Raw genomic sequence first — 56,504 nt, 5'->3', positions numbered from 1 at the left:
ACTCGCCCTGCTCACAGGCGTTCTTCGAACCGGGCAGGCCCATGCGCTCGCGCAGGACGTACAGGAGGGATTCGCCCTCCCAGACGTCGTCGGCTTCCTGCGGACGGCCGTTGACAGTGAAATTGACGCGCATGATTACGCAGCCCCTTCAAGCGAGCGGCCGGTGGTGCCGCGGTACTGCTCCCAGGTCCAGACGAGCTGGCGGCGAGCCATGATGCCGACCGCGTGACGGCGGTACTTCGCCGTGCCGCGGACGTCGTCGATCGGGTTGGCCGCGCCGGAGGCGAGGTCACCGAACTGCTTGGCGATCGACGGGGTGACGACCTTGCCGGACTCCCAGAAGCCGCCCTCTTCGAGCGCGGCGTTCAGGAACTCCTCGGCGGCCTTGGCCCGGATCGGGGTCGGCGCGGCCGACCCGATGCCGGTGCGGACCGTGCGGGTCTGCGGGTGCAGGGCCAGGCCGAACGCGCAGACCGCGATGACCATCGCGTTGCGGGAGCCGACCTTGGAGTACTGCTGGGGGCCGTCCGCCTTCTTGATGTGGACGGTCTTGATGAGCTCGTCGGCGGCGAGCGCGTTGCGCTTCACACCGGTGTAGAACTCGTCGATCGGGATCAGGCGGGAGCCGCGTACGGACTCCACCTCGACCTCGGCACCGGCCGCGAGGAGCGCCGGGTGCGAGTCGCCGGCCGGAGAGGCGCAACCGAGGTTGCCTCCGACACCGCCGCGGTTGCGGATCTGCGGGGACGCGACCGTGTGCGAGGCGAGCGCGAGTCCCGGAAGCTCCGTCCGGAGGTTCTCCATGATCTGCGTGTACGGGACGGAGGCGCCCAGACGAACCACGTCCTCGCCGACCTCCCACTCCCGCAGGAGACCGATGCGGTTCAGGTCCAGGAGGTACTCCGGCCGACGGTGGTCGAAGTTGATCTCGACCATCACATCGGTGCCACCCGCGATCGGCACAGCCGTGGGGAACTCGGCCTTAGCGGCGAGCGCCTCCTCCCAGCTGGCGGGGCGAAGGAAGTCCATGTGTGGCTCTCTTCTTCTTAATCGGGTCGTTCACTTCAAGCCAGGAGGCCCTATGGCCCTCGACTGGTCGTTCACGTGCTGTTAACGCGGTGTGGAGTCAGTACACAAGCCGCGCGTCCCCCGGGTGCAGTCACCGAAACCATGAAGGAGTTGGCTGGGGACCTCCCTCGTCTTGTAGATTCGTATGAAAGGCAGGATGCGACGACCTGCCCGATTTCCAACGGCAACATTCGAGACAGATCGGCGGCGACATCATGCGGCTGCGCGCACTGCTGGAAACCGAGGCGCTGGGGCTGCGGCTGCTCGGCGGCGAGGATGAACTCGACCGGACGGTCCGCGGGGTCATGACGACCGATCTCCGGGACCCCAGCCGATACCTCTCCGGGGGCGAACTCGTCCTCACCGGCCTGGCCTGGCGAAGAAATTCGGCCGATTCCGAGCCGTTCGTACGAATCCTGGCCGGCGCGGGCGTGGCGGGCCTCGCCGCGGGCGAGGCCGAGCTGGGGGACATCCCGGACGACCTGGTATCGGCCTGTCTGCGCAACCGTCTGCCCCTGTTCGCCGTGAACGAGGACGTTGCATTCGCCACGATCACCGAGTACGTGGTGCGCCAGGTCTCCGGAGAACGCGCCGGGGACCTCGCGGCCGTCGTGGACCGCCACCGCCGCCTGATGACGTCGGGGCCGGCCGGCGGCGGGCCCGACGTGGTGCTGGATCTGCTCACCACCGACCTCGATCTCCGGGCCTGGGTGCTGTCCCCCACGGGCCGGCAGATCGCCGGGGCCGGCGAACCGCTGGCCCCGGGTGTCTGTGCGGCACTGGCGAGCGAGCACCTCGCGGCGGTCCGGACGGGCCGCAGGGGCCCGCACCGGATCTCCATCCAGGGTATTACGTACTCGCTCTTCCCGATCAGGGGACACGGGCGCGGCGCGGCCGGTCCGGCCGCCCGCGACGTGCGCGAGAGCGTCCTGTCGGACTGGCTGCTGGCCGTCGAGGCGGACGCCGGCGACTGGCCCGCCGAGCGCCTCGACCTGCTGCAGGGCGTCACCCAGCTGATCGCCGTGGAGCGGGAGCGGCGCGACGCGGCCCGGACGGTGCGCCGCCGGCTCGCCCAGGAGGTGCTGGAGCTGGTCCAGACGGGCGCCGCGCCCGCCGAGATCGCCGCCCGGCTGCGGGTCGCGGCCCCGGTGCTGCTGCCCGGACTGGGCGGCGCCCCGCACTGGCAGGTCGTCGTGGCCCGGGTGGACTGGGACGGCGGCGACATCCCCGGCGGCCCGGTCGCGCAGTCGCTGCTGGAGGAGATCCTCGTCGACCCGACCCTGTCGGGGCCCGAGCCCTCGGACCGGATCGCCGTGGCCCACGCCGGCGACGAGGCCATCGCCCTGGTGCCGCTGCCCGCCCTGTCCGGGGAGGCCGGGGAGGACAAGGGCCCCGACGCGGCCCTGCACGCCGACGAGCTCCTGGCGGTCGTACGGGACCCCCTGCAGGCCGGCCTGGCCGACGACGGCCGGCTCACGCTGGGCGTCAGCGCGGCCGTGCACTCCGCCGAAGGGCTGCGCGGGGCGCTGGAAGAGGCCCGGCACGCCCGCCGGGTCGCCGCGGCGCGCCCGGGACGGGTCTGCGCGGCGGGCCACCACGAGCTGGCCTCGCACGTCCTGCTGCTGCCGTTCGTGCCCGACGACGTACGGCGCGCCTTCACGGCCCGGCTGCTGGACCCGCTGCGGGACTACGACCGCCGCCACCGCGCGGAGCTCATCCCGACGCTGGAGGCTTTCCTGGACTGCGACGGTTCGTGGACCCGCTGCGCGACGCGGCTGCACCTCCACGTCAACACGCTGCGCTACCGCGTCGGGCGAATCGAGCAGTTGACGGGGCGCGACCTGTCGCGGCTCGAGGACAAGCTCGACTTCTTCCTCGCACTGCGCATGAGCTGAGAAGATCCGCTCCCGGACCGCACGGACCGGACCGGGGGCGGCTGATGATCCGTCCGGACTTTGTGAAAAGGTTCACCCGACCCCTTGGCCGGAGCCTCCGATCCGTGCTCTCATTTCGCCCCAGGGCTCAACGATGTGCTGCTTGGTTGCTTTGGGGAGGGCAATGTGGCGGATACCGCCATGTCCGGTGCCGGATCTACCGGGGGAGACGACCCCCTCCAGCGGGCGATATGGCGGCTGCGCTCGCGCGGCTGTTGGACCGACGCGGCGGCCCTGCTGACGCCGCACCTGAACCACGCCGGAGCCGCCGTGCAGCGCACGGCGCTGCTGGTCGAACGCTGCCTGTTCACCGGGCAGGGCTGGGCCGAGGCCGAGGACGCGCTGCGGGTCGCCGAGGCCGTCTCGCAGGACGACGACGACCGGGGCGCCGCCGCCTGCGAGCGGGGCCACCTGGCGTACGCCGCCACGGTGCTCGGCGTACGCGACCGGGCCGACGAGGCCCGCTCCGCGCTGGGCCGGGCCGCGGCCCTGCTCTCCCCCGGGTCCCGGACCCGGCCGCTGCTGGACTTCCGGCGGGGGCTGGTGGCCGAACACCTCGCGGACGCCCCGCAGTCGGCCCGCCCCGCCTACCACCGGGCCCACGCGGGCGCGGAGGCCCACGGGGACACGCTGCTGCTCTCGTTCACCTGGCGGCACCTGGCGGCGCTGGCCCTGCGGGACGGCGAGGTGGCCGAGGCGCGCAGGGGCTTCACGGAGTCGCTGCGGATCCGGGAGGAGCTGGGCTTCCTGATCGGCACGGCCCCGGCGCTGGCCGCCCTGGCCGAGGCCGAGCCGGAACCCGAGGCGGCCCGGCTGCGCGCGGAGGCCCGCCGGCTCTTCCACCTGCTGGGGGGCATCCCGACCTGGCTGGCGGACCAGCTCCACCCGGACCCGGCTCCCGCGTAGCCCGGTCCGTTCCCCGTACGGGTCCGCCCCCGTGCGGGGGCCGGCCGTACGGGGGCCCCGGCCGTACGGGGGCCCGTCAGCTCGCGGAGCCCGCGAAGTGCTCCCGTACGAGTGACTCCACCACCGGGAGATTCCCGGCGATCAGGGCCTCCAGCAGGGCGGTGTGCTCGGCCGCGTCGGCCACCAGTTCCGCCCGGCGCACCCGCGGGGCGCCCGGCAGGGGCCACTGGGCGCGGCGGTGGAGTTCTCCCGCCACCTGGACCAGCTGGTCGTTGCCGGCCAGCGCCAGCAGCTCGCGGTGGAAGGTCCGGTCGGCCTCCGCGTAGCCGGGCAGGTCGCCGACCGCGGCGGCGGCGGCCGTGGCCGCGGCCGCGGGCCGCAGGGCCTCCCAGCCGGCCGCGGGCACGTCACGGGCCAACCGGAGCATCACGGGGACCTCCAGCAGGGCCCGTACCTCGGCCAGCTCGGCCCGCTCGCGCGGGGTGCGCGACAGGACGCGGAAGCCCCGGTTGGGCAGGCACTCCACCGCCCCCTCCAGGGCCAGCTGCTGCATCGCCTCGCGCACGGGGGTCGCCGACACGCCGAACCGTTCGCCCAGGGCCGGGCCCGAGTAGATCTCCCCCGGTGCCAGCTCGCCGTCGACGAGCGCCGCGCGGAGCGCGTCGAGGACCTGGCCGCGCACCGAATGGCGCAGCACCTTCCGCGGTATCTTCTGCGCCGGAATCGACGGCCGCACGGCCTCCGCTCCGCCGCCGGCCTGCGGCGCTTCGTGCACTCGGTCCTCCTCACAGGTCTCGGCCCGCTCTGAGAATAGGGGACGGCGCGCGAGGTGTGAGGGTAGGCATCCCACCCGATCGGGTAAGGTAAGGCTAACCTCTTAACGATCGCTCGAATCGGTGGTCCTCCATGACCGTCACGGTCCTCGGCGCCTCGGCGCGCACCACAACCGCCCCGGCCGGGTCTCCGGTGGCGGACGCGTACGCCCGCCTGGCCGAGGTCTACGGCGGGCTCGGGGTCGCCGAGCGGGCCGCGCACGAACCCCTCCCTCGCGGTGTGGGATGGGTCGGCGCGGACGAGCTGGCGGCCGGAGGACCGGCCCTCGACGCCTTCCTCGCCTGGGACAACGCCCAGGTGCTGAAGGACTACGGGCACCAGGCCCGCCCCGATGTGGTGGCGAGCTTCGGGCTGCACCGGTACGCGTGGCCCGCGTGCCTGCTGATCACCCTGCCGTGGTTCCTCCACCGGCGGGTGCCGGACCTCCCCGTGTCCGGGGTCACCTTCCACCGGACGCTCGGCCGGATGGCCGTGCGCGTCGAAGGCTTCGCCTGCCTGCCGGACGATCCGGCGGCCGCTCTCCCCGGGGCGCGGGTCGTGCCCGGCGAGGAGGCGCTGCGCGACGAGGTGCGGGCCGCGGTGGCCCGGCACCTCGGACCGGTGCTGGAAGGTTTCGGCCCGCGCATGCGGCGCGGCCGGCGCGCCCTGTGGGGCATGGTCACGGACGAGGTCGTCGAGAGCCTCTGGTACGTCGGCACCCTGCTCGGCGAGGAGCAGCGCGCGATGGCCGAGCTGGAGGCGCTGCTGCCCGGCTCGACCGCCCCGTACACCGGCGGCGCGGGCTTCCGCACCCTCACGGGCCCCGACGGCACGGAGCTGCCCACCCGGGACCGGGCGAGCTGCTGCTTCTTCTACACGATCCGCCCGGACGACACCTGCGTGACCTGCCCCCGCACGTGCGACGCGGACCGCGTGGCCCGTCTCACGGCGTAGCCGCCACGCTCCCCGCGCCGAACCCACCCGCGGGGATGACCGTGAATCGAACTCAACTCAGCCCGTGCGGGCTTCAGTTCGACTGACAACACCCTATCCGGCGGGCCGCGCCCCCCGATGGCGTCCACTTGCCCCGAAACCCGCGTGCACGGCGGACCGGCTGCGCCACTATGGCGCCCGGAAAGCCGCACTACCGCAGACGCGAGGCAAGGGACATCCGCATGAGACTGACCGACATATCGCTGGACTGGCTGCTGCCCGGCAGCCTGCTGATCCTGGGCGTGCTTGCGGCAGTTGCGGTACTGGCCCGGGGAAAGCGCGAGAGCGAGAAGGCCGCGGCCGAGGACAGCTGGGAGCGCAGCGAGGAGCGCCGACGGCGCAAGGAGGCCGTGTACGGGACCGCCTCGTACGTCCTGCTCTTCTGCTGCGCGGCGGTCGCCGCCGCACTCTCCTTCCACGGGCTGGTCGGCTTCGGCCGGCAAAACCTCAACCTCTCCGGGGGGTGGGAGTACCTCGTCCCCTTCGGCCTCGACGGCGCCGCCATGTTCTGCTCGGTGCTCGCCGTCCGCGAGGCCAGCCACGGCGACGCGGCGCTGGGCTCGCGCATGCTCGTCTGGCTGTTCGCGGGGGCGGCCGCGTGGTTCAACTGGGTGCACGCGCCCAGGGGGCTGGGCCACGACGGGGCCCCGCAGTTCTTCGCCGGGATGTCGCTCTCGGCGGCGGTCCTCTTCGACCGGGCCCTGAAGCAGACCCGCCGGGCGGCGCTGCGCGAGCAGGGCCTGATCCCGCGGCCGCTGCCGCAGATCCGGATGGTCCGCTGGCTGCGGGCGCCCCGGGAGACCTTCGGCGCGTGGTCCCTGATGCTGCTGGAGGGGGTCCGCACCCTCGACGAGGCCGTGGACGAAGTCCGCGAGGACAAGAAGGAGAAGGAGAACGACCGGCACCGGCGGCGCGAGCAACACCGCCTGGACCGCGCCCACATCAAGGCACTGGGCCGGCAGAACCGGGCGTTCGGGCGGGCCCGCGCCCGCGAGGGCGACATGCCGGGGCTGGCTCCCGGACCGGGCTCCGCGCCGGTCGGCGCGGAGCCGGCCATAGCGGAACCGGGACAGCTGACGCCGCCGCCCCGGCTGCCACTGGGCGGGAGTTCCGCAAGGCCCTCGCTCCAGGCCGTGTCCGGATCCGAATCCCTTGAGGTGACCGGCCCCCGGACGGTGGACCTCACCGCCGAGGACGACACCCAGACCATTCCCCGGCTCGACTCCCTGGAGCGCAAACTGAAGGATCTGGAGCAGCAGTTCGGCTGACGGTTCCCCGTCGGCACTCCGCGGGGCCCGCTCGTTCGGGCGGGTCCCGCGCCCTACGCCGCCTCGTATCCCGGGGTGCGGGTGGCGTGCAGTTCGAACCACACCACCTTGCCGCCCCCCGCGGCCGACCCGTCCACGCCCCAGGCGTCGGCGAGGGCCTGCACCAGCGCCAGGCCCCGCCCGTGCGTACCGTCGTCGGCGGTCGGTACGTGCGGGCGGGGGCGGCGGGCGGCGTAGTCGCGGACCTCCACGCGGAGGCGGGATCCGCCGAGGCTGGCGGAGACCTCGGCGCCCTGGTCGGTGTGGACGAGGGCGTTGGTGACCAGTTCGGTGATGAGCAGCTCCGCCACGTCGGCGGCGTCGGTCCGGCACCGGTGGCGCATCAGCTCCCGTAACGCCCGTCGGACTTCTCCCACCGCCTTCAGGTCCGCCCGGCGCACGCTCCGCGTGATCCGCAGCGTGTCCACCGCTCCCCCGTCCTCGGCGCCGGTCGATGGTTCTCGCGGTACGGGCCGCCCCCTCTTCCACAGCTTTCCGGTCTTCGCCCCCACCCGCACGGCGATGTACCTCCCGCGTCCATGACTCTCGAACAGGTCTACGGGATGCATGCCCCTCGGGCCGATCCGCACTCCTGCGGGCTTACGGGCGGGGCACGTTGCGCAGGTTGGATCGAGCCATCTGGATCATCCGGCCGACTCCGCCGTCGAGCACGATCTTGCTGGCGGAAAGTGCGAAACCGGTCACCATGTCGGCACTGATCCTGGGCGGGATCGACAGGGCGTTGGGGTCGGTCACCACGTCCACCAGAGCGGGTCCCTTGTGCCGGAACGCGTCCTTCAAAGCAGCCGTGAGCTGCTTCGGCTTCTCCACCCGGACCCCGTAGGCGCCCGCCGCCCGGGCGATGGCGGCGAAGTCGGGGTTCGTGTTCGTGGTCCCGTAGGAGGGCAGGCCGGAAACCAACATCTCCAACTCCACCATTCCGAGCGAAGAGTTGTTGAACAGGACCACTTTGACGGGCAGGTCGTACTGCACCAGGGTGAGGAAATCTCCCATCAGCATCGAGAACCCGCCGTCACCCGACATCGACACCACTTGACGGTTCCGGTCGGTGAACTGTGCGCCGATGGCCTGCGGGAGCGCGTTGGCCATGGAGCCGTGGCTGAAGGAGCCGATGATACGCCGCTTGCCGTTCGGGGAAAGATAGCGCGCGGCCCACACGTTGCACATGCCTGTATCCACGGTGAACACCGCGTCCTCGTCCGCCAGTTCGTCGAGGACGGCCGCCACGTACTCCGGGTGGATCGGGGTGTGCTTCTCCACCTTGCGCGTGTACGCCTTGACCACGCCCTCCAGCGCGTCCGCGTGCTTCTTCAGCATCCGGTCCAGGAACCTGCGGTCCGTCTTGGCCCGCACCCGGGTGTTGAGGGCGCGCAGGGTCTCCCGCACGTCGCCCCATACGGCCAGGTCCAGCTTGCAGCGCCGGCCCAGGTGTTCGGGCCGGATGTCGACCTGGACGATCTTCACGTCGTCGGGGAGGAACGCGTTGTACGGGAAGTCCGTGCCGAGCAGGATCAGCAGGTCGCACTCGTGGGTGGCCTCGTAGGCCGCGCCGTAGCCGAGCAGTCCGCTCATGCCGACGTCGTACGGATTGTCGTACTGGATCCACTCCTTGCCGCGCAGTGCGTGTCCGACGGGGGCCTTGACCCGGCCGGCGAACTCCATCACCTCGGCGTGCGCCCCGGCGGTGCCGCTGCCGCAGAAGAGCGTGACCCGCTCCGCCTCGTCGACGAGGCGGACGAGCTTCTCGATCTCCGCGTCTCCGGGCCGGACCGTGGGGCGGGCGGTGACGAGCGCCTGCTCGACGGCCTTCTCCGGCGCGGCCGCGCCCGCGATGTCCCCGGGCAGCGCGACGACCCCGACACCGCTGCGCCCGATGGCGTGCTGGATGGCGCTCTGGAGCACCCGGGGCATCTGGCGGGGGCTGGAGATCAGCTCGCTGTAGTGGCTGCACTCGGCGAACAGCCGGTCGGGGTGGGTCTCCTGGAAGTAGCCGAGGCCGATCTCCGAGGAGGGGATCTGGGAGGCGAGCGCGAGGACCGGGGCCATCGAGCGGTGGGCGTCGTAGAGGCCGTTGATCAGGTGCAGGTTGCCCGGGCCGCACGAGCCCGCGCAGGCCGCGAGACGGCCGGTGATCTGGGCCTCGGCGCCGGCGGCGAAGGCGGCCGTCTCCTCGTGCCGGACCTGGATCCAGTCGATGTCACCCGTCCGGCGGATCGCGTCGACCACCGGGTTGAGGCTGTCGCCGACGACTCCGTACATCCGTCGGACGCCCGCGCGTACGAGGATGTCGACGAACTGCTCCGCGACGTTCTGCTTGGCCATGGGAGGCGCCCTCTCCGGTGTCCGGTCCGTTCCCGTCCGGTTCTCCGATGCGTGTGCCTCCCATCCAGCCACGCGTGCGCCGGTTACGCCTCCCAGACTGCGGCGGCCGTGCGGTCGTCCGCGTACCCCTTGAGGCGGAGCTGGATGTCCGCGAGGAAGGCCGCGAGGCCCGGCGGCTCCTGCCCCGACCAGCGGGCGGCGAGCTCGGCCGACAGGGCGGCCTCCTCCTCCATCGGCTCGGCCAGGCCGCCCGAGCACAGCAGCAGCGTGTCCCCCGGGCGGGCCACCGACGCGCGGAAGCGGAAGTCGGCGTCCCGTTCCTCGGACGCCGTCGCCGCGGGCGCGTCGGGCTCCAGGTCCTGCCAGCGGCCTCCCCGGAGCCGGAACAGCCCGCCCGCACCCGAGCCGAAGCAGACCCGGGTGCGGCACTGCGGGTCCACCGGGAGCAGCAGGCCGCGCAGCCCGGCGGTGTACGCCTCCTCGGCGAGGCCCAGCGCGGCGGCGTGCGCCCGCAGCCGCCCGTAGCCCCGGTCGGTGAGCCGCTGGAGTCCCGAGCGCAGGGCTTCGCGGTGCCCGCCACGGATGTCGTCGGCCAGCCGCTCCTGGCTGCGTCCGACGGCCGCGGCGACGGTCCGGCACAGTTCGGCGGCCGCTTCGGCGGCCCCGGGGGCGGCCCGGTCGCCGCCCGCGAGGACCACGAGGACCAGGGCGTCGTCGCCGGTGCCGAAGCGGGCGGTGAGGAGGTGGTCCCGGCGCGGCTCGCCGCGGTAGCGCGCGGAGTCCCCGCGCAGGGAGGCGGCGCGCAGGGTGTACGTGCCGTAGCGGGCCCCGTCCAGGACGGTGTCGGGGGTCAGCCCGGCGAGGGCCGACGGGTCGGCGGCGGGCAGCGCGCCCGGTTCGGCGGCGTAGGTCGGGGCCCGGTCACCGAGGTGGCGCACCTCCGGCCGGGCGGTGGAGGCCGGTTCCGGCGGCCCGGGCTCCCGTACGGAATCCGGTACGGGTACGGGAGGCACCTCCACTCCCCCGAGCGCGTAGCCGGTGGCGCCGCCCGCCCGGGGGTCCCGGCGCGGGTACGGCGCCCCGGGCGCGGCCGGCGGCACGGCCCCCGGGGGAGCGGGCCAGCAGTTCCCGTACGACGGCGCCGGTCCGGCCGCCCGCGAAGCCCCCCGGGACCTCTCCTGCCGCAGCGGCCTGAGGCAGCTCGCGGTCGACCCGCCCGGGGCGGGTCCCGGGCCCTACGGCCGCAGCATGCGGCGCAGCGCCCGGCCGAAGACCGCCCGGCCCGCCGCGTCGACCACCGGGTCCACGAGGCGCGGGAGGCCGCGCAGGCGCAGGTGCTCGCGCCACCGCACCTCCGTGCCGCCCCCGGGCTGCGGACGGACCTCGATCTCGGCCCAGCCCGTCACCACCCGGCCGCGCTTCTCCAGCCGCACCAGCCCCGCCGCGTCCGGGCCGGGCGGGCGCCAGAGCGTCACTTCCATCGGGTCGTCGAAGGTGATCCCACCCACTCCCGTGCGCGCCGTGAAGACCGTCCCGACGCGCGTCGGGGGAGCCGTCGCGACGACCGTACGGGTGAGGGGGACCTGCTCCCCGTGGCGCTCCCAGTCCGTGAGCCGGTGCCAGACCTCGGCCGGCGGGAGGGGTGTGCGGTGAATGATCCGGATGCCGGGCATGAGCGCATCGTAATCGGGCATACACACCGTGAACTGGGCGGCGTATATGGGTTCCGCCCGGGGGTGGCGATCAGCAATACTCACCGCCACCGTGGATCGCGGATTCGACCGGGTGACCACCGGCCCTCCCGCCCCACTCTGCGAGGAGGTGCGCCATGTGCTCCCACCAGCCCCCCTGCCCTGCCGTAGACAGCGCCGACCACGAGACAGCCCGCGTGGTGGCCTTCCATCCCGAACAGGGCTGGAGCCTGCTGTGCAACGGTGCCGTCGTCTTCGACGACACCGGTGAACTGCTCCCCGACGGCCGAACGGTGGCACCCCGCCGGCCGGCCCTGGTCTGAGCCGAGGAGGCAGCATGCGCCAGCAGCTGATCCGCAAGCCCGTTCCGAAGCCCGCCCCCCGAGACCTGGACCTGCGCACACCGTCGGGCAGACCCCTCCCGTACTGACGGGAGCCCCGACGCGGTCCACCGCCGCCGCACACCGCCCGCCGGCTGGTGCTCAGCCGGTGGGTGCCGCCGTGCCGCCCAGGAACGCCGTCTCGTACGCCGCGTCGCCGATCGCCGCGCGGGCCTGCCGCTCGCCCCGGTCCCGCAGGGCCGTCAGCGAGGGCGAGCCGCCCATCTGCGGCCGGCCGACCGTACGCCACCAGGCGTGCCCGGTGCCCAGCAGGCGCGCCGCCAGTTCCCCGTCGCCCAGCGCGGCGACCGCCGCCGCCAGCACGTCCAGGCCGAGCGCTATGCCGAACCGGTCGCCGAGCAGCCGTTTGCCGGACAGCATGGCCCGTACGTGCCGGGCCGCCTCCCCGTGGTCGCCCAGGCCCAGCGCGGCCACCGCCAGGATGTAGTCCGCGTACGCCCGCAGCCAGCGCTCGCCCAGCTCCGTGCAAACCTCCCGCAGGGAGCGCGCCTCGGCCGTGGCCTCCTCGTACCGTTCCAGGTCGCACAGCGCGTAGCCGGTGGCCAGTTTGCACAGCAGCCAGCCGGGGGCGCTGGTGCGCCCGCCGTGGCCGGCCCGTGCCCGCGGGCCGGCCAGCGCGAGGGCCCGCACGGGATCGCCGGGCATCAGGACCGCCACCGCCGACAGGTACGCGGCGCGCAGCTCCCGTTCGGGGTCCGCCAGCCGGGCCGCCGCCCTGGTGCACTGGGCGCCGATCTCGCGGGCCGCGTCCATGTCGCCCTGGAGCATCGCCGTGAGCCCGAGCGCCCATTGGGCCTGGTTGTACGCGGCGCCCGCGGGCGGTGCGGCCCGCAGGGCGCGTTCCAGGAAGCTCCGGCCCTCGTGGACGTGGCCGCACGCGAACCAGTAGAACCACAGCGCGCCGGCCATCTCGAGCGCGGCCGTCGGGTCCGACCCCAGCAGGTGTTCCAGCGCCGTGCGCAGCTGCGCGCGCTCGGCGGTCGTCCTGCGGTACCAGTCCACCTGGCCGGGGCCCAGCCAGCCCCGGTCGGCGGCCCGGGCGAGGGCGGCGTACCAGTGGGCGTGCCGGTCGGCGACGAGCCGGTCCTCGCCGAGTTCGGCCAGCCAGCCGTGTCCGTACTCGCGGATCGTGTCGAGCATCCGGTAGCGGGTCCCGGCGCCCCGCTCCTCGGTGCGGCGGACCACCGACTTGGCGACCAGGCCGGCCAGTACCCGCTCCACCCCGGCGGCGGGGAGCGGCCCGCCCGCGCAGACGGCGCGGGCCGCGGCGGCGTCGAAGTCTCCGCTGAAGACGGAGAGCCGGGCCCAGAGCAGCCGTTCCACCGGCTCGCACAGCTCGTGGCTCCAGCCGATCGCGGTGCGCATGGTCTGGTGCCGGGTCGGGCGGGCGGTGCGGGTGTCCGCGAGCACCTCGAACCGCGCCCCGAGCCGGTCGGCCATCTGCTCCAGGCTCCACCGCCGCATCCGGGCGCCGGCGAGTTCCAGGGCGAGCGGGATTCCGTCCAGGCGCCGGCACACCTCGGCGGCGATCCCGGCCCGGTCCGGGTCGGCGAAGGCGGCGGCCGCCCGCGGGGTGGCGGTGAGGGCGCGGGCGCGGAAGAGGGCGAGGGCGTCGCTGTCGGGGCCCTCGCAGGGCAGCGGGCGGACGTCGACGACCCGCTCGCCGGGGGAGCCGAGCGGCTCCCTGGAGGTGACCAGGACCGTCAACCCGGGTGCGGACTGGAGGAGTTCGCCCACGAGGTGGCGGCAGTCGGCCACCAGGTGCTCGCAGGTGTCCAGGACGAGGAGCAGGGTCTTGTCCGCCATCCAGGCGCACAGCTCCTCGTCGAGGGCGGCCGCGGAGTGGTCGGCGAGGCCGACGGCGTGGGCCACGGTCGCGGTGAGCAGGCGCGGGTCGCGCAGCGGTGACAGCTCGGCCCACCAGACGCCGTCGGGGCGCTCCCGGCGGGCGCGGGCGGCGGCCCGCAGGGCGAGGCGGGACTTGCCGACGCCGCCCACCCCCGTCAGCGTGACCAGCCGCCGCTCGCGCAACAGTCCTTCCAGCAGGCCGAGTTCTCGCTCCCGGCCGACGAAGCTCGCCGATTCCGGCGGCAGGTTTCCCGGCACGGTGCCAGATTCTGGCGCAGAGCCGTCGGCATCCGCGTCTGCCTGATTGTTGTTGACCGAGTACTCTCCGAACACGGGAGTATTCTGCGTGATCTTCTTGTCCGCGCGTGCGGTTCAGGCTGAAACGCTGTCATGTCTCATGCGGTGAGGGTTACTTCGCGCTCTGCGGAGAAGGCGCCCCAGTTGCCGTCGGGAAGCCTGGCGCGGAGCTTGACCCGCCACACGGTGCCGGGGGGCTCGGTCACGGTGAGCCGGTGCTCCACCCGGCCCGCGGGCACCGCGCCCGCGCCGAACTGCACCGTGGTCGTGAGCCGTCCGTTGACGTGGAGTTCGTAGTCGCTGGTCTCGCGGCCCGTGTCCGGCGCGGTCCAGGAGAGGGTGACCGTGCCGGGGGAGGCGGTCGCGGTGAACCCGGAGGGTGCCGTGCCCGGCCCGCCGCCCGCCGCGGGCGGGGTGGTGACGTCCACGGCCGGGCCGTCGGGGGAGGAGTTGTCGGCTCCGTCCCGGGCCCTGACGGTGAAGGTGTAGACGGTGTCCGGCTGGAGGCCGCTCAGGACGGTCGAGGTCTCGCCCGGGCCGGCGGTGTGGATGCGGACGCCGCCCTGGTAGACGTCGTACGCCGTCACGCCCGTGTCGTCGCCCGCGGCGGTCCAGGTCATCCGCGCGGACCGGGGTCCGGTCGCCCCGCCCCCGGTGGCGGCCGGAGCGGTGGGGGCCACGCGGTCCTCGGCCTTCGCGGCCGGGGTGGTCGCCCCGACGGCGGGACCTGCTCCGGAGACGTTCCCGGCGGCGTCCCGGGCCCGGACGGTGAAGGCGTACGCGGTCTGCGGAGCGAGGCCGGTGACGTCCGTCATGGTCTTCTCCGCGGGGAGTTCCCGGACCAGACGGCCCGCCTGGAAGACCTGGTAGCCGGTCACCCCGTCCCGTTGCGCCGCGGCGTCCCACATGACGTGCACGGTGGTGGCGCTGCCCGCCTGGGCGGTCAGCCCGGCGGGGGCGGGCGGGGCCTGGGTATCGGACGCGGTGCACGCCGCCAGGCCGGTCAGGGCCAGGCAGAGGGCCAGCGTGGGGGCGCTGCGTCGCACGGGGGTGCCTTCCTCGGCTTGCTCGGCTTCTCTCGCCGGCGCTCCTCGGCGTTGTCCGGCGTTTCCTGGCTCTCGTTGAGCGCTTTAAAGGTCTAGACATATATGGCACGAGGGCCTCGGGGTGGGCAAGCCCCCTGCGGCCCCGGGGTGGGCGGGGTCCGTCGTTGTGACCGGGTTCGCCTTCTTCTGATCTCGTCTGGCATTATTGCGATCTCTTTGCAATAGCAGATGATCATGAACAGGGATGTGTACAGCATGACGGCCCGGACAGTACGGGGAGTGGCACGCGCGACGCTGGCCGCCGCACTCATCACGGGCGTGGCGGCCTGCTCCAGCCCCGGCGGAGGTGCCGGCGGCGGGTCCGCGGACTCCGCCGTCGTCGGCATCGCGACCGAACCGGAGAGCCTGAGCCCGCTGCTCGGCTACGGCAAGGACGGCAACTCCAAGATCTTCGACGGGCTGCTCGCCCACGACGCGGACCTGAAGCTGAAGCCCGCGCTGGCCGAGGCCCTCCCCGAGGTCGGCGCGGACGGGCTCACCTACACGTACAAGCTGCGCCAGGGCGTGAAGTTCAGCGACGGGCAGCCCTTCTCCGCCGCGGACGTCGTCTTCACCTACCGCACGATCCTCGACGCGAAGACGAACAACGCCTCCAAGACCGAACTCGACGCCGTCGCGGGCGTCGAGGCACGCGGCGCGGACACGGTCGTCTTCACCCTGAAGTACCCCTACGCGCCGTTCGCCGAGCGGACCGTGCTGCCGATCGCCCCCGAGCACGTCGCGGGCCGGCAGGACGTCAACAGCGGCGAGTTCACCACCCGGCCCGTCGGTACCGGCCCCTACCTGCTCACCGGCTGGTCCAAGGGCGAGAAGCTCAGCTTCAAGGCGAACCCCGGCTACTGGGGCGGCGAGCCCGCGGTGAAGAAGTTCACCATGGCCGTCATCAAGGACGACGACGTCCGCGCGACCCGGCTGCGCTCCGGCGAGCTGGACGCGGCGGTCCTGCCGCCGAACCTCGCCGAGGGGTTCGCCGCCGACACCGCGCGCACGACGCTCGCCGCCAAGACCTTCGACTACCGCACCGTGACCCTCCCGACGCACCACCCGGTCACCGGCGACCTCGCGGTCCGCCAGGCGCTGGACGTGGCCGTCGACCGCACCACCATGGTCGACAAGCTCCTGGAGGGCGCGGGCAAGCCCGCCTTCGGGCCGGTCCCCACCACAAGCCCGTGGTTCACCGCGGGCACCGAGCGCGCCCACGACCTCGCCAAGGCGCAGCGGATCCTCGACGAGGCAGGCTGGAAGCCGGGCGCGGACGGAGTCCGCGTCAAGGACGGGGTCCGCGCCTCCTTCCCGCTCTGGTACACCTCCGGCGACAAGATCCGCCAGGACCACGCGCTCGCCTTCGCCTCCGACGCCAAGAAGGCCGGCGTCGAGGTCAAGACCGAGGCGGGGACCTGGGAGGTCATCGAGCCCCGGATGAAGACCGACGCCGTCCTCGCCGGCGGCGGCTCCCCGGCCGACCCCGACTTCGACCAGTACCTGCTGCTGACCTCCTCCCTCGCGGGCGACGGCTTCAACAACATGGCCTGGTACGACAACCCGGCCGTCGACCGGGCGCTGACCGACGGCCGCCGCAGCGGCGACCCGGCCGCGCGCAAGGCCGCGTACGACACCGTGCAGCGCGAGCTCGTGAAGAACCCGGGCTATGTCTTCCTCACCCACATCGACCACCTGTACGTCGTCAACGACAAGTGGGACGGTCTCACCACGCAGATCGAGCCGCACGACCACGGCCTCGGCACCGGCCCCTGGTGGAACGTCGAGACCTGGAAGCCGAAGCAGAAGTGAGCCGGGCGACGTGACCTTCCCCGCCGGCCGCCTCCCCTGGGCGCCGATGGCGCGCATGGCGGGGCGGCGAACGCTCTTCGCCGCGCCCGTCCTGCTCGTCGTCACCTTCGGGGTCTTCGCCATCGCCGCGTCGTCCCCCTTCGACCCCGTCAAGGCGTACGCCGGCACGGCGGGACTCACCGCCTCGCAGGCCGACCTCGACCAGCTGCGCGCCAACCTGGGCGCGGACCAGCCGCTCGTCGCGCGCTGGTGGGAGTGGATCACCTCGGCCCTCACCGGCGACCTCGGCACCTCCGCCGTCATGCGCCAGCCCGTCGCCGACGTCATCGGGGAACGGCTGGGCTGGTCCGCGCTGCTCGCCGCGAGCGCCTTCGCGGTGGCCGTGCTGCTCGGTATCGCGCTCGGCGTGCCGGCCGCGCGCCGCCAGGGCGGGCTCCTGGACCGGGCCGTCAGCTCGCTGGCCTACACCCTGGAGGCGGCCCCCGCGTTCTGGCTGGGGCTGCTGGCCATCTGGTTCTTCTCGGTGCACCTGGGAGTGCTGCCCTCGGGCGGCCTCACGGACGCGGGCAGCGACGTGGTCACCCCCGGCCAGGTCACCTCGCACCTGGTGCTGCCCGCGCTGGTGCTGGGGCTCTCCCAACTGCCCTGGTTCTTCCTGTACGTCCGCCAGGGAGTGGCCGACGCCCTGGCGGAGGACCCCGTACGCGGCGCCCGCGCGCGCGGCCTGGCCGAGCGGGGCGTCCTGGTCGGGCACGCCCTGCGCTCCGGCATGCTGCCGATGCTGACGCTGGTCGGCTCCCGGGTGCCGGAACTGATCACGGGCGCGCTGCTGGTGGAGACCGTCTTCAGCTGGCCGGGCATCGCGGCGGCGACCGTACAGGCCGCGACCTCGGTCGACTTCCCGCTGCTGGCGGCGCTGACGGTGCTGGCCACGGCGGCGGTGCTCGCCGGGAACCTGCTGTCCGACCTGCTGTACGGGCTGGCCGACCCGAGGGTGGGCTTCGATGGCTGAGCCGGTGACCCCCGTGACGAAGACGACGACGGCCAGCACGGAGACGGAGAGGCAGACGCGGGCCGGGAGGGTGCGGACGGCGGAGAGCGGGCCGGTGTGGAAGTCCGCCGGGACCGTGCGGAGTTCGACGCGGACGCTGCGGATGCGGGTCTCGGCGGCGATCGTGCTGCTGATCGCGCTGGCGGTCCTGCTGGTGCCACCGCTGGCGCAGCTGGACCAGCAGGCGGTCGACCTGTCGGCGAAGCTGCTGCCGCCCTCGTGGGCGCACCCCTTCGGGACCGACGACGTCGGGCGCGACCTGCTGCTCCGCTGCGTCTACGGGCTGCGGGTCTCCCTGCTGGTGGGCCTGGTGGCGGCGCTCGTCGCCTCCGTCCTCGGCACGGCGGTGGGCGCGGCCGCGGGGGCACTGGGCGGGTGGACCGACCGGCTGGTGATGCGGGCCGTGGACACCCTGTCCTCGATCCCGCACCTGTTGCTGGGCATCTTCATCGTCGCCATGTTCCGGCCGGGCGTCTGGCCGGTGGTCGTCTCCGTGGCCGTCACCCACTGGCTGTCGACGGCCCGCATCGTCCGCGCCGAGGTCCTGTCCCTGCGCGGCCGCCCGTACGTGGACGCCGCGATCTCCGGCGGTGCCTCGCGGTGGCGGGTCGCCGTCCGCCACCTGGTGCCCGGAGTGCTTCCGCAAGCGGGCCTGGCCGCCGTGCTGATGGTCCCGCACGCCATGTGGCACGAGTCCGCCCTGTCGTTCCTCGGCCTCGGCCTGCCGGCGCACCAGGCCAGCCTGGGCAACCTCGTACAGAGCGCCCGCGGCTCGCTGCTCGCCGGAGACTGGTGGCCCACCCTCTTCCCGGGGCTCCTGCTGATCATCCCGACCCTCGCCATCGCCGGACTCGCGGGTGCCTGGCGCGACCGCCAGAACCCCCGCCGCCGCTCGGAGCTGAGCCTGTGACCCGCCACCACCCCGCCGACGCCGGGGTCCGCGCCGGCTGGCCCGTGCTCGCCGTCGACGGGCTCTCCGTACGCTTCCGCATGCGCGCGGGCCGCCACGTCGAGGCCGTCACCGGCGCCTCCTTCCGCCTCGCCCCCGGCGAGTGCCTCGCCCTCGTCGGCGAGAGCGGCTGCGGCAAGTCCGTCCTCGCCTCCGCCCTCCTCGGCCTGCTCCCCGGCAACGCCGAGACCGCCGGCTCGGCCCGGCTCGCCGACGGGCTCGACCTGCTCGCCGCCGACGAGCGCACCCTCGCCCGGACCGTACGCGGCCGCCGCGTCGGTTTGGTCCCGCAGAGCCCGGCCGCGCACCTCACCCCGGTCCGCACGATCCGGGCCCACCTGGAGGAGACCGTCCGCGAACTGGTCCGGCCCGCGGTGCCCGCGCCCCGCGGGCGGCTGCGCGGGGACGCGCTGCGCGCCGCCGCGGAGGCCGCCGCCGAGCGGGCCGCCTTTCCCGCCGACCACCTCGACCGCTACCCCCACGAACTCTCCGGCGGCCTCGCCCAGCGTGCCGCCACCGCGCTCGCGCTCGTCGGCGACGCCCCGCTCCTCCTCGCGGACGAGCCGACCACCGGACTCGACCGGGAGCTCGTCCACCGCACCGTCGATGAGCTGCGCACCCACACCCGCGACGCCGGCCGGGCCCTGCTGATGATCACCCACGACCTCGCCGCCGCCGAGCGGATCGCCGACACCGTCGCCGTCATGTACGCCGGCCGGATCGTCGAACTGGCCTCCGCCGCCGCCTTCTTCGGCACGCCCGGGCCCCGCCACCCCTACGCCGCAGGGCTGCTCGACGCCCTGCCCGAGCGGGCCTTCACCCCCATCCCCGGGGCCCCGCCCGAACTCGGCGCGCTCCCGCCCGGCTGCGCCTTCGCCGCCCGCTGCGCCCGCGCCGACGGAGCCTGCCGCGCCGAGCGGCCCGCGCTCACCGAAGGGGTGGCCTGCCACCATGCTTGAGCTCACCGGCATCACCGCCGGTTACGACCGCCGCGCCCCCGTCGTCCGCGGCGCGCACCTCGCCCTGCGCCCCGGGGAGTCCCTGGGGCTCCTCGGCCCCAGCGGCTGCGGCAAATCCACCCTCGCCCGCGTCGCCGCCCTGCTGCACCGCCCCGACCGCGGGACCGTGTCCCTGGACGGCCGTACCGTCACCGGCTACCGGCACCGGGCCCCGCGCGACCTGCGGACCTCCGTCGGCGTCGTCTTCCAGCAGCCCCGGCTCGCCGCCGACCCGCGGCTGCGGCTGCGCGACCTCGTCGCGGAGCCCCTCCGCGCCACGGGACGCCGTACGGAAGCGGCCGCGTCCGTCGCCGAGCTGACGGAGCGTGTCGGACTCGGCCGCGAGCTGCTCACCCGCCGTGCCCACGAGGTCAGCGACGGCCAGCTGCAACGGGCCTGCCTGGCCCGCGCGCTGATCCTGCGACCGCGCTGGCTGGTCTGCGACGAGATGACCGCGATGCTGGACGCCTCCACCACGGCGGCCCTGGTCGGGGTGGTCGAGGAGTACCGCGCCGACACCGGGGCCGGCCTGCTCGCCGTCGGCCACGACCCGGTGCTGCTGGCGCGCTGGTGCGACCGTACGGCCCACTGGGACGAGATCGCCGACGGGGTCGGCAAGGACTGAACGCCCGTCACGGAACGTCGGCCTCCGTACGGCGACTCGCGGGCGGCCGCACGGCCGTGACGATCCGCGACGGCCTCGCGGCCGCCGCCCAGGCGGTGTCCGGCCCCGTCCTCCGGCCCGCCCTCCTTGATCGACTGTTGCGCCTTCGTGAATCATCCGCCTCTTCCATGGACTCCTCGGGCACCGCGATCTAGCGTCTGGCGGCGGCGCGACGTCAGACACGATGTCAACAGAACTGAAGAGAGAGAGGGAGTCCGGATGCTCCGAAGAGCGCTGAACTGCGCTGTGGTCCCGGTCGTCGTCGCCTTCACGGCGATGTACGGCATCACGCCGGCCCAGGCCGAGGAGATACCCAAGGCCCCCGGCCACCGCCTGGTCAGCCACTACGAAGGCAGCCCCGCGGCCGCCGCACCGCTGCCCGGCGAGGCGCCGCCGCAGCACCCCTTCCTCGCGCCCAACGGCCGCAGCGGCATGCACTCCGACGCCGCCGGCAGCGCGACCTCGCCCTGGTCCGGTCCGCTCGGCAAGAACCCGCAGGTGACGAGCGAGAAGATCGCCGCCCTCGGCGGCGAATGCGCCACCGCCACTTTCGACTCGGGCGGCCGCCTGGTCACCGTCTGCGGCACGTTCACCGGCTTCAAGGTCAAGCTGCTGGAGCCCCGCACGCTCGCCACGCTCGCGGAGTACCAGCTTCCGCAGCGTTCCTCCACGGTCGAGGCGATCACCTCGCTCGACTTCGCGAAGATCTTCAAGGACACCTCGGGCGGTGCCTACTTCTACCTGGACAACCAGGACCGGGCCGTGCTGGCCGACTCCCGCCAGCACGTCCTGCGCCTCTCCCACGGGCAGAGCCCGGACGGCAGCTGGAAGTTCACCGTCGACGACGACTGGGACCTCACCGGCCACGTCCCGCACGACTGCGTGACCTGGACCAACCTGTGGCCCAGCGGCACCTGCGACCCCGTCACCTCCGTGATGCCCGACTGGAGCGGCCGCATCTGGTGGGTCACCCGCCAGGGACGCGTCGGCACCGTGGACCCGGCGACCTCGCAGATCCGCTCCGTACGGCTGCCGGGCGAGGAGATCCAGAACTCCTTCTCGGTGGCCCAGGACGGCGTCTCCATCGTCACCGACCACGCCCTGTACAGCTTCCGGGCGGCCGCGGACGGCACGCCCGAGGCGCAGTGGCGCCAGACCTACGACCGCGGCACCAAGGCCAAGCCCGGTTCCGTCAACCAGGGTTCGGGAACCACACCGGACCTCTTCGGCAACGGCTACGTCGCCATCACCGACAACGCCGACGACCGGATGAACGTCCTCGTCTACCGCCGGGGCGCGGACGTCCCCGCCGGCCAGCGGCTCGTCTGCACGGTGCCCGTCTTCGGCTCGGGCGCCTCGACCACGGACAACTCCCTGATCACCTGGGGCAACAGCATCGTCGTCGAGAACAACTACGGCTATGAGAACCCCACCACCCTGCTCCTCGGCAAGTCCGTCGTGGGCGGCGTCAGCCGCATCGACGTCCGGGCCGACGGCAGCGGCTGCGACACGGTGTGGCAGAGCGCGATCCGCTCCCCCTCCGTCGTCCCCAAGCTCTCCACCGCGAACGGGCTGCTCTACTTCTACGAGAAGGAACCCAACTTCTGGGGCATCGACGCCTGGTACCTCACCGCGGTGGACTTCCGCACCGGTGATCGCCGCTGGCGCCAGCTGACCGGGACCGGCGCGCTGTACGACAACAACTGGGCCCCGATCACCCTGGGCCCGGACGGCACGGCCTACGTCGGCGTCTTCAACGGCATCGTCGCGGTGCGCGACGGCGGCTGAGCCCGCCGCGGGGGAGGGGCGGCACGCCACCCGTGCCGCCCCTCCCGTACGCCCGACCCGCCCGCGGGAGCCCGTACCGGGGCCCGGTCGTCACCGGTCGGAGTGATCCCACAGCGGGTGCTCGCGGGCGGCCCATCCGCGCTCCACGGAGCCGGTGCGCATGCCGCGCCGGGCCTCCGGGTCGGCCAGGGCCTTGCCGATGTGACCGGCGAGGACCACGGCCAGGGCGAGGGCCAGCCAGTCGTGGACGAAGGTGGCGCCGGTCCGCCAGACGAGCGGGGCGAGGCCGGTGAACCACATCAGCAGCCCCGTGCCGAGCATCACGAGCACGGCCCCGGCCAGCCAGCCCGCGTACACCTTCTGCCCGGCGTTGAACTTGCCGGCGGGCCGGGGTCCGCGCTCGCGGCGCAGCGCCGAACGCAGCCACCGCCGGTCGTGCGGCCCGAACCGGTTCAGCCGGCGCAGGTCGGCGCGGAAGGCGCGGGAGACCAGCCCGAGCAGGAAGGGGAGCGGGATCAGCAGCCCGGACCACTCGTGGACGAGGACCACCAGACGGCGCCGTCCCACCAGCTCCGCCAGCGGCGGCAGGTACAGGCAGGCGGCCGAGGCGACGCACAGCAGGGCCAGCCACGCCGTCGTCCGGTGGACCCAGCGCTGGCCCGCGGTGAACCGGCGCACGCGCGCCGGGCGTTCAGGCGGTGGGGGCATCGTCGCGTCCGTTCGAGCGGCCGACCCAGGCGTCGACGTCGTAGCCGAGACGTTCCCAGTAGCCCGGTTCGACCCGGTCGGTCAGGGTGATGCCGGAGAGCCACTTCGCCGACTTGTAGAAGTACATCGGGGCGACGTAGAGCCGCACCGGACCGCCGTGGCTGTGGCTCAGCGGCCGGTCCTGCATCCGCAGCGCCACCAGGACGTCGTCCCGCCGCGCCTGCGCGAGCGTGAGGCTCTCGGTGTACGTGCCGTCGAAGCAGTCGAAGCGCACGGCCCGGGCCTCGGGGCGCACCCCGGCGGCGTCGAGCAGCCGGGACAGCGGAACGCCTTCGAAGGGGGTGGAGGGAACCCGCCAGCCGGTCACGCACTGGACGTCGCGGACCAGCCGGGTCTGCGGGAGCCCCCGCAGGGCGTCCAGCGAGTACGTCGCCGGGCGCTCGACCAGGCCGCCCACGGTGAGCCGGTAGTCCTGCGGGCCGCGCTCGGGGACGGAGGAGGCGACCGAGTAGTAGCGGAACCCGCCGCCGTTCGGCAGCAGCCCGGTGAGCCCGGTGGGGTCCCGGCCGGCGACGGCTTCGACGCCGCGCTGCAGGAGGGGGGCGGCGACCAGCCCGGCGGCCCCGAGGCCGAGCATGCCCAGGACGAGGCGGCGCCCGACCGGCGTGCCCCGGCCGTCGGGATCCCCGGGGTCCGTGCGTTCTTCTGTGCTCACCCGTCGATTCGACCACCACCGCACGCCCCGGCGCCAGGGGCCGCGGCGGTCCGTCAGACTTCCGTCACACCTGCCCCGCCGGCGGGGCGCGCCCCGCTCAGCGGCGCGCCCACTCCTCGGCCAGCAGCTGGTAGGACCGGACCCGGTCCGCGTGGTCGTGCGTGATCGTCGTGATCAGCAGCTCGTCGGCCCCCGTGGCCTCCTGGAGGCGCTCCAGGTGGTCCGCGACCGTCCGCGCCGAACCCGTGAACTGCGTGTCCACCCGGTCGGCGACCAGGTCCCGGTCCGCGTCCGTCCAGGGCAGCAGGCGGGCCTCGTCCGGCGAGGGGAAGGGGATGGCGCCCTCGGCGGTCCGGATGCTGCGCACCCAGGGCGCGTACCCGGCGGCCAGCTCGCGCGCCGTCTCGTCGTCCTCGGCCACCACCACGTCGGCGGACACCGTCAGGTACGGCCGGTCCAGCTCGGCGGACGGCTTGAACGCCGCCCGGTAGCCCTCGGCCGCCTCCAGCACCGAAGCGGGGCTGACGTGGTAGTTCGCCGCGAACCGCAGTCCGTTGCGGCCGGCGGCCTCCGCGCTCGTCCCGCCGCTGCTGCCCAGGATCCACACCTGTACGTCGGCCCCCTCACCGGGGACGGCGTGCGCCTCCACCCCCTCCGGGGAGCGGTACTCGCCCCGGAGCAGCGCCAGCACGTCGTCGACCTGCTCGCCGTACTCCTGGGGCCGCGCCCCCGGCAGGCTGAGCAGCTTCTGCTGGAGCGCCACCCGGGGGTGCCCCAGCAGGTGCGCGAAGGAGAACCGGGCCGGGACGCGCAGTCCGTTCGGCGTGTACCCGTCCACCACGGGGGTGCCGGGCGTCGCGGACTCGGCCGGGGCGGCCGGCGGACGGCCCGCGGAGCGGCCCAGGCCCAGGTCCAGGCGCCCCGGGTGCAGGGCGTCGATCAGGCCGAACTCCTCGACCGTCGACAGCGCGGTGCGGTGCCCGAGCTGGACGGCCCCCGAGCCGATCCTGATCGTCGTGGTGGCGGAGGCGGTCAGCGCGAGGACGACCGCCGGCGAGGTCCCGGCGACCCCCGGGTTGAGGTGGTGCTCGGCGAACCAGTAGCGGGCGTAGCCGAACTCCTCCGTCCGCCGGGCGAGGTCGATGCTGTGGTGCAGGGCCTCGGCCGCGGTGGAACCGGAAGAGATCGGGACGAGGTCGAGGACGCCGAGGGGGATGCCGGACATGGCCGGGCTCCTTACAGGTCGGGGGAGGAGGGGAAGACGGGGTCGGGGACCGCGGCGCGCAGCACCGGCGCGACGTCCGACTGGAAGAGTTCGAGGGACGCGCGGTGCTCGGCCCCGGTGAGGCCGCCCGGTTCGGCCTGCAGGTGCAGGGCCGTGTGGCCGAACTCCTCGTGGTAGCGGAGTACCTTCTCGACCACCTGCTGCGGACTGCCGATCAGGGCCGAGCTCCGCTCGACGAAGTCCTCCAGCGTCGGGAAGACCGGCTCGGCGCCCAGCAGCTTGTGGAAGCCGAGGTACCGCTCGAACGCCGGCCGGTACGCGGCGACCGCCGCCTGCGAGGTGGGCGCCGTGTGGAAGCCGGCCGTGCCCGCGCCCACCACCGCGTGCGCCGGGTCGTGCCCGTAGTGCTCCCAGCGCTCCCGGTAGTACCGGATCAGTTCCGCGTACGGGCCGATCGGATGCGTGACGTTCGCCGAGAACAGCGGGTCCCCGAAGCGCGCCGCGAGATCGACGGACTCCCGGCTCGTCGCACTGCCGTGCCAGATCCGCAGGTCCCGCTGGTACGGCCGGGGCAGCACCTCGGCGCGGGTCAGCGCGGGCCGGAACCGCGGCCGGGCGGTCACCTCGTCCTCGCGCCAGATCCGCCGGAACAGCTCGTAGCCCTCGGCGTTGCGCTCCCACTGGTCCTCGGGGCTCACGTCGAACAGCTCGCGCTGCGCCGTCCCGTTCCCCTTGCCGATCATCAGCTCGAGCCGGCCGTCGGAGAGGTGGTCGAGCGTCGCGTAGTCCTCGTACGCCCGCACCGGGTCCAGCAGGCTCAGCGTGGTCACCGCCGTGTACAGGCGGATGCGGCTGGTCAGCGCCGCGATGTGGCCGAGGACCACGGGCGGCGAGGACGACAGGAACGGCCGCTCGTGGCGCTCGCCGACCCCGAAGCCGTCGAAGCCGAGCTCCTCCGCGAGGAGGGCGGCCGCGACGACCTGGCGGAACCGCTCCCGGGGCGGGGCGGGAGCGCCCGTCACCGGGTCGGGGGAGTCCGCGATCAGGGTGATGGCCAGGAACTTCACGAGGCGGCGGCCTGCGGGGCCGCGGTCCGTCCGGCCCCGGGCTCCGCGGCCGGCACGGAGATCCCGAGGTGGTCGCGCAGGGTGGTGCCCTCGTACTCGGACCGGAAGACCCCGCGCTCCTGGAGCAGCGGTACGACGGTGTCGGCGAAGACGTCCAGACCGCCCGGGGTGATGTGCGGGACCAGGATGAACCCGTCGGCGGCGTCCGCCTGCACCAGCGAGTCGATCGACTCCGCGACGGTCGCGGCGCTGCCCACGAAGGTCTGCCGGGAGGTGGTCGCGATGACGAGCTCGCGGATCGAGAGGTTCTTGGCCTCGGCGAGCTCGCGCCACTCCCGGGCGGTGGCCAGGGGGTCGCGGAACTGGCGCACGCTCGCCCGTCCCAGGGCGATCGTGTTCTCCCCGACCTCCGGGTCGACGTCCGGGAGCGGGCCGTCCGGGTCGTAGCCCGACAGGTCCCGGTTCCAGACGTGCTCCAGGTACTTGATCGCGGTCTGCCCGCTGACCTGGAGCCGGCGCACCTCGTGGGCGGTCTCGTGGGCCTCGGCGTCGGTGTCACCGAGGACGAACGTGGCCGCGGGCAGGATCTTCAGCTGATCGGGCGTGCGTCCGTACGCGGCGAGGCGGCCCTTGACGTCGGCGTAGAACGCGCGTCCCTCGTCGAGGGTCGCGTACCGTCCGAAGATCGCGTCGGCGCGGGAGGCGGCGAACTCCCGGCCCTCGTCCGAGTCGCCCGCCTGGAAGACCACCGGCCGGCCCTGCGGGCCGCGCGGCACGTTGAACCGGCCCTCGATGTCGAAGTGCTGCCCCCGGTGGACGAAGGCCCCGGCCCGCGCGTTCCGCAGGAAGACGCCCGATCCGGCGTCGGCGGCGATCTCGGAGCCGTCCCAGGAGTCGAACAGCTCGATGGCGGTGTCCAGGAACTCCCGGGCCCGGGAGTAGCGCTCCTCGCGCGGCAGGAATCCGCCGCGCCGGAAGTTCTCACCGGTGAAGGCGTCCCAGGAGGTGACGACGTTCCAGGCGGCACGGCCGTCGGAGAGGTGGTCGAGGGAGGCGAACTGGCGGGCCACCTCATAGGGCTCGTTGAAGGTGGAGTTGATCGTGCCGGTCAGGCCGAGCCGCTCGGTGACACCGGCCAGGGCGGCGAGGACGGTGAACGTGTCCGGGCGGCCCACCACGTCCAGGTCGTATATCTCGCCGCCCTGCTCGCGCAGGCGCAGGCCCTCGGCGAGGAAGAGGAAGTCGAACTTGGCGCGTTCGGCGGTTCGGGCGAAGTGGATGAACGAGTCGAAGTCGATGTGGCTGCCGGCCGCCGGGTCACTCCACACGGTGGTGTTGTTGACGCCCGGGAAGTGGGCCGCGAGGTGGATCTGCTTGAGCGGCTTGGTGCTCATGGTTCGTCCTTCCGGGTGGTCCGGGTCAGGCGGCGGGGCTCGTGGCGGCGCGCGCGGCGTAACGGCTGGCCGGGCGCTCCAGCCCGAGGAGCCCGCGCAGGGTGTCCGCCTCGTACGAGCGGCGGAAGGCGCCGCGGCGCTGGAGTTCGGGCACCAGCCCCCGGGTGACGGCGGGCAGGTCGTGGGCGGTGGTTCCCGGCCGAAGCCGGAAGCCCGACAGGCCGGCTGACCGCCGTTCGAGGAGCAGGTCGGCCAGGTGGGCGGGGCTGCCGGTGAAGACCTCCGTGTCGTCCGCGAAAACCTCCCCGGCGAGGGCGTCGAGCCGCTCCTTGCGGGCCGCCGCCGCCGGCGCGTCCTCGTCCAGGAACACGGTGAGCTCGCCGAACAGACGCAGCGGCTCCGCGTCGGGCGCGGCGGCCCCGCGGGCCCGCAGGATCGCGGCGACGGCGGCGTGCGCCGCCTCGGCGTCCTGGGCGGCCACGAACCCGAGGTCGGTGGACCGCGCGATGAGCCGGTACCCGTCCTCGCCGTCCCCGAGCGCGCCGACGAGGGGCCGGCCCTGCGGCGGCCGCGGGGTGATCGAGGGGCCCCGGACACGGAAATGGCGTCCCTCGAAGTCGATGTAGTGCAGCTTGGCGCGGTCGACGAAGCGGCCCGTGGCCACGTCGCGGATCTCCGCGTCGTCCTCCCAGCTGTCCCACAGCCGCCGGACCGCCTCGACGTGATCGGCGGCCTCCTCGTACAGCTCGGCGGCGGAGAGCGGCGCGGGGCGGCGGCCGAAGTGCCGTTCCTCGTGGGGGAGTCCGGAGACCTGGACGCGCAGGCCGGCCCGGCCGCGGCTGACGTGGTCGAGGGTGGCGACGGCCTTGGAGATGTGGAAGGGCTCGGTGTGGGTCGTGGTCACGCTCGGGACCAGCCCGATGTGCCGGGTCAGCGGTGCCACGCGGGCGGCGGTGAGCACGGCGTCCAGCCGGCCGCGCACGAGGTCGGTGCGTTCGTCGGGGCCGTCGGGCGCGGTGGACTGGAGCGCGAGGCCGTCCTCGAAGGTGACGAAGTCGAGCAGTCCCGCCTCGGCCTCGGAGACGGCGTCGGCCCAGTACCGGGCGGTGAACAGCGCCCCGGGCCGGGCGCCGGGCTCGCGCCAGGCGGCGGGGTGCCGGCCGGCGCCGTCGAGCGCGACGGCGAGGTGCAGGTGAGTGGAGGATGACGGCGGAGTGGAGGATGACGGGGAAACGGACACGTCGGAATACGCCTTCCTGATCGGCGTGCGGAAGAAAGCCGGTGCGGGGTCGCGCATTCGTCCCGTCAGCTATTTCTCTCAAAAACGCTACGCCCGATGACTGGGCCATACAATGACCGGAATATTAAGAGAACTTGGCGGCAGTGTTGCCCGGGTCGGCCGGAGCCCGGAGTGCCATGAAGAACGGTCGCCGGCGCACGGTGAAGCCGATCGATTCGTACAGTCGCACCGCGCCCGTATTGCTCGCCGCCGTGTGCAGGAACGGCACGTCGCCGCGCTCCCGGATCCCTGCGGCGACGGCGCGGACCAGCCGCGTCGCCAGCCCCCGGCCGCGGACCTCGGGGTGCGTGCACACCGCGCTGATCTCGGTCCAGCCGGGCGGCCGCAGCCGCTCCCCGGCCATCGCCACCAGCCGGCCCCGGTGGCGGATGCCCAGGTACGTACCCAGCTCGACGGTGCGGGGCAGGAACGGTCCGGGTTGGGTGAGCTCGATCAGGCCGAGCATCTCGGGTACGTCGGACGGCCCGAGCCGGACCGCCTCCGGAGCCGGTTCGGCGCGCAGGGCGGTGTCGACCAGCTGGACGCCCTGGATCGTGCCGAGGGTCTCCCACCCCTCGGGCGGGGTCAGCACCCCGGCGAGCGTCACGGCCCCGCCCGCGCCCACCAGCTCGCGCAGCGCGGCCCAGGACCGCGGGGCGTCGGGGTCGGCGATGGCCGCGAACGGTGCGACGTCCGCCGGGTAGCGGGCGGCGTGCGCGGCGCGGCCGCCCGCCCGGCCGCCCGGATGCTCCGCGAAGGCCGCGTGCGGACCGGACAGGGAGGCCCAGGCCGGGTTGTCGAGGATGTGAGGGGCGAGCGGGGTGGGGGTGCCGGTGCTCATGGGACGCGGCTCTCCTTCCGGGTGCGGGCAGTGGGCCGGGGGACGGTCCGCGGGCTCAGGAGTTGGTCGTGGGAAGGCCGGGAGGGTTGACCTCCGAGGTGGCCACGGCCTCGTTGGACAGGTTCCAGGCGGTGAGCAGCTGCGCGTACTGCCCGTTCTTGATCAGGTGGTTGATCGTGTCCGCCACCGGCTTGGCGAGGCCGCTGTCCTTCTTGGCGGTCGCCGCGATCAGCCCCTGGAGGGACTCGCCGGCTCCGGAGAAGGAACCCGCGTTGCGCGTGGGGGCGTTGCCGCCGGCCGTCTGGGTGATGTGGTATGCGATGGACGGGTTCGGGCCGAAGCTGAGGTCGATCTTCTTCCCACTCAGGGCCAGATAGACGCTGTTGGCGTCGGGGAAGTACTTGACGGTGATGTCCTTGCCCTCGGCCTGAAGCTTCTTCTGCCACTCCAGGAGGATCTTCTCCTGGTTGGTGCCGGAGCTGACCGCGACGGTCTTGCCCGCGAGGTCGCGGTAGTCGCCGCCGAAGGTCCAGGTGTTCTCCTTCAGTGCCTCGAAGGCCAGGTTGTCCTGCCGGTAGGAGGCGAACTCGTACTTCTTCTTGCGTTCCTCGGTCACCGTCACGTTGGTGAAGGCCACGTCGACCTTTCCGCTGTCGATGCCGACGAAGAGGTTCTCCCAGGTGGAGTTCTTCACCACGGGCTTGAGCCCCAGCGACGCGGCGACCAGCCGGCCGAGGTCCGGCTCGGCCCCGGTGAAGGTCTTCTGGTCGGTGCCGACGTACGCCAGCGGCGGGAACCCGGCGGGCAGCGCGCCGACCCCGATGACGAGCTCGCCGCGCTCGCGGACCGCCTCGGGCAGCTGGGCGCGCAGGGACTCGACGACCGGGACGGTCAGCTCGGCCTGCTGGGCGGCCCCGTTGGAGACGGCGCCGACGGTGACCTTGCCGGTCGCGGAGCCGGTGGCCTCGGCGTCGCCGCCGCAGGCGGTGAGACCGGAGGCGAGGGCGACGGTGGCGGTCGCCGCACCGATGCCGCGGACGAGTCTGGCGCGCAGGGAGGACTGGTGTTGCATGGGGGTGTTTCCTTTTCGAGTGGGGGTGGAGCGGGGGAGGGACGGAGGGGGGAGGGCACAGGGGGAGGGTCACAGCACCTTGCTGAGGAACTCCCGGGTGCGCGGGTGTTCGGGGTGGTCCAGAACCCGGCCGGGCGGGCCCTGTTCGACGATGCGTCCCTCGTGGAGGAAGACGACCTCGTCGGCGACCTCGCGGGCGAAGCCGATCTCGTGGGTGACGATGACGAGGGTGGTGCCGCCGGTGGCCAGGTCCTTGATCACGGACAGCACCTCGCCGACCAGCTCGGGGTCGAGGGCGGAGGTGGGCTCGTCGAAGAGGATGACCCCGGGTCGCAGGGCGAGGGCCCGCGCGATGGCGACCCGCTGCTGCTGCCCGCCGGACAACTGGCGCGGGTAGGCGCCGGTCCGGTCGCCGAGCCCGACCCGCTCCAGCAGCTCGCGGGCCAGCGCCTGCGCTTCGGCGCGGGGCAGCCGGCCGGTGGCCACCGGGGCCGCGGCGACGTTGTCCAGCACGGTCAGGTGCGGGAAGAGGTTGAAGTTCTGGAAGACGAAGCCGATCCGGCCGCGCTGGGCGAGGATCGCCCGCCCGCCGAGCTCCTTGAGCCGGGAGCCGTGGCGCTGTACTCCGATCAGCTCGCCGCCCACGCTGACGTGCCCGGCGTCGGGCTTCTCCAGGTGGTTGAGCACCCGCAGCAGGGTGGACTTGCCGGAGCCGGAACGGCCCAGGATCACGGTGACCGTGCCCGGTGCGACGGTCAGGCTGACCCCGTCCAGGACGTGCTGGGCGCCGTACCACTTGTGCACGGCGTGCACCTCGATCGCGGCCGGCCGCACGTCGGCGGCGCCGGTGCCGGTGTCGGTGGTGCCCGGGGTGCCTTGGGTGGCTGTGGCGGTCATCGGGCCGTCTCCGTCCGCAAGCGGGTCCGTACGTCGCGCAGGCCCGCCCGGGCCCGCTGTACGGGGGTGGGCGGCAGCGTGCGCAGCGCGCCGCGGGCGTAGTACCGCTCGATGTAGAACTGCACGACGGAGACCAGGCTGGTCAGGATCACGTACCAGACGGTGGCCACCAGCAGCAGCGGGACCACGTCGCCGGGGTAGGTGCTGGCCAGGCTCTGCACCGAGCCGAACAGGTCGAGCAGGGAGACGTAGAAGACCAGCGAGGTGGCCTTGAGCAGGCCGATCAGCTGATTGACGTACGAGGGGACGATCGAGCGCAGCGCCTGGGGGAACACGATCCGGGCGAACTGGTACCGCTTGGGCAGGCCCAGTGCGGCGGCCGCCTCGTGCTGGCCCTGGTCGACGGAGAGCACGCCGGCCCGGACGATCTCGGCCGCGTACGCCGCCTCGCTCAGGCTCAGCCCGACCACGGCCACGACGATGTCGGTGGCGAGCCGGGACTCGTCGAAGGTGAGGAAGGCGGGCCCGAACGGCACCCCGATGCTCAGGGTCGGATACAGCGCGCTGAGGTTGTAGAGGAAGAGCAGGACGACGATCAGCGGAACGGAGCGGAAGAGCCAGATGTACGCCCAGCTCGCCGACCGCAGCACCGGGCTTCCGGAGAGCCGGCCGAGCGCGAGCAGGACTCCGCCGGCCAGACCGAGGACCGCGCTGTACGCGGCCACCTGGAGGGTGATGAGCAGCCCCTCCAGGATGACCGGCCGGAAGAACCAGTAGGCGAAGCGGTCCCATTGGTAGAAGGGATTGGTCAGCAGGCCGTGGCCGGCCTGGGAGGCCAGGACGAGGACGGCCAGGGCGGCGATCCACCGTCCGGGCCGGCCGAGCGGGAGGACCCGCTCGGCCGGCCCGGGCGGCGCCGGTGGCCCGGACGGGCTCGGTGGCCCGGACGGCCCGGCGGGCGCGGAGAGGAGCAGTGGTTCGGTCAACGGGCACTCCAGCAGCTTCGATATGCGGCGGAATCGAAAAGCAGCCGTCATACCGGACGGGAGAGGCCGCTGATGTCGTTTATCTGCGGCGTAAGCTAGGCAGCCCGGAGAAGGGGTGTCAACGGTCTGGATATCGGAATGGGCAAAAGCGCTTACCAATTTAATCCGCCGTACATACAACGCCTTCCGGTGAAATGAACCGGGGTACGGTCAGAGCCAGGGGACCTGGTCCGCGGCGTATCGGTAGGCTCGGAATACCGAGTTCTGGGCGCCGCCCGAGGACTCCAGTCCGACGCCCTCGCCGAAGGCCCGGAACTGCGGAACCACGAACTCCCACACCACGTCTCCGCCGGCCGTCACCTCGAAGAGCCGTCCGAAGGAGCCCTCGGCGATGAAGGTGTTCCCGTTGGGGAGGCGCTGGGCGCTGGACATGTACGGGCTGAAGAAGTTCTGCGGCGGGTTGTCCTCGTACGACCAGATCTCCTTGCCGGTGCGCGGGTCGAGTTCCAGCACCCGCGAGTACGGGACGGAGGTGTGGTCGCGATACGTCCCGTTGTCGAAGACGAGGACCGTGCCGCCGGGCAGCTCGTGCGGGTGGTGCTGCTGGGCCAGGACGTCGGGGCCGATGCGCCAGCGTACGGAGCCGTCCGCGCGGTCGACGGACACGGTGGTGGAGGCGCTGCGGAAGCCCACCACCAGCGAACCGTCGGCCTGTTCGTTGACGGTGTTGGCCATCGGCCAGTGCTCGCGGGCGAAGTGGCGGTTCAGCGGCACCTCCTCGGGGTCGAGGTGCTCGATGGCGGCCCAGCGCCACACGACCTCACCGTCCCACGTCAGCTCGTGGACCACGTCCCCGTAGATCACGCCGCCCGGGGCCTCGGAGCCGGGGATGCCGCCCCGGATCCGCGCCGCGTCGGCGGGGGACAGGGGCTCGACGCCGGTGACGACGAGGTTGCCGTTGCGCAGCAGGGACGCGTCGTGGTGGTGGAAGGGGTGCCGGGCCTCGCGCACGACCGTGGAGTCGGGGGCGAGTTCCTGGAAGATGCCGCCGTGGTAGACGTCCCAGATGGGGAAGAGGGTGGGACCGCTGGTGTCCTTGGCCGCGTAGAAGAGGTTTCCGTTCGGCAGGATCTGGGCCTGACGGCCGGGCGGGTGGGGGGAGTTCCAGGTGTGCGCGGTCCGCCCCTCGATGTCGACGAGGTGGATCTCGCCGGCGCTGGTGATGGGCGTGTAGAGGGTGTAGCCGCCGTAGCTGCGCTCGGGGTCGTGGGCGATGAGGCCGGTGCCGCGGCGGCGCAGGGTGTTCTGGTCGATGCTCATGGGTCTCTCCGGTGGGTCGGTGCGGTGGGTCGGTGCGGTGGGAGCGGTGCGGAGGGAGCGGGCCGTCGGAGCGGGACGTCGTCCGGCCGGGTGTCCCGTACCGCGGTCAGCCGGTGACGGTGACGGTGACGGCGGCCGCGTCGGCTGCCGCCAGCGGCCCCGGGTTCAGGTACCGCGACAGCGCCGCGCGGTCCGCGGCGCCGGGCAGGCCCTGGGCGGTCTTGGCCCAGGCGGCCTCCTCCGTCAGCTGCGTCAGCAGCTCGGGGGAGAGGGTCGCGCCGTAGGCGTAGCGGGGCTGGAAGGTCTCGACGTAGGCGGCTTCGAGGGCGCCCTTGGACTGGGTGAGGACCGCCTCGCGGGCGGCGGCCGGATCCGCGCCGATCTCGCGCTGGGCGCGCAGCAGGGTACGGAGCACGGCCGCCGTGCCCTCCGCGGTGGCCGAGGGGCCGGCCACGAGCAGGGTCCTGGCGGTGTAGCCGGAGTAGGGGAGCTCGGCGTAGCGCTCGCCGAGGGCGGTGCGCGCCGCGCCGTAGAAGCTGGGGAAAGTGATCCCCGCGTCTACGTCACCGCGGGCCAGCGCCGACGTCACCTGGTTCGGGGCGAGGTTGACCACGGTGACGTCCGCCGTGGAGAGCTCGGCCGAGGAGAGCATCCGCGACAGCGCGTACTCGACATTGGTTCCCCGCGGGACGCCGACCTTGCGGCCCTTCAGGGCCGCGAATCCGCCGATGCCCGCGTCGGTGCGGGTCAGCAGCCGCCAGTCGGAGAACCGGGACAGGTCGGCGACGATCCGCAGGTCGCGGCCGCCGAGCGCGGCGGTCACCGCGGGCAGGTCGCCCACGACCCCGAACTGGGCCTGGCCGCCGAGTACGGCGTTGAGAGCGTCGCGGCCGCTGGGCTGGGTCGTGACGGTGGCGTCGACGCCCTCGGCGGACCACAGCGCGCGCTCCTGCGCCACGTAGACCGGCGCGCCGCCGAGGTGGTCACTGGCGGCGAGCGTGACGGCGGGACGGCCGCCGCCCTCGCCGGAGCCGTCGGCGCACGCGGTGGCGAGAACGCAGAGCAGGGCGGCGAACAGTACGGCGGTCACCGCGCGGGGTCTGCGGGATCCGCGGGGGGCGGGAGCGGTGGCGGAAGGGGCGGAGGGCATGGCGGGGCCTTTCGTGGAACGGGGGAACCGGATGGGGCGGAGGGGAGCACGCCGGTTGGCCGTCCCCGGCGCGGTGTCGTCAGGGCGCGTTCGGGAGGTGGCCGGGCGGGCGGGGCGAGTTCGGGGGGTGACCGGGCGGGGCTCGTACGGCAGGGCTCCCGCGGGAGGGTTCAGCAGGCGCCGAGGTGGCGGGCGATCAGCGACCGCAGATCCGGGTCGGGCGGCCCGGCGGGCACGGGGTGGTCGGCCAGCACGCGTCCGGGGGCGCCGCCGAGGACGACGACCCGCTCGGCGAGCACCAGCGCCTCGTCGATGTCGTGCGTGACGAACAGGACGGTGGTGCCGCGCCGCTGCCACAACTCCCGCAGCAGGGCCTGCATCCGGGTGCGCGTCAGCGCGTCCAGTGCGCCGAACGGCTCGTCCATCAGCAGTACTTCGGGTTCCGCCGCCAGCGCCCGCGCCAGGGCCACGCGCTGCTGCATGCCGCCGGACAACTGCGCCGGGTACTTCTCGGCGCCGTCCGCCAGGCCGACTTCGGCCAGCGCCGCGAGGGCGCGCCGGCGCCGCTCCGCGCGCGGCAGACCGAGCCGCTTCAGGGCGAACTCGACGTTCCCGCGCGCCGTGCGCCAGGGGAAGAGCGCGTAGTGCTGGAAGACGACGCCGCGGTCCGGGCCCGGCCCGAGCACCGGGTCGGAACCGGCCGTCACCCGTCCTCCGGTGGGCTTCACGAACCCCGCCACCGCGCCCAGCACCGTGGACTTCCCGCAGCCGCTCGGTCCGAGCAGCGCCGTGAACGAGCCCGCCGGCAGGTCCAGTTCGGTGCGCTCCAGCACGGGTGTGCCCCCGTACGCGACGGACAGCCCCTCCAGCCGTACCCCGAGGCTCATGACGCGCTCCAGTGCACGAACCGGCGGCCGACCGAGGCCAGCGTCAGGTCCACGGCGACGCCGAGCAGTCCGAGCACGAGCAGGCCGGCGAACATCCGGTCCACGCGCAGGAACTGCCCGTCCACCTGGAGCCGGTACGCCAACCCACTGTCGGCGCCGCCCAGTTCCGCCGCCACCAGGGCGAGCAAAGCCACCGAGGCGCCGTAGCGCAGCGCCGCGAGCAGGGCGGGCGCGGCGGCCGGCAGCAGGACCTCGGTGAACCGCCGGTGCAGCGGAGCCCCGAGCGTGCGGGCCGCGCGCAGGTGGGTGACCGGTACCCGGGACACCCCGTCGTGGACGTACAGCCAGACGGCGAGGAGGACGGCGTACGCGATGAGCAGGCGCTTGGCGCTCTCGCCGATGCCGAACCAGGCCGTGGCCAGCGGCACCAGGGCGATGGCGGGGATCGGGCGCAGGAAGGAGACGACCGGGGTGACGGCCGCGGACACCTTCGGCAGGTAGCCGGTGGTGAAGCCGAGCGCGCTGCCGATCAGCGCGCCGAGCGCGAAGCCCTGTCCCGCCCGGGCCAGGCTGGCGCCGAGGTCCTCGGCGAGGACACCGCTGCGGGCGCTGTCCGCCAGTGCGGCCGCGGTCTCGGCCGGCGTGGGAAGCAGTCCCGGAGCCACCCCGCCGGACCGGGCGACCAGGTACCAGAGCGCGAGCACGGCGGCGGCCGCGCCCAGGGCCGGGGCGAGCCGGCCCAGGATCCGGCCGGGCCGGCCCGGAGTCCGGCCGGGCGGTGAGGGGATGGCGTGCACGGGGCTGCTCCTCGGTCGTCAATAAGTGAGGTCAATAATTGACCACGCTTATGACGAGAGTGTTGCAGCGGTGCGAAACCTCTCCGGGCCCGCCGGCCGCCCGATCACCATGGGGTACGTTCACCTGCGTGTCTCGACCCGAACCCACGCCCGAAGCGATCGAGGTCGGGCGGGTGATCCGCGGCTGCCGCAAGCAGAGCGGCGTCTCCATGGCGGTCCTCGCCACCCGCTCCGGTCTCTCCCAGCCCTTCCTCAGCCAGCTGGAGCGCGGACTCGCCACGCCCAGCCTCAGCTCGATCTACCGGATCGCCGAGGCACTGGACGTCGCCCCCGGAACCTTCCTGCGGCCCCCCGCCCGCCCCGGCGCGGTCAGCCACGAGAGCGACCCGCAGGTGATCCGGGTGAACGAGGCGGCGGGCCAGACCGCCCAGGTGCTGATCCCCGGCGGGCGGAGCACGCAGATGGAGGCGTACGAGCACCGCTTCGAACCCGGCCGGGGCGAGCGCGGCTGGTTCGAACACCCCGGCGAGGACTTCCTGTACGTACTGGAGGGCGAGATCGTCCTTGAGGTCGAGGGCGAGGAACCGCTGGCCCTGCGGGCCGGCCAGAGCGCCCACCACCGCGGCGAGGTCCCGCACCGCTGCCGCCTGGGCGGCCCGGACGGGGCCCGCACGCTCCTGGTCATCGCCGGGTCCTGACCGGCCGCGCCGCCCGCCGCGCCGGTCTCCCCGTGTGCGGAGGGAGGGCGGCAGCCTGCGCGCCGCGGGCCCCGCCCGGGGAGGGGCGGGCGCGGCCCTGTCCGGGCGGGCATCGGGAAACACCCCGGGAAACCCCCGCCGGCCAGGGAGTTCACCGGATCCCGCCCGGGGCCGTGTTCAGCCCCGCGGGCAGCCGGGGTCCCGGGAGACGGCCACCCCGGGCACCGGCGCCCGGTGTTCGCGCGGGGCGCCGTCCGCGGCCAGCCGGCACAGCTCGGCCAGCCGGGCCCGTACGTCCAGGTCCCACAGCCGTACGGTCCCGTCGGTGCTGCTGCTCGCGACGGTCCGGCCGTCGGGCGCGAAGACGACCCCCCACACCGCGTTCCCGTGCCCGGCCAGCGCCGCCACCGCCCGTCGCCCGGCCACGTCCCAGAGCCGCACCGTACGGTCGTTGCCGCTGCTCGCCAGGGTCCGTCCGTCGGGGGAGAAGGCGATGCCCCGCGCGGAGCCGGTGTGCCCGGACAGCGCCGCGTCCAGGCGGTGGCTCCGGGCGTCCCACAGCCGTACGGTGCCGTCGTTGCCGCTGCTCGCGAGGGTCCGCCCGTCCGGGCTGAACGCCACGGCGCGGACCGCGCCCGTATGACCGGTCAGCGTGTCCAGCGGACCGCGCGCCGCCACGTCCCACAGCCGCACCGTCAGATCGTCCCCGGCGCTCGCCAGCGTGCGCCCGTCGGGGCTGAACACCACGCAGTTGGCGAAGTCCGTGTGGCCCGCCAGAAGGGCCAGCGGGCGCCGCGCGGCCACGTCCCACAGCCGGACCGTGCCGTCCGACCCGGCCGAGGCCAGGGTCCTGCCGTCGGGGGAGAACGCCACCGAGAACACGGTGCCGCCCAGGCTGGTGAGGGTCCCGGCCGGGGCGCGCCCGGCCACGTCCCACAGCCGGACCGTGCCGTCCGATCCGGCCGAGGCCAGGGTCCTGCCGTCGGGGGAGAACGCCACCGAGAACACGGTCTCGCCGTGCCCGGTGAAGGTGGCCAGGACCCGCCGCCCCGCCACGTCCCACAGCCGTACCGTGTGGTCCGCCTGCGCGGTGGCCAGCAGCTTTCCGTCCCGGCTGTACGCGGCGTGCCAGATCTCCGTGAACGGGCGCGCGGTCAGCACCCGCCCCCGCAGGTCCCACAGCACCACCGACTGGTCGAACCCGGCCGTGGCCAGCAGCGTCCCGCCCGAGTCCACGGCCACGCCGAGCACGTAGTCGGTGTGCCCGGCGAACGTCGCGGTCGGCCGGCCGCCGCGCGCGTCCCACAGCCGGGTCGTTCCGTCGCCGCCCGCGCTGACCACCGTCGTTCCGTCGGGCGTGTAGGCGACCCCGTTGACGTCGTCGCTGTGCCCGCTCAGCGTCGCCGTCGCCCGGCGGCCCGCCACGTCCCACAGCCGTACGGTCCGGTCGACGCCGCCGGTGGCGACCGTCCGCCCGTCCGGTGCGAACGCCGCCCCCAGCACCTCGTCGGTGTGCCCGGACAGGACGGCCGTCTCGCGGGGCCCCGGCCGCTCCCGGCCGGGGTCCGGGGCCGGGTCCCACAGCCGTACGGTCCGGTCGGCGCCGGCCGACACCAGCGTCCGGCCGTCCGGGGCGTACGCCAGCGCGTTGACCCGCCCGGTGTGCCCGGTCAGCGTCCCCACGACCCGGTGCTCCCCGCCGGTCTCCCACAGCAGGACCGTCCCGTCGGAGGCCGCGACGGCCAGGGTCCGCCCGTCGGGGGCGAACGCCAGGGCGCGGGCGCCCGCCGTGACCGCCGGGAGCAGGGTCACCGCCGACCGCCCGGAGGTCTCCCACAGCCGGGCCGGACCGTCCGTGGACGCGGCCGCGAGCGTCCGGCCGCCGGGGCCGAAGGCGACCGCGCGCACCCGCCCGGGCAGGGTGAAGGCCGCCGTGGTGCGGCGGTCGGACAGCCGGCGCACCACCACCCGGCCGTCCGAACCGGCCGTCGCCAGCACGGAGTCGTCGGGGGAGAAGGCCACCGCGTTGACCGGCCCGTCGTGCCCGCCGAGCCGGGCGACGAACGGCTGGGACTGGGTGCTCAGCAGCGCCCCCCGCGCCTCGGCGGTCGGCTCGGTCCGGTACGCCTGCCCGGCCAGCAGCATCGACCCCTCCGGCTGCCCGGCGGCGAGCGCCGCGGACTGCAGGGCCAGTGCCCGCGACCGGGCCACGCGCTCCTGGCCGAGCGCGGCCGTGCGCTCCTGGTAGGCCAGGCCGCCCGCGCCCACCGCCAGGACCAGCAGGACCAGCAGCGTCGCCAGCATCCGCTGGCGGAGTCGGACCTGACGACGCGCCTGGCGCCGCCGGCCGTCCTCCACGGCCAGCCCGGCCCGCAGGAACGCCTCCTCCGTGGTGCCCAGCCGGCTCCGGCCCTCCAGCTCGTCCGCCCAGGAACGGGCGGTGTCCAGCCGGGTCCCGCGGTAGAGGGCGGACGGATCGCGCCCCTCGCGCTCCCATTCGGCGGCCGCGTGGGCCAGTTGCTGGTGGATCAGCAGACCGGCCCGGTCGGCGTGGATCCAGCCGCGCAGCCGAGGCCAGGCGTGCAGCAGCGCCTCGTGGGTGAGCTCCACGGTGTCCCGGTCCATGGTGACCAGCCGGGCCCGGACGAATGGGTCCAGCGCGGCCGCGGCCCGGTCCGCGCCGTCCGGCGGCCCCAGCAGGGCGGACCGGGCGACCCGGCGGCGCGTCGGGCCCGCGCCGTCGGCGACGTGCACCAGGCGGACCAGGACGCGGCGGATCGTCTTCTGCTCGGCCGGGTACAGCCGGGCGAACACGGTCTCGGCCGTGCGCGCGACCGCCCCCTGGATGCCGCCGGCCCGCTCGTACCCGGCGACCGTCAGCGTGTCGCCCGTACGCTCCTGCCAGGTGGCCCGCAGCGTGTGGGAGACCAGCGGCAGCACGCCGGAGGGTGTGCGGGCGCAGGCGTCGCCGCGCAGCCCAGCGTCCCGCAGCAGCAGGGGGACCAGGCCCGGCTCCAGCGTGACGCCGGCGCGCTCCGCCGGGCGCGTGACGGATTCCCGCAGCTCCGCCACGGACATCGGGGGCAGGACGAACAGGCCCTCGGTGAAGGCCGGGGCGAGCTCCGGGAGCTCCATGCAGTCGCCGGAGAAGTCGGCCCGTACGCCGAGGACCACGACGGCGGGGTCCTGCCCGGCCGCCGCGGCCCGGGAGGCGCTCGACACGCGGGAGAGGACCCGGACGAAGGCCCGGCGCTCCTCCTCGTCGGGGCAGAGGGTGAACAGCTCCTCGAACTGGTCGACGAGCAGCACGGGCCGCACCGGTGGCGAAGGGGAATCACCCGAACGAGCGTCGCCCGAGCACCGGCTGACGGCCTCCAGCAGCACCTCGGGCCGCTCCCGCACGTCCCGTACGGTGATCCCCGGATCGCCGCCCAGCACCTTCGCGGTACGGTCCAGCAGCTCGTCCAGCGGATGCGCGGTCGGCGTGAACCGGACCACCGGCCAGGCGTCGGCGCCCGGCATGGGGAACCCGCCGGCGCGCCGGAAGGCCGGTACCAGACCCGCGTTGAGCAGCGAGGACTTGCCCGCTCCGGAGGGGGCGACCAAGAGCAGCGGGCCGCCGCCGACCCGCTCGAAGACCCGCTCGACGAGCTCGGCCGTCGCCCGCTCCCGGCCGAAGAACCACTCCGCGTCCCGCGCGGTGAAGGCGGGCAGCCCCCGGTAGGGGCAGTCGCCGGCGGGCGGCGGCGCGGCCCCCGCGGGCCGCGGGCCGGGCACGGCTCCGGGCGGGCCCGGCTCCCGGACCAGCCGCAGCAGTTCGCCGCCCGCCCGGAGCACCTCGTCGCAGCGCCGGGCGACGTCGGGGGTCGCGGGCTTCGCGCCGGTCTCGATCTTGCTGAGGTAGCCCTTGCTGTAGTGCGTCCGCCGGGCCAGATCGGCCAGCGACAGGCCGCGCTCCCCGCGCAGGCTCCTCAGGCGGGCCGGGAAGGCCACGGCGTCGCCGTCGGATGCCTCGGGCCGATGACCGCTCTGCTCGCCGCGGTCGGCGTCCGCGGCGGTGTCGGCGTGCGCGGCGGTGTCGGCGTGCGCGAAGGTGCGGCCGGTGTTCTCAGTGGGTCGGCTGTTCCGCCGGTGGTCCGGATCCGGATGCCCCAAAACATCCCCCATGGCAGAGTGCGCCCAGGCTGCGCGACGGCACGGCCCAGGCTACAGCGGGGGTGTGACGGGGAGTCGGACCTCGCGTCCGGTATGACGAGCACAGGAACGTCCGGAGCCGCGGCCGGGCGGCTCCGGAACCTGTTCCCCCCGGGGGGCGGGGTGCTACGGGTTGAGCCGGATCGAGTTGATCGGGCCGAGGTCGGCGTAGACACCGGTCTTGGCCGCGATCGGGCTGCCACAGGCCGCGCCGTTGTAGCCGGTGCACAGGTTCGCGGTCGCACCGCCGTACTGGTTGTTCAGCACCCAGTGGCGGCCGAACTGGTTGCTCAGGTTGTGCGCCCCGTACTTGTAGAACACGTGGGTCGGCTTCACGGCCGGGTTCTGGTTCTGGGGGTAGATGCAGACCGCCCCGTCCGGGCAGCCCGCCCACGCGTCGGCGGGCTTCGCCTCGACCGTCCCGCTGAGCGCGATCACGGCGGCTGCGGCGGTGGCGACGGCGGCGGCGCCGCGGATCATCTTGCGCATGATTTCCCCTTGTGGGTCTTGCTTCGTGCTGACCTCCTCAGCCTGTCCCGGCAGACTGTCGGGGTCGACGGGTTTCCTGTTGCCCCTCCGCCGCTCCCACCGGGAAACCCCCCGTGACCTGGCCCTTCCCCGGAGCGCGGTCAACAGCTCGGGGTGTACGCCGGCCGCTCCGGCGGGGAGGAGGGCCCGGCCACTCCTCCGGGCGCCGAAATGAAGCCGTTTGCGCGCGGTATGTATCCATCCGCTTACCCGGTGTGGCGGGAGTCGGTGATCGCCCCTAGCTTCGGCAAGGTGACGAACCGACAGTTCAACAGCCTCGCATGCATCTCCGTCGTCATGGCCGCGGGCCTCGGCGTGGTCGCGCCGCCCGCGGCCGCCGCCGGACACACGGTGCATCCGGGCGAGTCGATCCAGGAAGCGGTGGACGCCGCACGGCCGGGAGACAGCGTCTTCGTGCTGGCCGGCACCTATCGCGAGAGCGTGAACATCACCAAGCCCCTGACCCTGCGGGGAGCGGGCCCCACGACGGTGATCACGCCGCCGGCTCAGGCCCCGGCCCCGGCCGCCGTCCGCGCGGGCAACGCCTGCGCGACGTCCGGCAACGGAATCTGCGTCATAGGAGCCGCCGAGAAGACCGTCGACCGGGTGAGCATCCGTTCCCTCACCGTGACGGGCTTCAAGAAGAGCGGCATCTGGGCCTCCCGCACCGACCGGATGCGCGTCGAGCGCGTCGTCGCCGAGAAGAACGGCACCTGGGGCATCGCGCAGGAGCGCTCCACCCGGGGGGTGTTCCGCTCCAACACGGCCCGCGACAACGCGGAGTCCGGCATCTTCCTCGCGAACACCATCGACCGCGAGGGCGGCGCCACCGACACCCGGGGCGCCGTGGTCCGCGACAACACGCTGACCGGCAACCGCATCGGAGTGACGGTCAGGCGCGTCCGGAACCTCTCGGTCAACGACAACACCCTGACCGGCAACTGCGGCGGCGTGTTCGTCGTCGGCGACGAGGGCGACCCCGGCGCCGGCGACATGACCATCCGCGGCAACCGGATCCACGCGAACAACAAGTTCTGCCGCGGCAACAGCCGCCTCCCGGACATCCAGGGCGCCGGCATCGTCCTCACCGGAGCCGAGGAGACGGTCATCCGCGGCAACTCCGTCCGCGACAACGTGGGCGCCGCGCCGATCTCCGGCGGAATCCTGCTGTTCAAGAGCTTCGTCGGCGCGCAGAACACCGACAACGTCGTCAGGGACAACGTCGTGACGGGCAACAAGCCCGCCGACCTGGCGAACCAGGGAACCGGAAGCGGCAACACGTTCCTCGGCAACCGCTGCCAGGTCTCCGCACCCACGGGCATGTGCTGACCCCCCCTCTCCCGTCGTTTCCCCTTCCCCGGAGGATCGAGGCCGTATGACCACGCTGAGCACCACCCCCGCCACCACCGCCACCCCCACCGTTCCCGTTCCCGCCCACACCCCCCAGCCGGCCATGCGGCTGCGCGAGCTGGTCTTCGGCGCCGCGTGCGCCGCCGCCGTCCGCGCGGCGGCCCGCCTCGGCGTGGCCGACGCCCTGGGCGACGAGCCCGCCACCGCGGCCGGGCTCGCGGCGGCCGTGAACGCCGAGCCGCAGCCCCTGCACCGCCTGCTCCGCGCCCTGACCTGCTACGGGATCTTCGCGGAGACCGAGGACGGCGCCTTCGTCCACACCGAGATGTCGCGGCTGCTGCGCGAGGACGACCCGCACAGCCTGCGCTACATCTCCCTGTGGTGCACGGAGCCCTGGACCTGGGCGGCCTGGCCGCGGCTCGACGACGCCGTGCGCTCCGGCGGGAGCGTCTTCCAGGACCTCTACGGCAAGGGGTTCTTCGAGTACCTGCACCAGGACGCGCACGAGTCGGCCCACGTCTTCAACCGGGCGATGACCACCTCCAGCACGCAGTCGGCGCTGGACGTCGCGGAGCTCCTCGACCTCACCGGCGTCTCGGTGGTCGCGGACATCGGCGGCGGTCAGGGGCACGTCCTGGCGAGCCTGCTGGAGAAGCACCCGGACGTACGGGGCGTCCTGCTCGACCTGCCGGGCGTGGTGGCCAAGGCCGACCCCCGGCTGCGGGACGGCGGACCGCTCGCCGGCCGGACCGGCATCGTTCCCGGCGACTGCCGCGAGGCGGTCCCGGTCGACGCCGACCTCTACATCATCAAGAACATCCTGGAGTGGGACGACGAGAGCACGCGCAGGACCCTGCGCAACGTCCGCGGCGCGGCCCGGCCCGGCGCCAGGGTCGTCATCATCGAGAACCTCGTGGACGACAGCCCGTCGATGAAGTTCACCACCGCCATGGACCTGCTGCTCCTGCTCAACGTCGGGGGTGCCAAGCACACCAAGGAGAGTCTGGTCAGCCGGATGACGCAGGCCGGCCTGCTGGTCGGTGAGATCCGACCGGTCAACGCCTACCTGCACGCCTTCGAGTGCACCGTGCCCGAGTAGGGCCCCGGGCCGGCAACGAGCGCGGCCACCATGCCCTGGGAGCGGCTTCGCGCCGGTCCCGGGGCGTGGTGGCACAGGTGCCGGGCGATGACCGGAGCGTCAGCTCCCGGCCGGCAGGGAACTGTTGACCAGGTCGATGAACTCCCGCGGCGACTTGCAGCGGTCCGCGTCGGGCGGCAGGGGCCGGCTGTGCCGGTTCTCCAGCTCGCCGACGATGCCGAGGAGCCCGAGGGAGTCGAGGCCCCACTCGTCGAAGCCCGAGTCGGGGCGGCTCGCCATGGCGACGGGGTCGACGGTGATGCCCGCGCCCTTCTTCATCAGCACGGCCAGCTCTTCGATGGTCAGGTGAACGGTCATGGCGGTCTCTCCTCAGAAGTGCGCCGGCGGGCGCCGGTCGGTGATCAGGCGCATCTCGGAGCGCGCCAGGAATCGGGAGATCTCCTCGTCGGTGGTGGGGACGCCGTCCTTGGCGCTGTCGAGGAGCCGGGCGAGCACGGCCGCCTTGTGGCCGCCCTGGACGCCGAGCGCGTGGGCGGGCCGCGCGTCGATGGGGCCGCTCAGGTCGAGGAGCCGGACGACGACGTCGTCGCGCTGGAAGACCGTACTGGCCTCGATGGCGCTCGCGGGGTCGTCCACGGAGCCCTCGTCCTGGCCGGCCAGCAGCCGGGCCAGGGCCGCGCCGCACCCGGCCTTGGCCGGGTAGAAGAGCGCGTGCCGCCGCAGGTCCGCCGGTTCCCGCCCGCCGGCCGCCACGTGGTGCACCGCGGGGAGCGCGGCGCGGGTGAAGAACACCCGCGCGGACCCCGGGTCGCTCAGGTCCCGGTCCAGCTCCAGGTACGGGTTGACGGCCTCCTCGACCGCCCTGACCTCGGGCTGCCGGGACACGTGCCGCAGCGCCGCGAGGAGGTCCCCCTCCACCTCGACCGTCCGTACGACACGGTTGCCGTGCATGAACAGCGAGGTGCGGCGCAGCCGGGTGTGATCGTCGACCCGGGCCTGCGGGGAGGCGTACCCGGCCAGCAGCTTCGCGACCACTGCCTCGCTGCCGGGCTTCACGGTGAAGGTCAGGGCGTGGCGCACCACGCCGTCGCCGCGCCGGGGGGCGCTCTGGAGCCGCCCGTCGCGGGGGTTCGCGGCCGCCGCGGCTTCCGCGAAGGGGCCGCCCGGTCCCGGTGCGGAGGACCTGCCGGTCTCCCGCAGCACGCTGAAGCGCAGCGACCGGGTGTCGCGCACACATCCGTGGAGCGGCTGGACCGTCGCGACGTGCGCCTCGCTGCTCACCCAGGCGAGGAAGGGCTGCGCGCTCTCCCACTCACTGGTGATGAGCCACTGGGAGGGGTTCTCGATCGACTGGCACAGCTCGTCGCTGATGTGCCCCGGGACGGACGAGACCTGCCTGCACAGCTGCTCGTACACCTCCAGGAACTGGTTCTGGGCCCCGTCGTAGAGATCCAGCAGCAGTACGACCCGCAGCCTGGAGTCGTCGAAGGCGGACTGGGATATCCGTTCCGACACGGTTGTCATCGTTCTCACTCCTTCGAGACCACGTGGTCGCCGCATTCCCTGGGGCGTCGTCGGTCCTCGGTGGCATCCGCCTGGGTGGTCCACCTGCGGATGCGGTCGGTCAGCCCCCGGAACGCGGGTCGCGCCACCCGAATCGATCGTTGTCCCGTAGTGCGATCGGCGCGAGATGAGAGAACCATGCGGGTGAACGCGCGAGGGAACACCCCCCGCACAGGGCATGAAGGAACCCATGAAGGAAAACGTCGACCACCACGTGCCCGTCCTCATCGTGGGCGGCTCCCTGGTGGGCCTGTGCACCTCGCTGTTCCTGGGCCGACACGGCATCAGGCACATGCTGGTCGAGAAGCACGGGGGCACCTCGCTGCACCCGCGCGGACGCGGCATCAACGTACGGACGATGGAGCTGTTCCGGGTCGCGGGCGTCGAGGCGCGGATCCGCGACGCCGCCTCGGTCCTGGCCGGCAACCACGGCATCCTGCAGGGCGGCTCCCTGACCGGCGACGACCAGGAATGGCTGTTCGAGGAGATCGACCCCGGGGGAGCGCTCGCGCGCTTCAGCCCCTCGGCGTGGTGCCTGTGCAGCCAGAACGACATCGAGCCGGTGCTGATGTCCGTGACCCCCACGCTCGGCGCCGACCTGCGCTACGCCACCGAGCTCCAGTCCTTCGACCCGGACGCGACCGGCGTGACCGCGCACATGAAGAACCGGGACACCGGAGAACACCTCACGGTGCGCGCGGACTACCTGGTCGCCGCCGACGGCCCGCGCAGCCCCGTACGGGAACAGCTCCGCATCGGACAGAGCGGTTCCGGCGACCTCTTCCACAACGTGAGCATCACCTTCCGCTCCCGCGGTCTCGCGGAGGTGGTCGGCGACCGGCGCTTCATCGTCTGCTACCTCACCCGGCCCGACGCGGACGGGGCCCTGCTCCCCGTCGACAACGCGGAGCGGTGGGTCTTCCACGCGCCGTGGCACCCGGACCGGGGCGAGACCATGGAGGACTTCACCGACGAGCGCTGCGCCGCGCACATCCGCCGCGCGGTCGGCGCTCCCGACCTGGACGTCGAGATCACCGGGAAGGCTCCCTGGCACGCCGCCGAGCGGGTCGCGCGGCGGTACGGGTCGGGCCGGGTCTTCCTCGCGGGCGACTCCGCCCACGAGATGTCCCCGACCGGGGCGTTCGGCTCCAACACCGGCATCCAGGACGCGCACAACCTCGCCTGGAAGCTCGCGGCGGTGCTCAACGGCACGGCCGGGCCACGGCTGCTCGACTCGTACGAGGCCGAGCGGCTGCCGGTGGCGCGGGCCACCAGCGAGCGCGCCTCGGCCCGCTCGGCGGAGCACAGCCATCCCGGGTACGAGCCCGCCCCCGAGGCGCGCGGCGGCCGGCCCGGCGGGGTCCTGAAGGTGGCCATGGGCTACCGCTACACCCGGGGCGCCGTGCTGGGCACCGACCCCGCGCTCGCGGTGGTCCCGGAGCGGCTCCAGCTGTCGGGGGAACCCGGGACCCGGGCCCCGCACCTGTGGCTGACCGGTCCCGAGGGGCGCAAGTCCACCATCGACCTCTACGAGCGGTCCTTCGTACTGCTCGCCTCCGAGGGCGCGCCCTGGCGCGACGCGGCCCGCCGGGTCGCCGCGCAGACGGGCATGCCCCTGGAGGCGTACGCGCTCGGCACCGGGCCCGGCGCCGACCTGACCCCGCAGGACGGGGCGGACTGGGCAGCGGCCCACGGCGCGACCCCGTCCGGCGCGGTCCTCGTCCGCCCGGACGGGTTCGTGGCCTGGCGGGTGACGGAGTCCGTGGGCGACCCGGAGGCCGTTCTCCACGAGGTGCTGGGCCGGCTGCTCGGCCTGGACTGAGCCCCCGGCGGGAGCCGCCGCCGAAGCCGTCCCGGACCCGCGCCGCGCGCGGAAACCGGGACGGCTTCGGCGCGTCCGCCGCCCCGGACCCTGCGGTCGATGTACAGAAAACTTGACACGAAGTCGCCCCTGCTTGACACTCCACAGTGTCAAGCATTCTTTACACGCAAGGGGAGCGGACGTGGCAGTCGAAGAGAAACGCGCCTGGACCATGCTGGGGGTCGCGATCGTCGCCTACGGGGTCTACCTGGTCCTCGTGCTCGGCCGGCCGGCGGACGTCCCCCTCGCCGAGGCGCCCTACACCGCCGCGCTGCTGTGGACGGTCGGCGCCGCGATCATCGCCCAGATCGTCCTGCACACCGTGATCGCCTCCCTCGCGCCCGCGGAGGAGAACGTCAAGGACCAGCGCGACCGGGAGATCCACCGCTTCGGCGAGTACGTGGGCCATTCCTTCGTCGTCATCGGCGGCGTGGCCGGCCTGCTGCTCGCCATGGCCGACGCCGACCAGTTCTGGATCGCCAACGCCATCTATCTGGCGTTCGTCCTGTCCTCCGTCCTGTCGTCCGCGGCCAAACTCGTCTCCTACCGGCTGGGGTTCCACCCGTGGTGAAGTCGACGAGGGTCACCAACACGATCCGCGCCCTGCGCTTCGCCCACGGCGAGATGACCCAGGCCGAACTCGCCCGGCGGATCGGCGTCAGCCGCCAGACCGTGATCGCCATCGAACAGGGCCGCTACTCGCCCTCCCTGGAGATGGCCTTCCAGATCGCCCGCGTCTTCGCGGCCCCGCTCGACAGCGTGTTCCAGTACCCGGAAACAGAGGGAGACACCCCGTGAAAGCCATGGTCCACGAGGTCTACGGACCGCCCGACGTCCTGCACCCCGCGGAGCGGGAGCAGCCCGTACCCGGCCGGGGCGAGGTCCTCGTACGGGTCCACGCCGCGGGCGTGGACCCCGGCGTCTGGCACCTCACCGCCGGCATGCCCTACCTGATCCGCGCGGCGGGCTTCGGACTGCGCAGGCCCAACAACCAGGTCCGGGGCATCGACGTCGCCGGACGCGTGGCGGCCGTCGGCCCCGGCGTGACCCGGCTGCGGGTGGGCGAGGAGGTGTACGGCGGCTGCGCCGGCGCGTTCGCCGAGTACGCCCTCGCCAAGGAGGGCCAGCTCGCGCCCAAGCCGGGCACCCTGGGCTTCGAGGAGGCCGCGGCCGTCCCCGTCTCCGCGTGCACCGCCCTCAAGGCCCTGCGCGACGTCGGCCGGCTCACCGAGGGCCAGAGCGTCCTCGTCCTGGGCGCGTCGGGCGGGGTCGGCACCTTCGCCGTCCAGCTGGCCAAGGCCCTCGGCGCCCGCGTCACCGGCGTCTGCGGTCCCGGCAAGGCCGACCTGGTCCGCTCGATCGGCGCCGACGAGGTCCTCGACTACACGAGCCAGGACCCCACCGACGGCACCCGTCGTTACGACCTCGTCCTCGACATCGCGGGCAACCGCTCCCTCACGGCCCTGCGCAGGTCCCTCACTCCCGGCGGCACCCTCGTCATCGTCGGCGGTGAGGGCGGCGGCCGCTGGATCGGCGGGAACGACCGGCAGCTGCGGGCCCTGCTGCTGTCGCCGTTCACCGGCCACCGGCTCCGGGCGCTCGCGGCCGGTGTGCGCCACGAGGACCTGCTGACCCTCACCGGGTTCATCGAGGCGGGCGCGGTCACCCCGGTCGTCGACCGGGTCCACCCGCTGGACGAGGTCCCCGAGGCCCTACGCCGCCTGCGGGCGGGCCAGGTGCGCGGCAAGACCGTCGTGACCGTCGCCGCCGGGTGAACGACGCCGGGCAGGCGCCCGGGCAGGCGCCCGCCGGAGGTGACGGCCGGATGTGCGCCGGCGGGCGGTTCCTGGCAGGCTGGCCCGCATGATCTTCATCGCCGTCAGGTTCGACGTCCGCCCCGAGCGCAGCGACGACTGGCTCGCCCTCGTCGACGACTTCACCCGTGCCACCCGCGACGAGCCGGGCAACCTCTTCTTCGACTGGTCGCGCGGCGTCGAGGACCCGAACAGCTTCACGCTGCTGGAGGCCTTCGCCGACGCCGACGCGGGCGCCGCCCATGTGGGGTCGGCCCACTTCCGGGCCGGCATGGAGACGCTGGCCGGCGCCATCGCCAGGACCCCGGAGATCATCAACGTCGAGGTGCCCGGCCAGGGCTGGAGCGCCATGGCGGAACTGACCCCCCGCGGCTGAGCCATCCGGACGCGGCGGCTCAGGGGCCGTCCAGCAACCGGGCCGCCATCTCCCGCATCTCGATCTTGCGGATCTTGCCGGTGACGGTCATCGGGAACTCCTCCACGACGTGCACGTAGCGCGGGACCTTGAACCGGGCGAGCCGCCCGGCGCAGTACTCCCGGACGGCCTCCGGTGTCAGCGGTGCGGCGCCCTCGCGCATCCGCACCCAGGCCATCAGCTCCTCCCCGTACTTCGGGTCGGGAACGCCGATGACCTGCACGTCCAGCACGTCGGGGTGCGCGTGGAGGAACTCCTCCACCTCGCGCGGGTAGATGTTCTCCCCGCCGCGGATCACCATGTCCTTGATGCGGCCGGTGATGCTCACGTAGCCGTCGGCGTCCATCACCGCCAGGTCGCCCGTGTGCATCCAGCGGGCCGCGTCGACGGCCTCCGCCGTGCGCTCCGGCTCGGCCCAGTAGCCGAGCATGACCGAGTAGCCGCGGGTGCACAGCTCGCCGGGCTTCCCGCGGGGCACCGTCCGTCCGGACGCCGGGTCGGTCACCTTCACCTCCAGGTGCGGGCCGACGCGCCCCACGGTCGACACCCGGCGCCCGACCGAGTCGTCCGCACGGGTCTGCGTCGAGACGGGGGACGTCTCCGTCATCCCGTAACAGATGGACACCCCGGCCATGCCCATCCGGTCGATGACCTCCTTCATCACCTCGACGGGACAGGGTGAACCCGCCATGATCCCCGTCCTGAGACTGGACAGGTCGTAGGCGTCGAAGCCCGGGTCCGCCAGCTCGGCGATGAACATCGTGGGCACGCCGTAGAGCGAGGTGCACGACTCCGCCTCGACCGCGGCCAGGGTGGCCGCCGGATCGAAGGACGGCGCGGGGATCACCATCGCGGCGCCGTGGCTGGTGCAGGCCAGGTTTCCCATGACCATGCCGAAGCAGTGGTAGAACGGCACCGGGATGCAGACCCGGTCCCGTTCGGTGTAGCGGAGCAACTCACCGGTGAAGAAGCCGTTGTTGAGGATGTTGTGGTGCGAGAGGGTCGCACCCTTCGGGAAACCGGTGGTTCCGGAGGTGTACTGGATATTGACGGGGTCGTCGGGGCTCAGCGCGGCCTGCGCCCGGACGAGGTCGGCGGGGTCGCCCCCACGGCCCCGCTCCAGCAGCGACGTCCAGACGGGGCCGTCCAGCAGGGCCGTGAACTCCAGCTCCGGGCAGTTCGGCCGGACCTCCTCGATCATCGCCGCGTAGTGCGACGACTTGAACCGGTCGGCCGCGACGAGCAGCCGGATGCCCGACTGGCGCAGCACGTACTCCAGCTCGTGCGAGCGGTAGGCCGGATTCACCGTGACCAGGATCGCGCCGATCTTGGCGGTGGCGTACTGCACGAGGGTCCACTCGGCGCGGTTGGGTGCCCAGACGCCGACCCGGTCGCCCCGCACGACGCCGAGGTCCAGCAGCCCGAGCGCGAGGGCGTCGACGTCGGCGCCGAACTCCGCGTACGTCCACCGGCGTCCGGCGGCCACGTCGACCAGCGCGTCGCGCCCGGGGAACCTGCGCACGGTCCGGTCCAGGTTCTCGCCGATCGTGTCCCCCAGCAGGGGCACCTCACCGGTACCGGACGCATAACTCGACGCTGCGGACGACGCTGCGGACACACGGATCTCCTGGACTCGGTGCGGCGGGCGCGAAGCCCGGGGCCGGCGTCCCCTCATGATCCCCGTACGGCGGGCCGGGGGCCACCCCTCCCGGTCAGGTCATGTGACCGCACCCTCCGTCCGTTTCGGCCGGGTGCGCACCACCGGTCAGCGGCGTGCACGGCGGGCACACCCGCGTCCGTACGGCGGCGTCAGCGCGCGTGGCGCTCGGGCAGGTCGGCGTCGGCCGGGGCGGCCGCGAAGCCGCGCGCCGCCCCCTTCGCCGGCTTCGCGGCCCCCGTCCCGCAGAACGCGGCCTCGAGGGTGCCGCCGAGGGCCGTGTTCGCCCCGCCCCGGTTCGACGTGTTCGCCATCGCGGCGAGGCTCCGGCGGCCGTCGCGGGTGCTGAACGCGTAGGTGTAGAAGCCCTGCACGGTGCCGGTGTGCCCGTAGACCGAGGTGCCGCAGGAGAGGTCGTAGCGGCGCAGGCCCAGGCCGTAGGAGCGGGTGCCGGTGCTGTCGGTCGGGGTCGCGGCGGTCATGGCGTCGAGCATCGGCTTCGGCAGCAGCTTCCCGCCGAGCAGGGCGGAGGTGAAGGTGTTCAGGTCGGCCTGGCCGGAGATGACCGCTCCGGCGGACTGGGCCCACGACACCGTCTGCTCGGTGGAGTCGACCAGCGGCGCACCCGCCTCGTCGGGGTGGAGGTAGCCGCGCGCGTGCAGCCCCCTGATGGCCGTGCCCGGATGTACGTACGAGGTGTTCCTCAGCGCCAGCGGCTTGATGATGCGCCGCTCGTACTCCGTGGCGACCGTGCGGCCGGTGGCCTTCTCGATGAGCATGCCGAGGACCACGAAGTTGGTGTTGGAGTACGCGTACGCCGCGCCGGGCCGGTTCGTGCGCGGCTCGGCCAGCGAGAGCTTCACCAGGTCCTGGTAGGCGAACACCCTGTTCCGGACGGCCTCGAATCCGGGCACGGTCCGCTCGAACATCGCGTTCGTGTAGTCGGCCAGCCCGCTCCGGTGGGTCAGCAGGTGGCGCACGGTGACGCGGTCGTCGGGCAGCAGACCGGGCAGGTGGCCGTTGACGGACGCGTCGAGGCCGATCTTCTTCTCGGCCACGAGCTGGAGCAGGACGACGGAGGTGAACGTCTTGCTGACGCTGCCGATCCGGAACCGGGCCGCGGGGTCCATGGCGGCGCCGGTGGTCCTGTCGCGCACCCCGACGGCCCTCGTCCTGGTACCGCCGGGGCCGCTGAAGCGGGCCATGGCCCCCGGGGCGCCGGCGGCGGTCGTGTTCCGCAGTGCCCGTTCCAGGGCCGGGAGATCGGGAGCGGGGGGTCCGGCCTGCACGGTCCCGGCGGGCCGGGCCGCCGGCGCCGCGTGCGCGGCGGTCGCCGGAGCGATCCCGGCCACGACGGCGAGCAGGGCGGCGTTCACGGCCAGACGTCGGTCGAACGGCAGAAGCATGGGGTCCCTCTGGTCTGCTGACGCGGAGACCGGGCACCGAGTCGCGGACTCGTGCTCCGGGAAGCGGAATTGGCCGCTCCGGGCGTGAGCCTACGGAAGATCCGCTGCCGTTCCGGCACGCGCAACCGGCCCGCCGCCGGGCCCGCGCCCCGCCTCGGACGTCGCGGGGCGGCTCCCCGGGGACCCCCAGCGCCACGCGATCAGCTCGTGGATGAAGGAGTCACCACCCCGGCCGTCCACAGCTCGCCGTCGCCGGGCACGGGCACCTCGACGCCGGGCGCCACCCCCACCTGGTACCGGCCGTCCGTCACGTCCCCACGGTAGGCATCCCGGGACCCCCGGGAAGGCGCTTCCCGCGCGCGGCGGGGCGGCCGCTGGTTACCGCGGGGTAGCTTCGGGGGTGGTCAGGCGATAGCGTCGGACCCCCGGAGATCGGAGTGCCATGCCCCGTACGTTCAGCGTGTCCGACAGCGTCCTCGTCGACGCCGGCCCGTCCACCGTCTACCAGCGCGTCTCCGATCCCGCCCTCATGGGCGGCTGGAGCCCCGAGAACCTGGGGGCGACCGTGCGCGGCGGCGCCGGGGGGAGCGCGTACGTGGGGATGGTGTTCGACGGGCACAACAAGCGGGGTCCCTTCCGCTGGACCACGCGCTGCACCGTCACCGCCGCGGAGCAGGACCGGCTGTTCCGGTTCAGGGTCCACGCCATCGGCCTCAGGCGCCCCCGGCTGCCGGGACCCATCGCCACCTGGGAGTACCGGTTCGAGCCGGCCGGGGAGGGCACCCGGGTCACGGAGACCTGGACCGACGACCGGCGCACGTGGCCCGACGCCGTGGCCAACGCCTTCGACCGGGTGGCGACGCGCGGGCACACCTTCGCCGACTTCCAGCAGCGCAACATCCGCACCACGCTGCGCAACCTGAAAGCGGTGCTCGAAGCCGCGCCGGGAGCGGCACCCGTGACCCCCTCGCCGTGACGGTCCGGGGGCCGGGCGCCGGTCAGACCGTCGCGAGCTGCGGGATCAGACGGAGCGCGTTGCCCCGGTAGATCCCCTGGAGCTGTTCCGGGGTGAAGGCCGGGTCCGCTTCGAGCGCGGGCAGCGCCAGCTCCGTGACCGTGTCTGCGGGGGCGGCGGGCCAGTCGGTGCCGAAGAGCACGCGGTCCGCCGGCACGTGGGTGAGGAGGGTCGCGGCGGGAGCCATGGGGCCCGCCGTGTCGTAGTAGAAGCGGCCGAGGTGGTCGCGGACGGCGCCGGGGTCGACCGGCGGATCGCAGAACCGTCCGAGGGCCTGCATGCGCGTCGCGATGTACGGCAGGAAGCCGCCCGCGTGCGGCAGGATCACCGAGATGTCCGGGAAGCGGTCCAGCGTCCGCCTGCTGATCATGTTGACGGCGGCGCGCGTGGTGTCCAGCAGGAAGTCGCACATGAAGTTCGGGATGCCCGGAACCGTCGCCGCGCCGGGCGGGCCGCCCGGGAGGTTGTGCGGGTGGGTGTCCACCACGGCGGAGCAGTCGTTCAGTTCGCCGAACAACCGGTCGTAGGACGGGTCCCCGAGGTAGACGCCGCCGTAGTTGGCGGTGACGTTCACGCCGACGGCGCCGAGCTGCCCGAGTCCGCGCCGCACGGCCCAGGACGAGGCGTCGGGGTCGTCCAGGAAGAGCGGCGCGTAGAACGCGAACCGTCCCGGATGCGAGTTCACGACCTCGATCATGGACTGCAGCGTGATGTTGACGGCCTCGCGCAGCTGCGCCGACGAACGGTACCGCGCCGGCAGCATGGGCTTCAGGACGGCCGTGGCGATCCCCGCCCCGTCCATGAACCGGACGGCGGCCGCGGTGTCGAGGCGCGTCCACGGCGGCAGCTGCCGCGCCTCGATCAGCCCGTGCTGCTCGGCCCACTCGCGCCACTCCGGCGCGCAGTAGTGGTGGTGCATGTCGATCTTCGACGGCGCCGGGCGTCCCCCGTCCGGCCCCGGGGCGTGGTCGCCCGGCACCGTACGGACGAGTTCGCCGGTGCCGACGGCCGCCATCACCGGCTCGTCCGCCGTCACCGGCGGGAGGGGTCGTCGCGAGGTGCGCGCAGAGTCCGGCATGCCAATCCACCGTCCGTCGGGTGCGGGTCCACTGGGTACGGGCCCACTCGGTACGGGCCCACTGGGTACGGGAGCTGACCCGTACGGGTCTACGTGGGCGAGGCCGCGGCGGCGGCCGCGGGGGCCGTCGGGGCCGTGGAGCCCACGGACTCCGGACCGAGGTTCACGGCCGTACGGGACGGATCCAGCTCGAGCCGCAGGTGCTGGAGGCCCCGGAACGCGGCCACCGGCCCCTGCAGCCAGGCACCCCCGGCCTCCTCGTCGTCGGCCAGCCGCATCCGCGGGAACTCCCGCAGGAGGCAGGAGAGCGCGATCTCCAGCTCCAGCCGCGCCAGCGGCGCTCCCAGGCAGTAGTGCGTACCGTGGCCGAAGCCCAGGTGCGTGCCCTGGATGCCCTCGCGCGTCACGTCCAGGACGTCGGGGTCCTCGAACTTCTCCGGGTCCCGGTTCGCCGAGGTGATGGCGATCTGGACCAGGGAGCCCCGGGGGATCAGCGTCCCGCGGACCTCGACGTCCTCGACGGCGTACCGGAAGGTCGACGTCTCCACGGACCCCTCGAACCGCACGATCTCCTCCACCGCCTGGGGGATCCGCCGCGGGTCCGTCCGCAGCCGCTCCAACTGGTCGGGCCGCTGCAGCAGGTTGAGTACGGTGTTGCCGATCTGGAACGCGGTGGTCTTGTGGCCCGCGAAGAAGATGACCCACATCGACGAGACGAGCTCCGCGTCGTCCAGGGCGTCCTCCGCCCGGATGAGGTCGCTGAGGAACGAGTCCGACGGGTTCTCGCGGGTGTGGGCGACGAGCCGCCCCAGCCGGTTCTGCAGCCACTCCTCGGCCGCCCTCAGCTCCGCCTTCAGCCGGGGGTCGAACCGGGCGCGCGTCACGACCGAGAACTGCTCCAGGATCTCGCCGCGGTCCGCGTCCGGGATGCCCATCAGCTCGCAGAGCACCGCGATGGGCAGCGGGAAGGCGAACGACGTCATCAGGTCGGCCGTGCCGCGCTCGCGGCAGTCGCGCAGGAGGTTCTCGGCGATCTCCGTGATCCTCGGCCTCATGGCCTCCACGCGCCGCGGCGTGAACGCGCTCCGCAGGCTCCGGCGCAGCCGGGTGTGCCGCGGCGGGTCCGAGAAGAGCACGTTGTCGTCGAGCGCGTCGAAGAAGCTGCCGTACACCGCGTGGTACGTCTCGATGGCCCCGCGCATGTTCTTGCTGAACCGCGGGTCCGAGAGGGCGTCCCGGGCGTCGTCGTAGCGGGTGATGAGGTAGGTGTCGACCCCGTGCGGCGGCGTCAGCCGGCACACCGGGGCCCGCTCGCGCAGCGCGGCGTAGGCGGCGTGGGGGCACGCCCGGTACTCCGGCGCGCCCGCGGACACGGCCGACACGATGTCGTGCAGCGCGCCGGCGTCCTCCGGAGCCGCCTTCGGTGCCGCGTTGTCCTGGGTCATGTTCCGCGCCCTCCGTGACACTCGGGTTCCCGGACCCAGCGGTTCCCCGCGGGCGCGGGCCGCGAAACGGCCCCCGCCCGATCGGGTGAGCCGCC

Annotated in this window: 52 protein-coding genes (1 of these 52 running past the window's edge); 20 read left to right on the top strand and 32 right to left on the bottom strand. The window is 73.7% G+C overall.

All coding sequences use genetic code 11. The annotated features are described in order from the left end of the window. Both ABT106_RS03945 and ABT106_RS03940 read right to left on the bottom strand, forming a co-directional pair. Positions 1-133, bottom strand: the start of a protein-coding gene (locus ABT106_RS03945; RefSeq protein ID WP_351271863.1) for a (2Fe-2S)-binding protein. The gene continues 479 nt to the left of window position 1, outside the view; the window shows 133 of its 612 coding nt (coding positions 1-133); its start codon is at positions 131-133; the stop codon falls past the left edge of the window. 2 nt (positions 134-135) lie between these two features. Next, entirely contained in the window at positions 136-1,029 is an 894-nt protein-coding gene (locus tag ABT106_RS03940) for an FAD binding domain-containing protein (protein ID WP_351271860.1), read from the bottom strand. 254 nt (positions 1,030-1,283) lie between these two features. Between ABT106_RS03940 and ABT106_RS03935 the strand changes: the two genes are divergently transcribed. Further along, positions 1,284-2,963, top strand: coding sequence for a PucR family transcriptional regulator (locus ABT106_RS03935; protein ID WP_351271857.1), 1,680 nt, complete (start codon positions 1,284-1,286; stop codon positions 2,961-2,963). 165 nt (positions 2,964-3,128) lie between these two features. Then, a complete protein-coding gene (locus tag ABT106_RS03930; protein WP_351271854.1) occupies positions 3,129-3,908 on the top strand; it encodes a hypothetical protein in 780 nt (259 codons plus the stop codon). 76 nt (positions 3,909-3,984) lie between these two features. On the opposite strand, the gene ABT106_RS03925 is transcribed toward ABT106_RS03930, so the two are convergent. Next, a complete protein-coding gene (locus tag ABT106_RS03925; protein WP_502979196.1) occupies positions 3,985-4,683 on the bottom strand; it encodes a GntR family transcriptional regulator in 699 nt (232 codons plus the stop codon). A 131-nt stretch (positions 4,684-4,814) separates the two neighbouring features. On the opposite strand from ABT106_RS03925, the gene ABT106_RS03920 reads away from it, so the two are divergent. Together ABT106_RS03920 and ABT106_RS03915 are read left to right on the top strand one after the other, a co-directional pair. Continuing rightward, positions 4,815-5,675: a (2Fe-2S)-binding protein gene (locus ABT106_RS03920; protein WP_351271851.1), complete on the top strand. Its 861-nt coding sequence runs from the start codon at positions 4,815-4,817 to the stop codon at positions 5,673-5,675. A 221-nt stretch (positions 5,676-5,896) separates the two neighbouring features. Beyond that, on the top strand, positions 5,897-6,982 hold the full coding sequence (locus ABT106_RS03915) for a DUF2637 domain-containing protein (RefSeq protein ID WP_351271848.1): 1,086 nt from the start codon (positions 5,897-5,899) through the stop codon (positions 6,980-6,982). Positions 6,983-7,035: 53 nt separating this feature from the next. On the opposite strand, the gene ABT106_RS03910 is transcribed toward ABT106_RS03915, so the two are convergent. The 4 genes from ABT106_RS03910 to ABT106_RS03895 form a co-directional block, all read right to left on the bottom strand. Next, positions 7,036-7,449 carry an ATP-binding protein gene (locus ABT106_RS03910; protein ID WP_351271845.1) on the bottom strand — a complete coding sequence of 138 codons (414 nt, stop codon included), beginning with the start codon at positions 7,447-7,449 and terminating at the stop codon, positions 7,036-7,038. 172 nt (positions 7,450-7,621) lie between these two features. Then, on the bottom strand, positions 7,622-9,364 hold the full coding sequence (locus ABT106_RS03905) for a pyruvate dehydrogenase (protein WP_351271842.1): 1,743 nt from the start codon (positions 9,362-9,364) through the stop codon (positions 7,622-7,624). Positions 9,365-9,447: 83 nt separating this feature from the next. Then, positions 9,448-10,377, bottom strand: a complete 930-nt coding sequence (locus ABT106_RS03900) for a protein phosphatase 2C domain-containing protein (protein ID WP_351271839.1) — start codon at positions 10,375-10,377, stop codon at positions 9,448-9,450. 222 nt (positions 10,378-10,599) lie between these two features. Beyond that, positions 10,600-11,037 carry an SRPBCC family protein gene (locus ABT106_RS03895; RefSeq protein WP_351271836.1) on the bottom strand — a complete coding sequence of 146 codons (438 nt, stop codon included), beginning with the start codon at positions 11,035-11,037 and terminating at the stop codon, positions 10,600-10,602. Between the two features lie 155 nt (positions 11,038-11,192). Between ABT106_RS03895 and ABT106_RS03890 the strand changes: the two genes are divergently transcribed. Continuing rightward, positions 11,193-11,378, top strand: coding sequence for a DUF5999 family protein (locus ABT106_RS03890; RefSeq protein ID WP_351271833.1), 186 nt, complete (start codon positions 11,193-11,195; stop codon positions 11,376-11,378). A gap of 159 nt (positions 11,379-11,537) precedes the next feature. On the opposite strand, the gene ABT106_RS03885 is transcribed toward ABT106_RS03890, so the two are convergent. Together ABT106_RS03885 and ABT106_RS03880 are read right to left on the bottom strand one after the other, a co-directional pair. Continuing rightward, on the bottom strand, positions 11,538-13,562 hold the full coding sequence (locus ABT106_RS03885) for an ATP-binding protein (protein ID WP_351271830.1): 2,025 nt from the start codon (positions 13,560-13,562) through the stop codon (positions 11,538-11,540). Between the two features lie 137 nt (positions 13,563-13,699). Next, a complete protein-coding gene (locus ABT106_RS03880; RefSeq protein ID WP_351271827.1) occupies positions 13,700-14,647 on the bottom strand; it encodes a fibronectin type III domain-containing protein in 948 nt (315 codons plus the stop codon). A 255-nt stretch (positions 14,648-14,902) separates the two neighbouring features. Here ABT106_RS03880 and ABT106_RS03875 point away from each other — a divergent pair, with 255 nt between their 5' ends. The 6 genes from ABT106_RS03875 to ABT106_RS03850 all read left to right on the top strand — a co-directional run bounded on the left by ABT106_RS03875 (position 14,903) and on the right by ABT106_RS03850 (position 21,948). After that, positions 14,903-16,498 carry an ABC transporter substrate-binding protein gene (locus tag ABT106_RS03875; protein ID WP_351271824.1) on the top strand — a complete coding sequence of 532 codons (1,596 nt, stop codon included), beginning with the start codon at positions 14,903-14,905 and terminating at the stop codon, positions 16,496-16,498. A 46-nt stretch (positions 16,499-16,544) separates the two neighbouring features. Next, entirely contained in the window at positions 16,545-17,510 is a 966-nt protein-coding gene (locus tag ABT106_RS03870) for an ABC transporter permease (protein WP_351271935.1), read from the top strand. A 142-nt stretch (positions 17,511-17,652) separates the two neighbouring features. Further along, positions 17,653-18,459 (top strand): ABC transporter permease, encoded by an 807-nt coding sequence (locus ABT106_RS03865; RefSeq protein ID WP_351271932.1) that lies wholly within the window; start codon positions 17,653-17,655, stop codon positions 18,457-18,459. Beyond that, entirely contained in the window at positions 18,456-19,457 is a 1,002-nt protein-coding gene (locus ABT106_RS03860; protein ID WP_351271821.1) for an ABC transporter ATP-binding protein, read from the top strand. Before ABT106_RS03865 ends, ABT106_RS03860 begins: the two co-directional genes overlap by 4 nt. After that, the gene (locus ABT106_RS03855) at positions 19,450-20,121 is read left to right on the top strand and encodes an ABC transporter ATP-binding protein (protein WP_351271818.1); all 672 of its coding nucleotides are present in this window, start codon (positions 19,450-19,452) and stop codon (positions 20,119-20,121) included. Before ABT106_RS03860 ends, ABT106_RS03855 begins: the two co-directional genes overlap by 8 nt. Before the next feature lie 258 nt (positions 20,122-20,379). Further along, on the top strand, positions 20,380-21,948 hold the full coding sequence (locus tag ABT106_RS03850) for a hypothetical protein (RefSeq protein ID WP_502979195.1): 1,569 nt from the start codon (positions 20,380-20,382) through the stop codon (positions 21,946-21,948). Between the two features lie 90 nt (positions 21,949-22,038). Here the strand turns inward: ABT106_RS03850 and ABT106_RS03845 are convergent, their stop codons facing one another. The 14 genes from ABT106_RS03845 to ABT106_RS03780 all read right to left on the bottom strand — a co-directional run bounded on the left by ABT106_RS03845 (position 22,039) and on the right by ABT106_RS03780 (position 36,286). Then, a complete protein-coding gene (locus ABT106_RS03845; RefSeq protein WP_351271815.1) occupies positions 22,039-22,656 on the bottom strand; it encodes a cytochrome b/b6 domain-containing protein in 618 nt (205 codons plus the stop codon). After that, complete coding sequence (locus ABT106_RS03840; RefSeq protein ID WP_502979200.1) at positions 22,640-23,293, bottom strand: molybdopterin-dependent oxidoreductase; 654 nt, start codon at positions 23,291-23,293, stop codon at positions 22,640-22,642. The genes ABT106_RS03845 and ABT106_RS03840 overlap by 17 nt, the downstream gene beginning before the upstream one ends. A gap of 175 nt (positions 23,294-23,468) precedes the next feature. After that, positions 23,469-24,596, bottom strand: a complete 1,128-nt coding sequence (locus tag ABT106_RS03835) for an LLM class flavin-dependent oxidoreductase (RefSeq protein WP_351271809.1) — start codon at positions 24,594-24,596, stop codon at positions 23,469-23,471. Between the two features lie 11 nt (positions 24,597-24,607). Next, complete coding sequence (locus ABT106_RS03830; protein ID WP_351271806.1) at positions 24,608-25,663, bottom strand: LLM class flavin-dependent oxidoreductase; 1,056 nt, start codon at positions 25,661-25,663, stop codon at positions 24,608-24,610. Then, positions 25,660-27,057 (bottom strand): NtaA/DmoA family FMN-dependent monooxygenase, encoded by a 1,398-nt coding sequence (locus tag ABT106_RS03825; protein WP_351271803.1) that lies wholly within the window; start codon positions 27,055-27,057, stop codon positions 25,660-25,662. The genes ABT106_RS03830 and ABT106_RS03825 overlap by 4 nt, the downstream gene beginning before the upstream one ends. Before the next feature lie 25 nt (positions 27,058-27,082). Beyond that, positions 27,083-28,297, bottom strand: coding sequence for an LLM class flavin-dependent oxidoreductase (locus ABT106_RS03820; RefSeq protein ID WP_351271800.1), 1,215 nt, complete (start codon positions 28,295-28,297; stop codon positions 27,083-27,085). A 124-nt stretch (positions 28,298-28,421) separates the two neighbouring features. Next, positions 28,422-29,177 carry a GNAT family N-acetyltransferase gene (locus ABT106_RS03815; protein ID WP_351271797.1) on the bottom strand — a complete coding sequence of 252 codons (756 nt, stop codon included), beginning with the start codon at positions 29,175-29,177 and terminating at the stop codon, positions 28,422-28,424. A gap of 55 nt (positions 29,178-29,232) precedes the next feature. After that, positions 29,233-30,249 (bottom strand): transporter substrate-binding domain-containing protein, encoded by a 1,017-nt coding sequence (locus tag ABT106_RS03810; protein WP_351271794.1) that lies wholly within the window; start codon positions 30,247-30,249, stop codon positions 29,233-29,235. A gap of 69 nt (positions 30,250-30,318) precedes the next feature. Beyond that, the gene (locus tag ABT106_RS03805) at positions 30,319-31,146 is read right to left on the bottom strand and encodes an amino acid ABC transporter ATP-binding protein (protein ID WP_351271791.1); all 828 of its coding nucleotides are present in this window, start codon (positions 31,144-31,146) and stop codon (positions 30,319-30,321) included. Further along, entirely contained in the window at positions 31,143-32,132 is a 990-nt protein-coding gene (locus ABT106_RS03800; protein WP_502979193.1) for an amino acid ABC transporter permease, read from the bottom strand. The genes ABT106_RS03805 and ABT106_RS03800 overlap by 4 nt, the downstream gene beginning before the upstream one ends. Positions 32,133-32,342: 210 nt before the next feature. Continuing rightward, the gene (locus ABT106_RS03795; protein WP_351271788.1) at positions 32,343-33,452 is read right to left on the bottom strand and encodes an aryl-sulfate sulfotransferase; all 1,110 of its coding nucleotides are present in this window, start codon (positions 33,450-33,452) and stop codon (positions 32,343-32,345) included. Positions 33,453-33,558: 106 nt separating this feature from the next. Further along, positions 33,559-34,542, bottom strand: coding sequence for an ABC transporter substrate-binding protein (locus tag ABT106_RS03790; RefSeq protein WP_351271785.1), 984 nt, complete (start codon positions 34,540-34,542; stop codon positions 33,559-33,561). 230 nt (positions 34,543-34,772) lie between these two features. Then, a complete protein-coding gene (locus tag ABT106_RS03785; protein WP_351271782.1) occupies positions 34,773-35,489 on the bottom strand; it encodes an ABC transporter ATP-binding protein in 717 nt (238 codons plus the stop codon). Then, positions 35,486-36,286 (bottom strand): ABC transporter permease, encoded by an 801-nt coding sequence (locus tag ABT106_RS03780; RefSeq protein WP_351271779.1) that lies wholly within the window; start codon positions 36,284-36,286, stop codon positions 35,486-35,488. Before ABT106_RS03780 ends, ABT106_RS03785 begins: the two co-directional genes overlap by 4 nt. Before the next feature lie 128 nt (positions 36,287-36,414). Between ABT106_RS03780 and ABT106_RS03775 the strand changes: the two genes are divergently transcribed. Next, complete coding sequence (locus ABT106_RS03775; RefSeq protein ID WP_351271776.1) at positions 36,415-36,984, top strand: helix-turn-helix domain-containing protein; 570 nt, start codon at positions 36,415-36,417, stop codon at positions 36,982-36,984. A 177-nt stretch (positions 36,985-37,161) separates the two neighbouring features. On the opposite strand, the gene ABT106_RS03770 is transcribed toward ABT106_RS03775, so the two are convergent. Continuing rightward, positions 37,162-41,151: an nSTAND1 domain-containing NTPase gene (locus ABT106_RS03770; protein WP_351271774.1), complete on the bottom strand. Its 3,990-nt coding sequence runs from the start codon at positions 41,149-41,151 to the stop codon at positions 37,162-37,164. A gap of 153 nt (positions 41,152-41,304) precedes the next feature. Then, positions 41,305-41,667: a hypothetical protein gene (locus ABT106_RS03765; protein WP_351271772.1), complete on the bottom strand. Its 363-nt coding sequence runs from the start codon at positions 41,665-41,667 to the stop codon at positions 41,305-41,307. A 291-nt stretch (positions 41,668-41,958) separates the two neighbouring features. Here ABT106_RS03765 and ABT106_RS03760 point away from each other — a divergent pair, with 291 nt between their 5' ends. Beyond that, positions 41,959-43,035: a right-handed parallel beta-helix repeat-containing protein gene (locus ABT106_RS03760; RefSeq protein ID WP_502979192.1), complete on the top strand. Its 1,077-nt coding sequence runs from the start codon at positions 41,959-41,961 to the stop codon at positions 43,033-43,035. Between the two features lie 46 nt (positions 43,036-43,081). Beyond that, entirely contained in the window at positions 43,082-44,155 is a 1,074-nt protein-coding gene (locus tag ABT106_RS03755) for a methyltransferase (protein WP_351271769.1), read from the top strand. A gap of 99 nt (positions 44,156-44,254) precedes the next feature. Here ABT106_RS03755 and ABT106_RS03750 read toward each other — a convergent pair whose 3' ends face one another. The 3 genes from ABT106_RS03750 to ABT106_RS03740 are packed head-to-tail and all read right to left on the bottom strand — an operon-like array spanning position 44,255 to position 45,807. Next, complete coding sequence (locus tag ABT106_RS03750; RefSeq protein ID WP_351271767.1) at positions 44,255-44,512, bottom strand: acyl carrier protein; 258 nt, start codon at positions 44,510-44,512, stop codon at positions 44,255-44,257. 12 nt (positions 44,513-44,524) lie between these two features. Beyond that, positions 44,525-45,679, bottom strand: a complete 1,155-nt coding sequence (locus ABT106_RS03745) for a SchA/CurD-like domain-containing protein (RefSeq protein WP_351271764.1) — start codon at positions 45,677-45,679, stop codon at positions 44,525-44,527. 5 nt (positions 45,680-45,684) lie between these two features. Then, positions 45,685-45,807 carry a hypothetical protein gene (locus ABT106_RS03740; RefSeq protein ID WP_351271761.1) on the bottom strand — a complete coding sequence of 41 codons (123 nt, stop codon included), beginning with the start codon at positions 45,805-45,807 and terminating at the stop codon, positions 45,685-45,687. A gap of 101 nt (positions 45,808-45,908) precedes the next feature. Between ABT106_RS03740 and ABT106_RS03735 the strand changes: the two genes are divergently transcribed. The 5 genes from ABT106_RS03735 (at position 45,909) to ABT106_RS03715 (ending at position 49,769) form a co-directional block, all read left to right on the top strand. Beyond that, the gene (locus tag ABT106_RS03735) at positions 45,909-47,540 is read left to right on the top strand and encodes an FAD-dependent oxidoreductase (protein WP_351271758.1); all 1,632 of its coding nucleotides are present in this window, start codon (positions 45,909-45,911) and stop codon (positions 47,538-47,540) included. Positions 47,541-47,721: 181 nt separating this feature from the next. Beyond that, the gene (locus tag ABT106_RS03730; protein WP_351271755.1) at positions 47,722-48,150 is read left to right on the top strand and encodes a hypothetical protein; all 429 of its coding nucleotides are present in this window, start codon (positions 47,722-47,724) and stop codon (positions 48,148-48,150) included. Then, a complete protein-coding gene (locus tag ABT106_RS03725) occupies positions 48,144-48,377 on the top strand; it encodes a helix-turn-helix transcriptional regulator (RefSeq protein ID WP_502979190.1) in 234 nt (77 codons plus the stop codon). The genes ABT106_RS03730 and ABT106_RS03725 overlap by 7 nt, the downstream gene beginning before the upstream one ends. After that, the gene (locus tag ABT106_RS03720) at positions 48,374-49,354 is read left to right on the top strand and encodes an NAD(P)-dependent alcohol dehydrogenase (protein WP_351271752.1); all 981 of its coding nucleotides are present in this window, start codon (positions 48,374-48,376) and stop codon (positions 49,352-49,354) included. The genes ABT106_RS03725 and ABT106_RS03720 overlap by 4 nt, the downstream gene beginning before the upstream one ends. An 88-nt stretch (positions 49,355-49,442) precedes the next feature. Next, positions 49,443-49,769 carry a putative quinol monooxygenase gene (locus ABT106_RS03715; protein ID WP_351271750.1) on the top strand — a complete coding sequence of 109 codons (327 nt, stop codon included), beginning with the start codon at positions 49,443-49,445 and terminating at the stop codon, positions 49,767-49,769. A 19-nt stretch (positions 49,770-49,788) separates the two neighbouring features. On the opposite strand, the gene ABT106_RS03710 is transcribed toward ABT106_RS03715, so the two are convergent. Together ABT106_RS03710 and ABT106_RS03705 are read right to left on the bottom strand one after the other, a co-directional pair. Beyond that, the gene (locus ABT106_RS03710) at positions 49,789-51,426 is read right to left on the bottom strand and encodes an AMP-binding protein (RefSeq protein ID WP_502979189.1); all 1,638 of its coding nucleotides are present in this window, start codon (positions 51,424-51,426) and stop codon (positions 49,789-49,791) included. 191 nt (positions 51,427-51,617) lie between these two features. Next, positions 51,618-52,871: a serine hydrolase domain-containing protein gene (locus ABT106_RS03705; protein ID WP_351271744.1), complete on the bottom strand. Its 1,254-nt coding sequence runs from the start codon at positions 52,869-52,871 to the stop codon at positions 51,618-51,620. A gap of 442 nt (positions 52,872-53,313) precedes the next feature. Between ABT106_RS03705 and ABT106_RS03700 the strand changes: the two genes are divergently transcribed. Then, on the top strand, positions 53,314-53,847 hold the full coding sequence (locus ABT106_RS03700) for an SRPBCC family protein (RefSeq protein ID WP_351271741.1): 534 nt from the start codon (positions 53,314-53,316) through the stop codon (positions 53,845-53,847). Between the two features lie 22 nt (positions 53,848-53,869). On the opposite strand, the gene ABT106_RS03695 is transcribed toward ABT106_RS03700, so the two are convergent. Both ABT106_RS03695 and ABT106_RS03690 read right to left on the bottom strand, forming a co-directional pair. Further along, complete coding sequence (locus ABT106_RS03695) at positions 53,870-54,964, bottom strand: amidohydrolase family protein (protein ID WP_351271738.1); 1,095 nt, start codon at positions 54,962-54,964, stop codon at positions 53,870-53,872. An 89-nt stretch (positions 54,965-55,053) separates the two neighbouring features. After that, on the bottom strand, positions 55,054-56,409 hold the full coding sequence (locus ABT106_RS03690) for a cytochrome P450 family protein (protein ID WP_351271736.1): 1,356 nt from the start codon (positions 56,407-56,409) through the stop codon (positions 55,054-55,056). Between the last annotated feature and the right edge of the window lie 95 nt (positions 56,410-56,504).

This window comes from Streptomyces sp. NPDC002044, from assembly GCF_040296725.1.
GTDB classification, from domain to species: Bacteria; Actinomycetota; Actinomycetes; order Streptomycetales; family Streptomycetaceae; genus Streptomyces; species Streptomyces antarcticus.
This window is presented reverse-complemented; position numbering and strand designations above follow the sequence as displayed.

Coding starts and splice junctions, on each gene's coding strand:
- ABT106_RS03765 (WP_351271772.1), bottom strand. CDS start 41,667: ATGCGCAAGATGATCCGCGGCGCCGCCGCCGTCGCCACCGCCGCAGCC.
- ABT106_RS03700 (WP_351271741.1), top strand. CDS start 53,314: ATGCCCCGTACGTTCAGCGTGTCCGACAGCGTCCTCGTCGACGCCGGC.
- ABT106_RS03690 (WP_351271736.1), bottom strand. CDS start 56,409: ATGACCCAGGACAACGCGGCACCGAAGGCGGCTCCGGAGGACGCCGGC.
- ABT106_RS03825 (WP_351271803.1), bottom strand. CDS start 27,057: ATGAGCACCAAGCCGCTCAAGCAGATCCACCTCGCGGCCCACTTCCCG.
- ABT106_RS03865 (WP_351271932.1), top strand. CDS start 17,653: ATGCGGGTCTCGGCGGCGATCGTGCTGCTGATCGCGCTGGCGGTCCTG.
- ABT106_RS03940 (WP_351271860.1), bottom strand. CDS start 1,029: ATGGACTTCCTTCGCCCCGCCAGCTGGGAGGAGGCGCTCGCCGCTAAG.
- ABT106_RS03870 (WP_351271935.1), top strand. CDS start 16,545: ATGGCGCGCATGGCGGGGCGGCGAACGCTCTTCGCCGCGCCCGTCCTG.
- ABT106_RS03890 (WP_351271833.1), top strand. CDS start 11,193: ATGTGCTCCCACCAGCCCCCCTGCCCTGCCGTAGACAGCGCCGACCAC.
- ABT106_RS03835 (WP_351271809.1), bottom strand. CDS start 24,596: ATGTCCGGCATCCCCCTCGGCGTCCTCGACCTCGTCCCGATCTCTTCC.
- ABT106_RS03745 (WP_351271764.1), bottom strand. CDS start 45,679: ATGACAACCGTGTCGGAACGGATATCCCAGTCCGCCTTCGACGACTCC.
- ABT106_RS03915 (WP_351271848.1), top strand. CDS start 5,897: ATGAGACTGACCGACATATCGCTGGACTGGCTGCTGCCCGGCAGCCTG.
- ABT106_RS03905 (WP_351271842.1), bottom strand. CDS start 9,364: ATGGCCAAGCAGAACGTCGCGGAGCAGTTCGTCGACATCCTCGTACGC.
- ABT106_RS03810 (WP_351271794.1), bottom strand. CDS start 30,249: ATGCAACACCAGTCCTCCCTGCGCGCCAGACTCGTCCGCGGCATCGGT.
- ABT106_RS03815 (WP_351271797.1), bottom strand. CDS start 29,177: ATGAGCACCGGCACCCCCACCCCGCTCGCCCCTCACATCCTCGACAAC.
- ABT106_RS03770 (WP_351271774.1), bottom strand. CDS start 41,151: ATGGGGGATGTTTTGGGGCATCCGGATCCGGACCACCGGCGGAACAGC.
- ABT106_RS03715 (WP_351271750.1), top strand. CDS start 49,443: ATGATCTTCATCGCCGTCAGGTTCGACGTCCGCCCCGAGCGCAGCGAC.
- ABT106_RS03695 (WP_351271738.1), bottom strand. CDS start 54,964: ATGCCGGACTCTGCGCGCACCTCGCGACGACCCCTCCCGCCGGTGACG.
- ABT106_RS03705 (WP_351271744.1), bottom strand. CDS start 52,871: ATGCTTCTGCCGTTCGACCGACGTCTGGCCGTGAACGCCGCCCTGCTC.
- ABT106_RS03750 (WP_351271767.1), bottom strand. CDS start 44,512: ATGACCGTTCACCTGACCATCGAAGAGCTGGCCGTGCTGATGAAGAAG.
- ABT106_RS03735 (WP_351271758.1), top strand. CDS start 45,909: ATGAAGGAAAACGTCGACCACCACGTGCCCGTCCTCATCGTGGGCGGC.
- ABT106_RS03795 (WP_351271788.1), bottom strand. CDS start 33,452: ATGAGCATCGACCAGAACACCCTGCGCCGCCGCGGCACCGGCCTCATC.
- ABT106_RS03920 (WP_351271851.1), top strand. CDS start 4,815: ATGACCGTCACGGTCCTCGGCGCCTCGGCGCGCACCACAACCGCCCCG.
- ABT106_RS03875 (WP_351271824.1), top strand. CDS start 14,903: ATGACGGCCCGGACAGTACGGGGAGTGGCACGCGCGACGCTGGCCGCC.
- ABT106_RS03935 (WP_351271857.1), top strand. CDS start 1,284: ATGCGGCTGCGCGCACTGCTGGAAACCGAGGCGCTGGGGCTGCGGCTG.
- ABT106_RS03805 (WP_351271791.1), bottom strand. CDS start 31,146: ATGACCGCCACAGCCACCCAAGGCACCCCGGGCACCACCGACACCGGC.
- ABT106_RS03855 (WP_351271818.1), top strand. CDS start 19,450: ATGCTTGAGCTCACCGGCATCACCGCCGGTTACGACCGCCGCGCCCCC.
- ABT106_RS03845 (WP_351271815.1), bottom strand. CDS start 22,656: ATGCCCCCACCGCCTGAACGCCCGGCGCGCGTGCGCCGGTTCACCGCG.
- ABT106_RS03840 (WP_502979200.1), bottom strand. CDS start 23,293: ATGCTCGGCCTCGGGGCCGCCGGGCTGGTCGCCGCCCCCCTCCTGCAG.
- ABT106_RS03895 (WP_351271836.1), bottom strand. CDS start 11,037: ATGCCCGGCATCCGGATCATTCACCGCACACCCCTCCCGCCGGCCGAG.
- ABT106_RS03755 (WP_351271769.1), top strand. CDS start 43,082: ATGACCACGCTGAGCACCACCCCCGCCACCACCGCCACCCCCACCGTT.
- ABT106_RS03850 (WP_502979195.1), top strand. CDS start 20,380: ATGCTCCGAAGAGCGCTGAACTGCGCTGTGGTCCCGGTCGTCGTCGCC.
- ABT106_RS03785 (WP_351271782.1), bottom strand. CDS start 35,489: ATGAGCCTCGGGGTACGGCTGGAGGGGCTGTCCGTCGCGTACGGGGGC.